This window comes from Gracilibacillus pellucidus (assembly GCF_033949965.1).
In the GTDB taxonomy this organism is placed as follows: Bacteria; Bacillota; Bacilli; order Bacillales; family Amphibacillaceae; genus Gracilibacillus; species Gracilibacillus pellucidus.
In genome coordinates this window covers 57,672-115,342 of sequence record NZ_JAWZSR010000005.1, presented here as the reverse complement: position 1 = coordinate 115,342, position 57,671 = coordinate 57,672, and the positions used below count along the sequence as shown (strand labels likewise).

The 57,671-nt window shown below is 36.5% G+C and carries 58 protein-coding genes (2 of these 58 cut by a window edge); 34 read left to right on the top strand and 24 right to left on the bottom strand.

All coding sequences use genetic code 11. The features are described 5' to 3' along the window. Both SH601_RS10520 and SH601_RS10515 read left to right on the top strand, forming a co-directional pair. Window positions 1-432, top strand: partial view of a superoxide dismutase gene (locus SH601_RS10520; protein WP_319958259.1) — the 3' portion only. Its footprint begins 189 nt before the window's first position; 432 of the gene's 621 nt are visible here — the last part of the coding sequence; its start codon lies beyond the left edge, outside the window; the stop codon is at window positions 430-432. 187 nt (window positions 433-619) lie between these two features. Next, entirely contained in the window at window positions 620-856 is a 237-nt protein-coding gene (locus SH601_RS10515) for a ferredoxin family protein (protein ID WP_319958258.1), read from the top strand. A 234-nt stretch (window positions 857-1,090) separates the two neighbouring features. Here SH601_RS10515 and SH601_RS10510 read toward each other — a convergent pair whose 3' ends face one another. The 4 genes from SH601_RS10510 to SH601_RS10495 form a co-directional block, all read right to left on the bottom strand. Continuing rightward, a complete protein-coding gene (locus SH601_RS10510; RefSeq protein WP_319958257.1) occupies window positions 1,091-1,294 on the bottom strand; it encodes a hypothetical protein in 204 nt (67 codons plus the stop codon). Window positions 1,295-1,493: 199 nt separating this feature from the next. Then, window positions 1,494-2,297 carry a class I SAM-dependent methyltransferase gene (locus SH601_RS10505; protein WP_319958256.1) on the bottom strand — a complete coding sequence of 268 codons (804 nt, stop codon included), beginning with the start codon at window positions 2,295-2,297 and terminating at the stop codon, window positions 1,494-1,496. Between the two features lie 368 nt (window positions 2,298-2,665). After that, window positions 2,666-3,304: an NAD(P)-dependent oxidoreductase gene (locus SH601_RS10500; RefSeq protein ID WP_319958255.1), complete on the bottom strand. Its 639-nt coding sequence runs from the start codon at window positions 3,302-3,304 to the stop codon at window positions 2,666-2,668. 79 nt (window positions 3,305-3,383) lie between these two features. Further along, window positions 3,384-3,794, bottom strand: a complete 411-nt coding sequence (locus tag SH601_RS10495) for an Rrf2 family transcriptional regulator (RefSeq protein WP_319958254.1) — start codon at window positions 3,792-3,794, stop codon at window positions 3,384-3,386. Between the two features lie 128 nt (window positions 3,795-3,922). On the opposite strand from SH601_RS10495, the gene SH601_RS10490 reads away from it, so the two are divergent. Together SH601_RS10490 and SH601_RS10485 are read left to right on the top strand one after the other, a co-directional pair. Beyond that, the gene (locus SH601_RS10490) at window positions 3,923-4,495 is read left to right on the top strand and encodes an RNA polymerase sigma factor (protein ID WP_319958253.1); all 573 of its coding nucleotides are present in this window, start codon (window positions 3,923-3,925) and stop codon (window positions 4,493-4,495) included. Then, window positions 4,489-5,247, top strand: a complete 759-nt coding sequence (locus tag SH601_RS10485) for a DUF4367 domain-containing protein (RefSeq protein WP_319958252.1) — start codon at window positions 4,489-4,491, stop codon at window positions 5,245-5,247. The genes SH601_RS10490 and SH601_RS10485 overlap by 7 nt, the downstream gene beginning before the upstream one ends. Window positions 5,248-5,288: 41 nt before the next feature. On the opposite strand, the gene SH601_RS10480 is transcribed toward SH601_RS10485, so the two are convergent. Further along, entirely contained in the window at window positions 5,289-5,744 is a 456-nt protein-coding gene (locus SH601_RS10480) for a DUF6147 family protein (protein WP_319958251.1), read from the bottom strand. Window positions 5,745-5,818: 74 nt separating this feature from the next. Further along, on the bottom strand, window positions 5,819-6,001 hold the full coding sequence (locus SH601_RS17635; RefSeq protein ID WP_413775115.1) for a helix-turn-helix domain-containing protein: 183 nt from the start codon (window positions 5,999-6,001) through the stop codon (window positions 5,819-5,821). 164 nt (window positions 6,002-6,165) lie between these two features. Between SH601_RS17635 and yfkAB the strand changes: the two genes are divergently transcribed. The 6 genes from yfkAB (at window position 6,166) to SH601_RS10450 (ending at window position 16,854) form a co-directional block, all read left to right on the top strand. Beyond that, complete coding sequence (yfkAB, locus tag SH601_RS10475) at window positions 6,166-7,296, top strand: radical SAM/CxCxxxxC motif protein YfkAB (protein WP_319958250.1); 1,131 nt, start codon at window positions 6,166-6,168, stop codon at window positions 7,294-7,296. 173 nt (window positions 7,297-7,469) lie between these two features. Then, complete coding sequence (gene desA / locus SH601_RS10470) at window positions 7,470-8,522, top strand: Delta(5) desaturase DesA (RefSeq protein ID WP_319958249.1); 1,053 nt, start codon at window positions 7,470-7,472, stop codon at window positions 8,520-8,522. 180 nt (window positions 8,523-8,702) lie between these two features. Further along, window positions 8,703-9,836, top strand: a complete 1,134-nt coding sequence (locus SH601_RS10465; RefSeq protein WP_319958247.1) for a sensor histidine kinase — start codon at window positions 8,703-8,705, stop codon at window positions 9,834-9,836. Continuing rightward, window positions 9,833-10,432, top strand: a complete 600-nt coding sequence (locus tag SH601_RS10460; protein ID WP_319958246.1) for a response regulator transcription factor — start codon at window positions 9,833-9,835, stop codon at window positions 10,430-10,432. Before SH601_RS10465 ends, SH601_RS10460 begins: the two co-directional genes overlap by 4 nt. Before the next feature lie 174 nt (window positions 10,433-10,606). Beyond that, complete coding sequence (locus SH601_RS10455) at window positions 10,607-11,998, top strand: DHA2 family efflux MFS transporter permease subunit (RefSeq protein ID WP_319958244.1); 1,392 nt, start codon at window positions 10,607-10,609, stop codon at window positions 11,996-11,998. A gap of 272 nt (window positions 11,999-12,270) precedes the next feature. Beyond that, window positions 12,271-16,854, top strand: coding sequence for a bacterial Ig-like domain-containing protein (locus SH601_RS10450; protein ID WP_319958243.1), 4,584 nt, complete (start codon window positions 12,271-12,273; stop codon window positions 16,852-16,854). A 46-nt stretch (window positions 16,855-16,900) separates the two neighbouring features. On the opposite strand, the gene SH601_RS10445 is transcribed toward SH601_RS10450, so the two are convergent. Continuing rightward, window positions 16,901-17,725: an MBL fold metallo-hydrolase gene (locus SH601_RS10445; protein WP_319958242.1), complete on the bottom strand. Its 825-nt coding sequence runs from the start codon at window positions 17,723-17,725 to the stop codon at window positions 16,901-16,903. Between the two features lie 184 nt (window positions 17,726-17,909). Here SH601_RS10445 and SH601_RS10440 point away from each other — a divergent pair, with 184 nt between their 5' ends. The 9 genes from SH601_RS10440 (at window position 17,910) to SH601_RS10400 (ending at window position 25,188) form a co-directional block, all read left to right on the top strand. After that, a complete protein-coding gene (locus SH601_RS10440) occupies window positions 17,910-18,512 on the top strand; it encodes a YpjP family protein (protein WP_319958241.1) in 603 nt (200 codons plus the stop codon). Window positions 18,513-18,698: 186 nt separating this feature from the next. Continuing rightward, complete coding sequence (gene metA / locus SH601_RS10435) at window positions 18,699-19,604, top strand: homoserine O-acetyltransferase MetA (protein WP_319958240.1); 906 nt, start codon at window positions 18,699-18,701, stop codon at window positions 19,602-19,604. 209 nt (window positions 19,605-19,813) lie between these two features. Further along, complete coding sequence (locus SH601_RS10430) at window positions 19,814-21,076, top strand: ammonium transporter (RefSeq protein WP_319958239.1); 1,263 nt, start codon at window positions 19,814-19,816, stop codon at window positions 21,074-21,076. 38 nt (window positions 21,077-21,114) lie between these two features. Further along, the gene (locus SH601_RS10425; RefSeq protein ID WP_319958238.1) at window positions 21,115-22,080 is read left to right on the top strand and encodes a DUF294 nucleotidyltransferase-like domain-containing protein; all 966 of its coding nucleotides are present in this window, start codon (window positions 21,115-21,117) and stop codon (window positions 22,078-22,080) included. Further along, window positions 22,071-22,799, top strand: coding sequence for an exonuclease domain-containing protein (locus SH601_RS10420; RefSeq protein ID WP_319958237.1), 729 nt, complete (start codon window positions 22,071-22,073; stop codon window positions 22,797-22,799). The genes SH601_RS10425 and SH601_RS10420 overlap by 10 nt, the downstream gene beginning before the upstream one ends. 22 nt (window positions 22,800-22,821) lie before the next feature. Further along, complete coding sequence (locus tag SH601_RS10415; RefSeq protein ID WP_319958236.1) at window positions 22,822-23,061, top strand: MerR family transcriptional regulator; 240 nt, start codon at window positions 22,822-22,824, stop codon at window positions 23,059-23,061. Window positions 23,062-23,424: 363 nt separating this feature from the next. Continuing rightward, on the top strand, window positions 23,425-23,979 hold the full coding sequence (locus tag SH601_RS10410) for a DUF1700 domain-containing protein (RefSeq protein ID WP_319958235.1): 555 nt from the start codon (window positions 23,425-23,427) through the stop codon (window positions 23,977-23,979). Continuing rightward, window positions 23,976-24,770, top strand: coding sequence for a DUF4097 family beta strand repeat-containing protein (locus SH601_RS10405; protein WP_319958234.1), 795 nt, complete (start codon window positions 23,976-23,978; stop codon window positions 24,768-24,770). Before SH601_RS10410 ends, SH601_RS10405 begins: the two co-directional genes overlap by 4 nt. A gap of 250 nt (window positions 24,771-25,020) precedes the next feature. Further along, window positions 25,021-25,188, top strand: a complete 168-nt coding sequence (locus SH601_RS10400) for a hypothetical protein (protein WP_319958233.1) — start codon at window positions 25,021-25,023, stop codon at window positions 25,186-25,188. 101 nt (window positions 25,189-25,289) lie between these two features. Here the strand turns inward: SH601_RS10400 and SH601_RS10395 are convergent, their stop codons facing one another. Continuing rightward, window positions 25,290-26,078 (bottom strand): RDD family protein, encoded by a 789-nt coding sequence (locus SH601_RS10395; RefSeq protein ID WP_319958232.1) that lies wholly within the window; start codon window positions 26,076-26,078, stop codon window positions 25,290-25,292. A 188-nt stretch (window positions 26,079-26,266) separates the two neighbouring features. Here SH601_RS10395 and SH601_RS10390 point away from each other — a divergent pair, with 188 nt between their 5' ends. Then, window positions 26,267-27,226, top strand: a complete 960-nt coding sequence (locus SH601_RS10390; RefSeq protein WP_319958231.1) for a stage II sporulation protein M — start codon at window positions 26,267-26,269, stop codon at window positions 27,224-27,226. Here the strand turns inward: SH601_RS10390 and SH601_RS10385 are convergent. The 7 genes from SH601_RS10385 to SH601_RS10355 form a co-directional block, all read right to left on the bottom strand. Then, a complete protein-coding gene (locus SH601_RS10385) occupies window positions 27,218-28,573 on the bottom strand; it encodes a DUF58 domain-containing protein (protein WP_319958230.1) in 1,356 nt (451 codons plus the stop codon). The two genes, SH601_RS10390 and SH601_RS10385, sit on opposite strands and share 9 nt — an antisense overlap. Further along, complete coding sequence (locus SH601_RS10380) at window positions 28,527-29,456, bottom strand: AAA family ATPase (RefSeq protein WP_319958229.1); 930 nt, start codon at window positions 29,454-29,456, stop codon at window positions 28,527-28,529. The genes SH601_RS10385 and SH601_RS10380 overlap by 47 nt, the downstream gene beginning before the upstream one ends. Next, complete coding sequence (locus tag SH601_RS10375) at window positions 29,453-30,577, bottom strand: DUF4350 domain-containing protein (protein ID WP_319958228.1); 1,125 nt, start codon at window positions 30,575-30,577, stop codon at window positions 29,453-29,455. The genes SH601_RS10380 and SH601_RS10375 overlap by 4 nt, the downstream gene beginning before the upstream one ends. Continuing rightward, window positions 30,577-31,236 carry a DUF4129 domain-containing protein gene (locus SH601_RS10370; RefSeq protein ID WP_319958227.1) on the bottom strand — a complete coding sequence of 220 codons (660 nt, stop codon included), beginning with the start codon at window positions 31,234-31,236 and terminating at the stop codon, window positions 30,577-30,579. Before SH601_RS10370 ends, SH601_RS10375 begins: the two co-directional genes overlap by 1 nt. Before the next feature lie 12 nt (window positions 31,237-31,248). After that, window positions 31,249-32,157: a hypothetical protein gene (locus SH601_RS10365; RefSeq protein WP_319958226.1), complete on the bottom strand. Its 909-nt coding sequence runs from the start codon at window positions 32,155-32,157 to the stop codon at window positions 31,249-31,251. 154 nt (window positions 32,158-32,311) lie between these two features. After that, complete coding sequence (locus tag SH601_RS10360) at window positions 32,312-33,775, bottom strand: MDR family MFS transporter (RefSeq protein ID WP_319958225.1); 1,464 nt, start codon at window positions 33,773-33,775, stop codon at window positions 32,312-32,314. Beyond that, entirely contained in the window at window positions 33,776-34,591 is an 816-nt protein-coding gene (locus SH601_RS10355; protein WP_319958224.1) for a TetR/AcrR family transcriptional regulator, read from the bottom strand. A 435-nt stretch (window positions 34,592-35,026) separates the two neighbouring features. Here SH601_RS10355 and SH601_RS10350 point away from each other — a divergent pair, with 435 nt between their 5' ends. Next, window positions 35,027-35,452, top strand: coding sequence for a hypothetical protein (locus tag SH601_RS10350; RefSeq protein ID WP_319958223.1), 426 nt, complete (start codon window positions 35,027-35,029; stop codon window positions 35,450-35,452). Between the two features lie 250 nt (window positions 35,453-35,702). On the opposite strand, the gene pepT is transcribed toward SH601_RS10350, so the two are convergent. Beyond that, a complete protein-coding gene (gene pepT, locus SH601_RS10345) occupies window positions 35,703-36,944 on the bottom strand; it encodes a peptidase T (RefSeq protein WP_319958222.1) in 1,242 nt (413 codons plus the stop codon). A gap of 136 nt (window positions 36,945-37,080) precedes the next feature. Here pepT and fni point away from each other — a divergent pair, with 136 nt between their 5' ends. From fni to SH601_RS10320, 5 genes are all read left to right on the top strand, one after another. Next, window positions 37,081-38,124, top strand: coding sequence for a type 2 isopentenyl-diphosphate Delta-isomerase (fni, locus tag SH601_RS10340; RefSeq protein ID WP_319958221.1), 1,044 nt, complete (start codon window positions 37,081-37,083; stop codon window positions 38,122-38,124). A gap of 157 nt (window positions 38,125-38,281) precedes the next feature. Continuing rightward, window positions 38,282-39,337, top strand: coding sequence for an ABC transporter substrate-binding protein (locus tag SH601_RS10335; protein WP_319958220.1), 1,056 nt, complete (start codon window positions 38,282-38,284; stop codon window positions 39,335-39,337). Between the two features lie 84 nt (window positions 39,338-39,421). Continuing rightward, entirely contained in the window at window positions 39,422-40,411 is a 990-nt protein-coding gene (locus SH601_RS10330; protein WP_319958219.1) for an ABC transporter permease, read from the top strand. Next, complete coding sequence (locus tag SH601_RS10325; RefSeq protein ID WP_319958218.1) at window positions 40,404-41,198, top strand: ABC transporter ATP-binding protein; 795 nt, start codon at window positions 40,404-40,406, stop codon at window positions 41,196-41,198. The genes SH601_RS10330 and SH601_RS10325 overlap by 8 nt, the downstream gene beginning before the upstream one ends. Before the next feature lie 51 nt (window positions 41,199-41,249). Next, window positions 41,250-42,437, top strand: a complete 1,188-nt coding sequence (locus SH601_RS10320; RefSeq protein WP_319958217.1) for an aminotransferase-like domain-containing protein — start codon at window positions 41,250-41,252, stop codon at window positions 42,435-42,437. Between the two features lie 289 nt (window positions 42,438-42,726). Here the strand turns inward: SH601_RS10320 and SH601_RS10315 are convergent, their stop codons facing one another. The 5 genes from SH601_RS10315 to SH601_RS10295 form a co-directional block, all read right to left on the bottom strand. Further along, complete coding sequence (locus SH601_RS10315; protein ID WP_319958216.1) at window positions 42,727-43,155, bottom strand: YueI family protein; 429 nt, start codon at window positions 43,153-43,155, stop codon at window positions 42,727-42,729. 117 nt (window positions 43,156-43,272) lie between these two features. After that, window positions 43,273-43,659 (bottom strand): ectoine synthase, encoded by a 387-nt coding sequence (locus tag SH601_RS10310; RefSeq protein WP_319958215.1) that lies wholly within the window; start codon window positions 43,657-43,659, stop codon window positions 43,273-43,275. Window positions 43,660-43,771: 112 nt separating this feature from the next. After that, entirely contained in the window at window positions 43,772-45,040 is a 1,269-nt protein-coding gene (ectB, locus tag SH601_RS10305; protein WP_319958214.1) for a diaminobutyrate--2-oxoglutarate transaminase, read from the bottom strand. Between the two features lie 61 nt (window positions 45,041-45,101). Further along, window positions 45,102-45,614, bottom strand: coding sequence for a diaminobutyrate acetyltransferase (gene ectA / locus SH601_RS10300; RefSeq protein WP_413775114.1), 513 nt, complete (start codon window positions 45,612-45,614; stop codon window positions 45,102-45,104). 285 nt (window positions 45,615-45,899) lie between these two features. Next, on the bottom strand, window positions 45,900-47,369 hold the full coding sequence (locus SH601_RS10295; RefSeq protein WP_319958211.1) for a catalase: 1,470 nt from the start codon (window positions 47,367-47,369) through the stop codon (window positions 45,900-45,902). Window positions 47,370-47,981: 612 nt separating this feature from the next. On the opposite strand from SH601_RS10295, the gene SH601_RS10290 reads away from it, so the two are divergent. The 5 genes from SH601_RS10290 (at window position 47,982) to SH601_RS10270 (ending at window position 51,672) form a co-directional block, all read left to right on the top strand. Continuing rightward, a complete protein-coding gene (locus tag SH601_RS10290; RefSeq protein ID WP_319958373.1) occupies window positions 47,982-48,758 on the top strand; it encodes an ABC transporter ATP-binding protein in 777 nt (258 codons plus the stop codon). Window positions 48,759-48,777: 19 nt separating this feature from the next. After that, window positions 48,778-49,713, top strand: coding sequence for a bile acid:sodium symporter family protein (locus SH601_RS10285; RefSeq protein WP_319958210.1), 936 nt, complete (start codon window positions 48,778-48,780; stop codon window positions 49,711-49,713). A gap of 71 nt (window positions 49,714-49,784) precedes the next feature. Beyond that, window positions 49,785-50,132 carry a DUF1360 domain-containing protein gene (locus SH601_RS10280; protein ID WP_319958209.1) on the top strand — a complete coding sequence of 116 codons (348 nt, stop codon included), beginning with the start codon at window positions 49,785-49,787 and terminating at the stop codon, window positions 50,130-50,132. Window positions 50,133-50,590: 458 nt separating this feature from the next. After that, a complete protein-coding gene (gene ytzI, locus SH601_RS10275) occupies window positions 50,591-50,752 on the top strand; it encodes a YtzI protein (RefSeq protein WP_319958208.1) in 162 nt (53 codons plus the stop codon). Between the two features lie 161 nt (window positions 50,753-50,913). Continuing rightward, window positions 50,914-51,672, top strand: coding sequence for a PAS domain-containing protein (locus tag SH601_RS10270; RefSeq protein ID WP_319958207.1), 759 nt, complete (start codon window positions 50,914-50,916; stop codon window positions 51,670-51,672). A gap of 86 nt (window positions 51,673-51,758) precedes the next feature. Here SH601_RS10270 and SH601_RS10265 read toward each other — a convergent pair whose 3' ends face one another. Beyond that, entirely contained in the window at window positions 51,759-52,925 is a 1,167-nt protein-coding gene (locus tag SH601_RS10265) for an iron-containing alcohol dehydrogenase (RefSeq protein WP_319958206.1), read from the bottom strand. Between the two features lie 223 nt (window positions 52,926-53,148). On the opposite strand from SH601_RS10265, the gene pflB reads away from it, so the two are divergent. From pflB to SH601_RS10250, 3 genes are all read left to right on the top strand, one after another. After that, window positions 53,149-55,410 carry a formate C-acetyltransferase gene (gene pflB / locus SH601_RS10260; protein ID WP_319958205.1) on the top strand — a complete coding sequence of 754 codons (2,262 nt, stop codon included), beginning with the start codon at window positions 53,149-53,151 and terminating at the stop codon, window positions 55,408-55,410. A 74-nt stretch (window positions 55,411-55,484) separates the two neighbouring features. Further along, a complete protein-coding gene (gene pflA / locus SH601_RS10255) occupies window positions 55,485-56,243 on the top strand; it encodes a pyruvate formate-lyase-activating protein (protein WP_319958204.1) in 759 nt (252 codons plus the stop codon). A 103-nt stretch (window positions 56,244-56,346) separates the two neighbouring features. Next, a complete protein-coding gene (locus tag SH601_RS10250; protein WP_319958203.1) occupies window positions 56,347-56,760 on the top strand; it encodes an organic hydroperoxide resistance protein in 414 nt (137 codons plus the stop codon). A 194-nt stretch (window positions 56,761-56,954) separates the two neighbouring features. On the opposite strand, the gene SH601_RS10245 is transcribed toward SH601_RS10250, so the two are convergent. Both SH601_RS10245 and SH601_RS10240 read right to left on the bottom strand, forming a co-directional pair. Beyond that, on the bottom strand, window positions 56,955-57,281 hold the full coding sequence (locus SH601_RS10245; RefSeq protein WP_319958202.1) for a hypothetical protein: 327 nt from the start codon (window positions 57,279-57,281) through the stop codon (window positions 56,955-56,957). Window positions 57,282-57,534: 253 nt separating this feature from the next. After that, on the bottom strand, window positions 57,535-57,671 hold the final stretch of the coding sequence (locus SH601_RS10240) for a CynX/NimT family MFS transporter (protein ID WP_319958201.1). The gene runs 1,054 nt beyond the window's last position; 137 of the gene's 1,191 nt are visible here — the last part of the coding sequence; its start codon lies beyond the right edge, outside the window — the gene reads right to left on this strand; the stop codon is at window positions 57,535-57,537.

Genomic DNA, 57,671 nt, shown 5'->3' with positions numbered 1-57,671 from the left:
AGTGTACCTGAAAGTATTCGCGGTGCTGTACGTAACAATGGTGGTGGGCACTTTAACCACACATTATTCTGGGAAGTAATTGCTCCAGGATCAAAATCTGATAAACCAGAAGGCGAATTAGCAGCAGCAATTGATGAAGCATTCGGTAGCTTCGATCAATTCAAAGATCAATTCGCAAACGCTGCAGCTACAAGATTTGGCTCTGGCTGGGCTTGGTTAGTTGTAAACAGCGAAGGTAAATTAGAAGTAACAAGCACACCAAATCAAGATAACCCAATTTCTGATGGTAAAACAGCTATCCTTGGTGTAGACGTTTGGGAGCATGCTTACTACTTAAACTATCAAAACCGTCGTCCTGACTATGTTGCAGCATTCTTCAATGTAGTAAACTGGGATGTAGTAGCAGAGAAATTCCAAGCAGCTACAAAATAATGTACGTTCTATGATCAATAAGTAAACATAAAAGAGTGGAGAGGTGCTTGGTATCTTTCCACTTCTTTTTAGTACACAGATATAGTTTGTAAAATATAAAAAATGGCTCATAATAAAATGAGGGTATTACTGACGTTTACATCTTGATAAACACAAATAAGTGTAAGTTTAGGGGAGGTACTTAAAAATGGCATTTGTCATAACGGCACCTTGTGAAGTAGAGAAGGCTGGGGAATGTGCAACTGTATGCCCAGTCGACTGTATTGAAGAAGGTAAAGACCAATTCTATATAGACCCTGATATTTGTATTGACTGTGGCGCATGTGTTGCAGTATGTCCAGTTGATGCGATTGTTGAAGAATATGAATTAACTGAAGAACAAGAACCATATTTAGAAAAAGCAGAAGCGTTCTTCGGTAATTAATGAAAAAAGTGTAATTAGTTCCGTTTTGAAGTATGCTTAATAAATTGTAAGATAAAATGAGCGTTGAATTGTACATCAATTTGATGCTCATTTTTCTTTAATATTTCGATGTTCATCTGTATTTAGCATTTCCCTTTGCAAAGCTACGTACAAAAACTAATGTAATTTGCAAAAAAAAGAGCAAATTCCTCATTGAGAAATGCTCTGTCTTGTTAAACTAAAGCACCCGTTAGTTCAAGGTAACTCTTCAGGGTTGTTTGGATTGTTCTTTTTTTCTGCTAAATAATTCCAAACATAATAAACAATCCAAAAAATGATTATTACTAAAGGTGAAAAGAACTTGTAATTATTAGGGAGAAAGATAAATAGTAAAAGTGCAATAATTGAAAATGGTGGCATAAGTATCCAATAACGCTTGTTTTTAAAATCTTTAAACACAATATCACCCCCAATTGTTGAAGAGTAGTCTACTAAATTCTAATTTAAACTTAACTACTGCTAATGCCAGAAGATAGAGAGCAAATCCTTATTGAACATAAGCCCCCGTTAGTTTAAGTGAACTATTTCACAAGAGAAGCCCACTCCTATGTCGGAATGTGCTTTGAATAGACCTTCTCTTTTATAGAACTATCGTGTTTTATAGTTTTCGTGCCTTGATTACAAAAGTTACAGGGAGAATCTTTGCTTTTTTTGCAAAATCGCTTTTATTGGATTGAATAATTTCATCATCAGAATCTTCAATCATTTGCTCAATGACAAATCCCTCTTTCGCCAACGCATTCACATAAGTTGACAGTTTACGGTCGGATAATGTTAGCGTACTTTCGCCAAGAGTTACTGAATACCAAGATTCATCGAAATAACATTTCTTAAATACAAGCTTATCATTCTCTGGAGCAACACATTTATGTATCGGGTGAGACCAACTGAAAATAAAAACCCCGTCCTTTTTTAGATAAGATGCAATCTGGCGAAAGGTCCCCTCAAGGTCGGTTGTCCAGCCTACCGCATAAATAGAATAAACAAAGTCAAAATAATTCTTTGGTAAGCCACATTCTCTTTCCATAGGAGAACAGACTAACTTCGCTGAAAGACCACACGACGTCAACAGCTGTTTTGTTTTTTCGATTTGATTTTCCGATAAATCCATCCCCCATAGTTCAGATGCTTCGCGTTCCCCCATATATTTCAAGGATTGACCGCTCCCACAGCCTATTTCTAGCATCTTTTTTCCCGAGACATCCCCAAAAAGCTGACACTTTTCTTCCGAGACAAATGCTCCATAGAAAGGAAGTGCGGTTGCTCCTAAAACATCATTTCCTTTTGTATCCCAAAATAGGCTATTTGTTTCATGAATACTAAACGTATCCATTTCAGCTGAGATAGCGCCTACCTCACCACCGCCAATCATGTTTGTTCTATGAACAGAACTCTTGTCCATGCCGTCATCCTCCCAAAATCTGACTCACTAAATATTTCTATCTATTATATCAAAAGTACGTTCCTATTTGAAGTAATTTTTACCAAATATTAGATTAAGTAAATCTACTCATTAGCAATTCCTGTCATCCCATAATTTCGCAGTATTAGTATCACTTCAATTCTTCCACTAAACTGCCCCGTTGAATAACGTTCTTTAATTTTTTTACCATATATAAGTTAATTATCCCAAAATTATCTAAATTATTTATGCAGTTCGAAGTACAAAAAGCCTTACATTTTCGCCTGCAATTTTATATGAAAAAAGTAGTTCAATTAGGGGGTGCAAATTATAATTTTGTACTCCAAAACTGAACTACTTTCATTTTGTTATTCTTTCTCCCCAACAACTGTAAAGCGTTCGTTAACATGCTGTGGATTCTCGATTTCGTCTACAAGTGAAATAGCATAGTCTGCGTAACTAATATAACTTTCTCCAGCATTATTGTTTATTACGGTTTCGTTTCCTGTTTTGTAGGAACCAGTTCGTTTTCCTTCTGGATCAAACATTGCCGCAGGGCTCAAGTGTGTCCAGTTTACATTATCTGTTTGTTTTAATTCTTCCAATGCTTTACCCATGTTCGAAGCTAATGGATAAACGAAATCTGGAAAGTCTGGTGTGTCATATAAATGGGTTGTTTTTTCTTCATCTACATATAAACTACCTGCACCACCAACAACGATTAGTCGAGTGTCTACCCCTTTGAATGCATCAATTAACACGCGATGTGAGTCAACATGCAAATGCTCTTGTCCTTCAGGAGAGTTGAACGCATTGACTACTACATCAAACGCTTTAATATCTTCCGTTTTTATATCAAATATGTCTTTTTTCACTACTTTCACATCTTTATTAACGATTTTTTCAGGATTTCTTACGATGGCTGTAACTTCGTGACCTCTGCTTAGTGCTTCTTCTGTTATTAATTTACCTGATTTTCCGCTTGCTCCAATAATACCGATTTTCATAGTAAATTCCTCCTTTAACTCATTTGTAACCATTATAGTTACAAATGAAATGTGAGTCAAATAAAAAAACATCTCACTTCTAATCAGTGAGATGTTCGATAATATCTTGTAATGTTTGCTTCGCTAATTCCTGCTCCATAGCAAGTTGAGCGCGGGTTAGCGAAATGTCGAGTGCTGTTTGAATGCTTTTCCCGACATCACAATTCGGATTAGGCTTTTCGTGAATAGCGAATAATTCTTTTTCATCTGTAACAGCTTTATATATATCGAGTAAGGTAATTTCTTCAGGTTGTTTGACAAGGGAGTAACCAGCAACACCAGGTCCGCCTTGAATTAGTTGTGCTTTTTTTAGTAAAGAACCGATGCGTCGAATGACAACGGGATTCGTATTAACACTTCCTGCGATTATATCTGATGTGGCTACTCTGTTAGCTTCGGAAGCTATCAGAGATAAGATGTGAATCGCTACGGAAAAACGTGTGTTTATCATTTTGTTCACCACCAATGTATATATTTTAGTAGCTCCTTCGTTTGATTGTCAATAAACACTAAAAAACAGTGTATCGTAAAAAGAGGAGATGTTATAATTTGTATGTCGATGGAAGAGGGTGGGAATAAATGTGGAAAAAAATATTTAAAAAACCGGAACCAGTTCATGATGAGTTCCGTCTAATATATGACATGTTTTATTCAAGAGTATATCGTGATGCTTTTTTTATTACGAGAGATGCGCATTTAGCACAAGATGCCCTGCAAGAAACGTTTGTAAAGGCGTATAAGCATATGGATCGATTAGAAGATAAGGAACGGATAGGAGCTTGGCTATCGACTATTGCAACGAGAACAGCCATCGACTTGCTTAGAAAAAGAAAAGGAACACATGAAGTGTTGAGTGATGAAGTCTTCTTACAAAATCAAGATCTAGAAGAGGTAAGCTTGGATCCCCTAGACATAGTCGAAGGAAATATAGCTAAAGAGACATTGAGACAAATAATGGGTGAACTAAAAGCAGAATATCGTGAAGTATTACTGTTACATTATATACATGAGCTATCCATAAAAGAGATTGTCCTTTTATTAGATTTGAACGAATCTACTGTGAAAACAAGATTATATCGTGGTCGAAAATTAATCAAAGAAGAGCTAACGAGTAATCCGAAAAGACAATGGATCGGTGGTGAATCATGTTGAGTGAGGATCACAAATGGAAAGAAATGCTTAAAGAGGACTATCTCCACGTGCAAGTTCCAGCGGAAAAAAAAGAGGATAGTTGGGATAGTATTGTGCAAGAATTGTCAAACGAACCACGAAAAAACAGAAGAGCATCAAATAAATGGATGTTAGTAGCGGCAATGCTTGTTTTTATGGTAATAGGCACTATTCTTGTACAATCTAATCAGACACAAGCATTTAATTGGATTATAAGCATGTTTGAAACATCGAATGGTAATGTTACGCAAATAAATCAATCAAATACACAAGAATCCTCTACAGCAGATGATGATGTTCCGGATTTTACTAGGATCGAAACAGAATCTGTACAAGAATATCGTGAGGAAATGTCCTTTGAAGAAGCACAGGAAGTCACGGAATTTCATTTGTCACAGCCAACATACTTACCAAAGAATTATGTATTAGATGACATAATTGTATTATATGAAGAGGATACTGCAAAACAGGTGGAGTTTCATTATATAGACGAGTCAAATAACTATATTTCCTTACAGCAAATATATCAAGCGAACGATTTTGCTGATGCGAAAGTAATCGATAATCAAGATACAGAGGTAGAAACGATTACCTTACATGGTGGAGAAGCAAGAATGTTAATTTATGAAGATGATCAGATTGAAATGATCTGGAGTACTACACATATGAATTGGGTGTTAGAGGGTACGGAAGATAAGCAAGAAATGATAAACATAGCAGAAGCTATTGAGTAGAAAAGGAGGCTTACGATTATATCAAGCCTCCTTTTTTCTATTTAGAATTTAATAGCATTGGTTACGGCATATAATTGTTCACTTTTTGTATCTTTTAAAATGGTGTGAACAGTATGTATACGATATTCATAGTTTTTTTCGATCTTAAAGTTTACACTTCCACTAACAAATGAGGAATTTCTTTCTGTGAATCGTTTGCTGTTTCCTGTGTTCACCCATGCGCCTGTTGCTTTATTTTTTACTTGCAAGTGGATGCTACAACTAATTTGCTGTACGGAAGAATAACTAGATGTATTACATCTTGCGCCAGCGGTTTTTGCATCTACTTTACTAAATGAAGCATTACCATTTTTGATGTATTTACTGGACTGGGTATCCATAATCTCGGTCGTTACTTGTGGTGAATCCTCTATGGATGCATCCACATCTACTGAAAATAATAAAAAACCTATGATGAGAATACATGATGAAACCAAACTACTCCTTACCCATTTCATTCAATCATCTCCTTATAAGATTTTTGCTACTATAAGAAAGACGGAAATAAATGGATAAAGGTTACATTAATTGTTTAAGAACTTTGTTTTTTTAATGCATTCATTTGTAAAAATCTTAAAGCCATTTTGATTCTTAGTAAATCATCATTATTCTTTATATCAATACGGAGAATTGAGCTTATTTTATTCAGACGATATAGAACTGTGTTGCGATGGATAAAGAGTATGGTGGCGACTTCTTTTAAAATTACCGTCACATTCAATAAAGGTCTCAAGTATTGCTAACATATAATAATTTAGATTAGCTGCGTAGAAAACGATTAAACTTGTAATACGTAGTACTCCGTCATGATCGTATAGGCATTCTTTTCGTAATTTGATACAATAGAGTATGGAAGGTTACTAGAAAGGAAGTTTAAATATGACGTTTGTCAATGAAATGCGTCCTATTACGCCTGATTATGATCCGTGGGAAGCATACATGGATGTAGAAGAATACGGGGAAATGACGTTAACGAATATAGAGTTTACAACAACTCATTTATGTAATATGCGCTGTGCGCACTGTGCTGTTGGGTACACATTGCGAGATAAGGATCCAGATGCCTTGCCGTTTGACTTATTGAAGCAACGTTTGGATGAAATTCCGCATTTGCGTACATTAAGTATTACTGGCGGAGAACCGATGATGTCCAAAAAATCTGTTCGTGAATATGTGGTGCCGTTACTACGATATGCCCATGAGCGAGGTGTTCGGACACAAATTAATTCTAATTTAACATTGCCATACTCTCGTTATGAGGAAATTATTCCATATTTAGATGTATTACATATCTCACATAACTGGGGAACGCCAGAGGAATTTGCGGAGACTGGTTTTGCTAATATGGAGCGTAAGCCTAGCGAGGAAAATCGTAAAAAATATTTTGACCGTATGGTAGAAAACTCACAACGATTAGCAGCAGCTGGAGTAATGGTCTCAGCCGAAACGATGTTAAATAAGCGTACATTTCCATATTTAGAACAAATTCATGACCATATTGTGGAGATGGGCTGTGCCCGTCATGAGGTTCATCCAATGTATCCGGTCGATTTTGCTAGTAATATGGAGACACTTTCTTTAGCAGAAATGCAAGAAGGTATTGAGCGCTTACTTAATCATCGTAATGAATCAATGTGGATGCTGTTTGGTACATTACCATTTTATCCATGTAATAAAAGTGAAAGTGAGCTTGCATTGCTTAAACGATTATACCAAGAGAAAAACGTTACAGTAAGAAATGATCCAGATGGAAGATCACGCCTTAACGTCAATATTTTCTCTGGAGAAGTGATCGTAACAGACTTTGGTGATGATGAAGAGCCGTCACTTGGTAATATTCGAACAACTCCACTGCAAACTTCCTATGATCGTTGGATGGAATCGAAAACGGCTAAGTCATTGAATTGTCATTGTCCGGCTGTAAAATGTTTAGGTCCCAATATTTTAGTAAAGAATACGTATTATCAAGATACGGATTTTACGAAAAGAGAAGCAAAGATTGCAAGATAATGGAGATAAAGCCCTGTTCTTAAAAATGAGAGAACAGGGCTTTTGTTGTGTGTAAGGGTAGTTACCGAAGCGATGTGACAAATGTCATATTTAATTCCTGACAACTGCGTCTTATAAATACGATGTAATTGGCGTAAACTTCACCTATAGAAGTTTTGAAAGTAGGGATGTTGATGAGCAAACAAAAACAAGCACAGTTAAGAAAAGATGTTATGCCTTATGCTACATCAAAAACAAAAACAAGCATGATCCAACTACTTAATACGATTCCACCATTTTTTATACTATGGTATTTAGCCTATCAAAGCTTATCGATCTCGATTTTGTTGAGTCTAGCTTTTTCCATTATTGCAGCGGGGTTCATGGTACGCACATTTATTATTTTCCACGATTGTGCTCACCAGTCCTTTTTAAAGAATAAGAAATGGAACCGTGTGATTGGAACATTGACTGGTGTTATTACTCATTTCGCTTTTGAGAAATGGAAGAGAGAGCATGCGATTCATCATGCTACGAGCGGAAATCTCGATCAACGCGGAACAGGTGATATTTGGATTATGACGGTGAAGGAATATCAACGTGCAAGTAAATGGAAAAGATTGCAGTATCGTCTTTACCGTAATCCTTTTGTTATGTTCGGGCTAGGACCATTTTTATTATTTTTATATGAAAATCGATTTAATCGTAAAGATGCTCGTAAAAAAGAGCGCTGGAATACGTATTTGATTAACTTTTTGTTAATTGCGACTTATACAGTGCTAGTACTAACGTTAGGCTGGCAGGCGATTCTGCTAGTACAGATTCCGATTGCATATGTAGCAGGAATGTTAGGAATTTGGTTGTTTTATGTTCAACATCAATTTGAAGATTCTTACTTTGAAAATGAATCGGAATGGGATTACGTTAAGGCTGCGGTAGATGGAAGCTCCTATTATCAATTACCGAAATGGTTAGAATGGATGACAGGAAATATTGGTTATCACCATGTACATCATTTAGCGCCAAGAGTGCCTAACTATCATCTAGAAAAGGCACATAGTCAAACACCTCCATTACAAAAAGCTACAACGATTACATTAAAGACGAGTTTGGAATCTATTCGCTTTCGACTTTATGATGAAGAACGAAAAACGTTTATAAGCTTTAAAGAAATGAAAGTACGAAATAAACAGCAAGCGAATATACCTATACCTACCAGAAAAGATTCACAGTCTATACGTTCCTAAATGAGGAATGGCCTTGTCCACTCGTTCCAATTCTTTTGGTACAATGATGACAAGGTCTTTTTTGTTGCCAAAGCTACCACCTTTATAAAAGAACACATCTTACGTTGGCAGAAAAATATTCTTTAAGGTAGTGGAAAGATATGATAGGTTAGAAAGATAATGTGAAGGGGAGACGGTGTAATGCGTCATTGGTATGATATTTTTCCTCGAAATACCGGGTTGAGTTTGTATATATGGATTATTTTTTGTGTGCTTCCTTTTTATTTTATTTTTCGATCTACTTCTTTGTGGGAAGTTGCTTTTGGGATAGCGGCAACGATGATCTTTTTTGGTGTGTATTGGGTGACATTTAATTCGCGTGGACCATTAGTATATATCGGTTTAAGTATCGAATTTTTGATCCATAGTATGATGACGATTCTGTTTCAATATGTCTATTTTGCCTTGTTTACGGCATTTTTCATCGGAAATATTCGGAGTAAGGCAGGGTTTATCACGATGTATGTGATTCATCTTGTTATATCTGTTGGGGCGATGACGACAGGTTTTTTATTGGATTATACTTCCTTCTTAAGTCAGATACCTTTCTTAATTATGACTATTCTAGGTATCATTTTAATTCCGATAAATCGTTATAATAGATTAAAGCAAGAAGCGTTGGAAGGACAATTGGAAGATGCCAATAAGAAAATTGCACAGTTGGCCATTATAGAAGAGCGACACCGCATTGCGCGAGATTTACATGATACGTTAGGGCAAAAACTATCATTGATTGGTTTAAAGAGTGAACTTTCTGCTAAGTTAATGGAAAAAAATACAGTAGCAGCGAGAAAGGAACTGCAAGATATTCAAGATACCGCGCGACATGCTTTAAAAGAAGTACGTGAAATGGTTTCGAACATGAGGAATGCCAAGCTATTAGAAGAATTTGATCGTGCTAAAGAGCTATTAAATGCTGCAGGAATAGAGCAAAAGATGATGGTGGAAGCTGATTGTGAACACCTTCCATTGTTTCTTGAGAATGTCTTGAGTATGTGCTTGAAGGAAGCAGTAACTAACGTTGCAAAGCATAGTCATGCCTCCAGCTGTTCGGTTTACCTTACAGAAACGAAACAAGCAATTCAATTAGTAGTAGTTGATAATGGTATAGGTCATGTAACGAGTAAAGATATGGGGAATGGGTTAAAGGGAATGAAGGAACGATTGGAGTTTGTTAACGGAACATTGGATATGCGACGGAACGACAATCAATTTGAAGTACATCTATCAGTTCCAAAAGTATTGAAACAGATTGAAGAGGGGGAAGAGTTGTGATTCGACTTGTGCTCGCGGAAGATCAACAATTGCTATTAGGTGCGCTCGGTGCATTGCTAGATTTGGAAGAAGATATGGAAGTAGTCGGCAAGGCTGTAAATGGAGAGGAAGTGTTAGCTTTAGTAAAGAAAGAACAACCGGATATTTGTTTAATGGATATTGAAATGCCTGTTATGACAGGATTAGACGCAGCAGAACAGTTGCGTGATTATTCTTGCAAAGTAGTCATTTTAACTACATTCGCGAGACCAGGGTATTTTGAAAGAGCAAGAAATGCTGGTGTGGGTGGTTATTTGTTGAAAGATAGTCCAAGTGAAGAATTGGCACAATCCATTCGACAAATTATGAAAGGAAAAAGAGTGTACTCTCCAGAATTGATTGATGTTGCTTTCTCTGAAGGGAATCCATTAACAGATCGAGAAATTGATGTGATGCAATTACTCGTTCAAGGAAAGCCGACGAAAACGATTGCGAATGAACTGTTTTTGTCAGATGGGACTGTCCGAAATTACATATCGATTATTTTGGATAAATTAGAGGTGAAAAATCGCATTGAAGCTGTGGCAAAAGTGAATGAGAAAGGATGGTTAAAATAGAAGTCGTTTTTCGGTTTCTATTTTTTGCTTTTTTATATAAAGGGAACGTATAATGTTCTAGCAGAGTAAATAATAAAACATTGTACGTTACAAAGATTCGAACTTATTCACTATTATTTGCTTTTGTTAAAGGGCATACATAGTTTCATACTTATACAACAGGGGAGTGAGAAAATGACGAAAACGATACAAAAACGAGGGACAATTGTTGCACTTTTGTTAGCGGGTTCATTTATTGCAATACTTAACCAAACATTAATGATTACAGCGATACCACCAATCATGGTTGAGATGGATATAACGGCTAATTCAGCACAATGGTTAACGACGATCTTTATGATGATTAACGGTATTATGATTCCGATTACAGCATTTCTAATTGATCGATTTACGACACGACAATTGTTTATTACAGCAATGAGTGTTTTTGCGTTTGGTACATTAGTAGCAGGCTTTGCACCAAACTTCCCAGTGCTATTGACTGGCCGTGTTATTCAATCGGCAGGTGCAGGGGTTATGTTACCATTAATGCAAACCGTGTTTTTAATGATCTATCCAGTTAACAAGAGGGGAACCATCATGGGGATGGTTGGATTAGTAATTTCCTTCGCTCCAGCAATTGGTCCATCATTATCAGGGTGGATTACAGAACAATTTTCTTGGCGAGTACTATTCTATATTATTTTACCTATTGCTATTATTGATATTGTGATTGCCTACTTTGTTATGAAAAATGTAACAGAAGTTTCGAAGCCTAAGTTAGATGTGTTATCTATTATCCTATCATCCTTTGGGTTTGGTGGGTTATTATATGGATTTACCAGTGCGGGTAATAATGGCTGGACTTCCCCGATCACCATCATCGTACTAGCTATTGGTGCCATTGCTCTTGTTTTATTTATTTTACGCCAATTGAAGCTGAAACACCCGATGTTAGAATTTCGTGTGTTCACTTATTCCATCTTCCCGTTAACGGTAAGTCTTGGAATGATTGGATTTATGGGATTAATTGCGGTCGAAACAATAGTACCGTTATATATGCAAGATGCGAGAGATTTCTCACCACTTGAATCAGGTTTAGTTATTTTACCTGGAGCATTAATTACAGGGATAATGTCGCCGATTGTTGGTAAAATTTTTGATAAAGTAGGAGCAAGATGGCTTGTTATTAGTGGATTTGCCATTATGGTTATAGGATCGTTCTTGTTTACCATTCTTGATGAACATACCTCGATTACGTACTTAACGATTGTCTTTGCACTGCGTATGTTCGGTCTTTCATTAGTAATGATGCCAGTTGCGACGGCTGGTTTAAATCAACTACCAAAACGATTAATTGCCCATGGTGCAGCAATGGATAATACTTTACGTAACGTATCTGCTTCTGTTGGTACGGCGATTATGGTAACGATCATGACACAAGCCGAAACCATTGCTGAAAATGCAGGGAACCTATACCCAGGCATTCAAGCAGCAAATACAGCATTTTTAGTACTTGCTGTTATTACCACAGTTGGATTAGTATTATCATTCTTTGTGAAAAATTATAAACCAAATGAAGAGTAGGAGATTAGCATTTTGCTAGTCTCTTTTTTTGTGCGAAAAACTAAGATGGAAATGTATAAAGTAGTAAATAAGATTCATTTTCTTTTCGTATATTGTCGATCAACATAAAAGTGGTTGACGTTATATTTGTATGCGTTTACAATGTTGATTTGTAAGACGCATATCTTGCTAAATTACTAGAACCAAAAATAACAACGTTGTTATTTTTGGAGGAGAAAGGAGATTCTTATACTTTTGTTCATCTACTAAAAAAACAGGAGGTTAAAGGTAGGATGAAAAAACATCGAAGTAAATTTGCGATTTTTGTCATAGCTATTCTTATATTGTCTCAGGTTCAAGTGGTACATCTTGGAGCAGAAATTACAAGTGGTGAAAATGATAGGGAATTCGTTGTTTTTGGTTCTAATACTTCAGATGATAGTAATCCAGATCCGGTTTTCCATTCTGATCTGGCCGTAACAATTGAAGCAAATGGTGGCAAAATTTCTAGTAGTGTTGATGGCATTTCCTTTTTATATGAAAAAATGCCTGATGTAGCGAATTTTGAAATAGCAGCAACGGCAACAGTGGAGCATTTTGATGCAAATAATCAAGTTTCCTTCGGTTTAATGCTCAGAGATGATATTGGCGAGAATCGCAATTCTGCTGGTCATGAATCTAATTATGTTGCTGTTGGTGGATTGGATCAGGAAATGAAAGGTTTTTACAAAAAGGACTCACTAATCAAATTAGATATGTTTTCGGATAATAAAGTTCCAGGAATGAATGAAGAATACCAGTTATCTATTAAGAAAACAGGTGATACGTATATACTTACCTCTAATGGAGAGACAGAGACATTTACAGCTGATGAAATCTTTTCTGATGATATACATGTTGGTGTGTATGCCGCTAGAGGAGCAAAAGTTCGATTTGATGATATTACATTAATAGAATCACAGAATGTAAGTGATGTAATTGTGGATGAAGAAAGCTTAGAGAAACGAGAGTATTTAGTTGGAGAATCATTAGATTTAACTGGTTTAGAAGTAACAGCAGTATATGATGAGGATACAACAGAGGTTCTTTCACCAGAAGATTATGTCGTGACAGGATTTGATAGTAGTGAAGCGGGCACTAATACATTAACGATTCATTATAATGGCTTAACAAAAACAATAGATGTGGAGATTTTACCTTATACGATAACAGACTTAGCAGTGAAATATTATCCGGCTAAAGAACATTATTATGTAGGCGATGCTTTTTATTCAGAAGGCTTAGTTGTGGAAGCAACTTATAATGATGGTTTTGCGAAAGAGGACTTATCCGATGAGTTATATACACTAAGCGTTGATGATAAGGTAATAGAGGAAGGGGCCATATTAGAGGAACCAGGTACCCATCAGGTTGTAGTTGCTTCAACAGAACAACCAGAAGTAAGTACAACATTTACGATTGAAGTGTCAGAAGAAAAGGTACAAGAATTAGAAGTTCGTCAATTGCCTAGCAAAGAAGTATATTTCATAGGCGACGAATTAGATTTATCTGGTATGGCGATTTATGCATTATACTCAGATGGCCATGCGGTTAGATTATCGTTATCCGATATAGAAGTAGCGGGTTTTGATACAGAAACGGTAGGGAGTAAAGAGTTACTTCTATCTTATAAGCAAGCCGAGGCTACTGTACCAATTACAGTGAAGGAAAAAGAATTAGAGCAAATAGAGATTCAACAATATCCTTCTACTACTTTTGCAGTGGGTGATTCTTTTACAAGGGATGGTTTAACTGTTGCGAAGGTGTATGATAATGGTGAGAGTAAGCTATTAGAAGAGCAAGATTTCGAGGTAGATGTATCTGCATTTAATAGTGATGAGCCTGGTGTTTATCCAATTGAAATCATACCGACTATGGAAGAAGTATCTCCGATTACGTATTCTGTCACAGTTCGTGAAGGACAAGAAGTTGAATGGAAATCGACCCATTTTGGTCAGTCTACATCTGCTCAAAATAATAAAGTAGAAATACTTGATGATGGTGTCGTTAAATTAATAGCAGATAACGGTGGTAAAATCACAGGTGACCATGATGGGCTTTCCTTTTATTATACAGAGTTAGATGCTAATGAAGACAATTTTGTTTTATCAGCAGATATTAATGTATTAAATTATGCCAAAGATCCTCATGATGGCCAAGAATCATTCGGTATTATGGCACGTGATGCAATTGGAGAAGAAGGGAACTCAGCGGTCTTTGCTTCCAATATAGCCGCAGTTGGTGGATTTAGTGGTGGTACAAGAGAGCCGAATGGTACACAGCTTTTAGTAAGAACAGGGGTACTTGCATCTGATGGAGAAGGTAGTCAAGGGTTACAACGTAGTATGATTAATGATACGAAGCCAACATTAGAAACAACTGAGACAGACTACCGTTTAACATTAGCAAAGACAAATAGTGGTTTTGTTGGTCAGTTAAATGATGGGGAAGAACATATTTTGTTTGAACCAGAAATATTAAATGTGCAAAACGATAAAATGTATGTTGGCTTTTATGCAGCACGAGTAGCTACAATTGAAGTAAGTAATATAGACTTATCGGTAAGTGCCGCAGCGACAGATGCACCGAAAGTAGAGCCACCAGAAGAACCAGTGAAACCAAATGTAGAGATCACCTCTTTAACCAAAACAGGTGATGCTGATTATTCTTTCAAATTCCAATCAAATGTCGACGGGCGAGCAACAGTCAGACAAGAACATGATATCCTTGTGGAAGATATGGATGTGACAGGGAATGAGTTAGTAGAATTAGATACGACACTTGAGGGAGAGGATATCACTAATTTTACGGTTGTCTTTGTACCTGATGATACTCAAAATTTAACAGATTACGGTTCGATTGTCGATAATTTTACAGTAACGGTGAAAACCTTTGCAGACGAGGGTGGAAATATTTATGTTAGCCCAGAGGGTGAAAACGATGCTGATGGCTCGAAAGAACAACCGTTAGACTTGGATACAGCGATTGATTATGTACAAAAAGGCCAAACGATTATCGTACAAGAAGGTCACTATGTACGTAGTGAGCGATTAGAAATTGCTAAATATAACGATGGTACAGAAGAAGATAGAAAAGTGCTAATGGCAGATCCGGATGCTGAGAATAGACCGGTGATTGATTTTGACAAACTTGGAAGGGGTGTTGTTCATAGTGGTGATTATTGGCATGTGAAAGGGATTGACTTTGCAAGATCAGCTCCTAACTATAAAGGATATCATGTAGGTGGTAGCCATAATATCATTGAAAATGTAGCTGTTTATGAAAATGGAGACACAGGCTTACAGATTAGCCGCGCAGATCGTGCAGAAACAATTGATGAGTGGCCATCTAATAACTTAATCCTAAATAGTATGACATTTGATAATCGTGATCCATCTGAAAACAATGCGGACGGATTTGCAGCAAAATTAACAGTTGGAGAAGGTAATGTTTTCCGGGGATCGATTTCCCATAATAATATTGATGATGGATGGGATTTATATACGAAGGTAGGAACTGGTGCAATCGGCGCTGTTACGATCGAGAATAGTATTGCGTTTAACAACGGGTATGTAAGAGGAAGCGATCCAGGACAAGGCAGTAAAAATGGATTCAAGCTGGGTGGAGAAGGCGTCCATGTGCCACATGTGATTCGTAATAGTATTGCATTTGGGAATGGTGCGGTTGGCTTTGATAGTAATAGTAATCCAGGTATCATTGCGGAGAATAACTATGCCTTTGATAATGAAGGTCGTAATATCGGATTTACTACTTATTCCAATATTGAAGAGGATTTCACGATTGATGGATTTATCTCTTTTCATACGGAAGATGTAAGTGCTGAGGAACGAGCAGATGAATTTCCGTCAAGGCTTGTATCTGAGCGAAACTTTATGTTTGATGGTACAGAAACAGCAAATGATTCAGGGGATGCTGTTCCACAAGATGTTTTAGATGTGTTAGCTACCATTTCAGAATTTGAGAAAGATGAAGATGGTCAAATTATTTGGGGTGATATTTGGGATACATTTAATGAATTTATGGAGCAGTACGAACAAGTAGTGGTGGATGATGATAAAGAAACGGACGATGAGCAAGAGGATCCATCACAACCAGGTAATGAACCGGATGATGGACTGATAGATCCTGATGAGGAAGAAATGCCTGTCATAACAGATGGTGAACTAGAATTAGAAGGAGATACGCTTGTTGTCGAGCTTTCGATAAAAGATGGGTCTACGCCAGTGTATTTAACAAAAGAGCAAGTGAAGCAGTTAAAAGAACAGAACGCCTTCATTCACATTCAAAATGGTGAGGTAGAGCTCATTGTTCCATCCGCTATTTTAACGGAAGAGGAAGTCTTTATTACCTTAGACAAATTAGCAGATGTAAGTGATGCTGTCAGCTCTGTTTATGATTTCACGATTGAACAAGCAGGGAAGGAAATAAACGATTTCGGTAATGAGGTTGTGACGATGTCCTTTAATGTAGATAGTCAAGCTGAAGTAGCTATCTATTATTTAAATGAAGAAGAGGAGAAGTGGGAGCTTATTGGTGGAAGCTATCAGGATGGTAAAATAACAGCAGATGTCCATCATTTTAGTACATTTACTGTGTTTGAACAAGAAAGTGAACAAGTAGATACTAGTAAAGAAGCGAAAGATACAGACAAACCAGAAGCTATTAACATTGAGGAAAGTAGCGATGATACTGAAGGTGACGGCGGATTCAGCTTGCCAGATACAGCTACGAATATCTTTAATTGGGCACTGGCTGGGGTTGTCTTACTCGTGATTGGAACAGTCATAGTTATTTTCGCTAGAAAACGAAAAGCATAATGCAAAAGGGAAGAGTGGTATTGTTCAGGTACCACTCTTCCTTTTTTTAATGTCGTCTATGCTTAGGGATTGCTTGTTCAGTAAAATTATCAGCAAGCTTTTGTAATTCTCCTTTCATTGTTTCGCCTTCCATCGGTATCCCGTGACCTGCAATAATGATATTAGGATCTAATTTTGCCAGCTTTTTGACTGATTGTTCCGCATCATACCAGTCTTCGGTAAAATAAGCCGGCGGTCCATAAACATGCTGTAATGGAAAAAATACAGCAAGCGTTGATTCAGGTTTTTCGGTAGAAAGTGCATCACCCGCAATAAGTACACGATCTTTTTTGCGAAACAAGCTAATATGTCCTGGTGTGTGGCCAAACGTCTCAATATACTGCCAATCTGATAAAAAGGGAAGCGAACCATCAGATGGTAAAGGCTGCACAAAACCTTTTAAATGATCTATTTTTGTTGGAAAAATTCCCGATAGTAAAGAAATTAGCCCTCCACCAACTGTCGGATCGCCTGGAGGATATTCTTTTGCACCAGTAACATAATCTAACTCATATGGATGCAAATAAATTGGAATATCCCAGTGTTCTGCTAGTTTTTTTGCTGAACCAGCATGATCGAAATGTCCATGTGTTAGGATGATTGCTTGCGGTGGTTTTTTTCCATAACGTTGTTCGCAAGCATGTAAAATTCTTTTATGATATTTATGTGTGCCTGTATCAACTAATACCCAATCATCATCAGGCTTCCCGATCATGATAACATTTACGATAAGTGTTCGATAATAAGCGATATCTGACAGCACTTCTTCTGATACGGCATGATCGAAGTCATGTTCGTCATTGATCGATTTATCTATATACTCTTGTTCCATTATTTTCCCACCTTTTTAAAACATACACTAATGTTATTTTGCTATGAAAGGAGTCGTTTTATACTCATAGATTCCGAAATTGAGTAAATTTTATGTAAATTAGGAAAAAAGACTTTAGGCTTATGGACAAAATGGTAAAACATGATAGAATTTTAATAAGGAGACGAAGAAGGGATCGGTCGAGATGATGAAGTGGATGAAAAAATTAACCGTTTTACTCATTACGATATTAACGCTTGGCTTATATGTCCCACCAATTTATATTGATGCGGATGCGGACGTTGGTAAAGATATAGGCTCAAGTACAGATAGAGCGAAACCAGTTGAAAAAGATCCGATTATAGGTTCGCTAACAGAGGAAAATGTTGTCCTCGAAAATTCAAATCAGCTCTATTTGCGAGAGCTTAATAATCTCGCGAAGAATCAGTTACAAGCAAAATTAGGAACAAAAATATCAGCAAAAATCGATACTGAAGTTACTCATATGGTAGTACCGAACCTAGAAACAGTATTGGAAGAATTATACGAAGAATTTGGTGAAGCAGAAAGCCAATACTTGATGATTGCTGATGAGCCTTCTGATGGTTATGGGGAGCGTATTTTTAATCTTTATCATTCGAAGGAAAAAGAAAATGTTGCGAAATTCCATGTAAACCGGTTAAAAAAACCTCAAGATGGTTATTATTTTCAATTCCACTATCACTTGCAAGACGATCAATTTGAAGCACATCTCCCAATAGCAGAAGTGTATTGGGGTAAAAATACACCGCCCAAATGGATGGCGTAATAATAAAGAGATGCCTTATTATGACAAGGCATCTTTTTTGTAAGCGAACAATTAAATTTCTAGAAAGCGCGGTGAATGAGTGAAGAAGAGAAAATCAGACAAAATGTTCGTTTTGTTATTTCTCTGCACATGGTATACTATTATTTATCTGAATTTTTAAAAATGTTATTATAAGGAGCTATGACAATGCCTATTAAAATACCTGATTTATTACCTGCGAAAAGTAAACTACAAGAAGAGAATATTTTTGTGATGGATGAGAGTAGGGCATTTAAACAAGATATCCGACCACTCCGAATATTAATATTAAATTTGATGCCATTAAAGCAACAAACAGAAACTCATTTACTTCGATTATTAGGGAATAGTCCATTGCAAATAGATGTTGGCTTATTACATACGAATACACATACATCGAAAAATACATCACAAGATCATTTAAAACAGTTTTACAAATCAATTGCTGATGTAAAAGCAAATAAATATGATGGATTAATTATCACAGGTGCACCAATCGAGCAGCTTGATTACGAATCAGTTGATTATTGGAAAGAGCTATCAGAAATAATGGAGTGGAGCAAGACGAATGTAACCTCGACATTACACATTTGTTGGGGTGCTATGGCTGGTTTATATTATCATTATGGATTAAATAAATATATGCTACCAGATAAAATATCTGGTATCTTTCCACATACAATAAATGACCCATTTGAAAAATTAGTAAGTGGGTTTGATGAGGAATTTTTAGTTCCACACTCACGACATGCTGATGTACGAAAAGAAGAAATAGAAAAAGTACCCGATCTTAAAATTTTGAGTGAATCAGAACGTACGGGAGTATATATTGTAGCCTCAACAGATGGAAAACAAATCTTTGTTACAGGACATCCAGAATATGATGCCTTAACATTGAAGAAAGAATACGATCGTGACGAAGCGGCTGGATTAGATCCGGAAATACCAGAAAATTATTATCCAAATGATGATCCAACGCAAATGCCTAAATTACGTTGGCGAACACACTCAAATATATTAATTTCAAACTGGCTAAATTACTATGTATATCAAGAAACACCATATGAGTTATAAAAGTGGACTTCGGTCGGCGGGCGTTCTAGACTCCTGCTGATTGAGGTCTTATTTTATGAGATTGAACACGGTTGTTCTTATAAGACTTATTATACTCTTCTAAAAACCATGTAAGATTACCTAACATTTAAATTGTCTGAAAATTCATTCGCGCGTAGACTATACGTAACAGTTGATGTTAATAATTTTTACAAGGAGAGGAAAACACGATGGAAATTGTACTTATGGATAATTTATGGGTCATTATTGGTACTTTTTTAGTTTTATTAATGATTGGTGGATTTATTTTACTTGAAGCAGGTTCCACTAGAATGAAAAATGCCGGTCACATCGCGGGTAAAACCATTTTTACTATCGGTATCGGTTCACTTGTCTTCTGGGCAGTAGGCTGGGGTTTCATCTACGGTGAAGGTAACTGGTTTATTGGTTTATCTGATTTCTTCTATGGAGATACGACATTCAGTGAGGAAGGTTTATCGCCAGCAGTTGATTTTATGTTTCAAATGATGTTTTCACTTATCGCTTTAACAATTGCTTTCGGTGGATTTGCTGAACGTGCTAAATTATCAGCATATGTCATTTTTGCGGTATTGTTCTCAGCGCTTGTCTATCCGGTTGTAGCTCACTGGATTTGGGGAGGCGGTTGGTTAGCAGATCATGGTAAACAAGATTTTGCGGGGTCAACAGTTGTACACTTAACAGGTGCAATGGCAGCATTAGCAGCTACAATGATCTTGAAACCGCGTATTGGTAAATATAACAAAGATGGTTCATCTAATGAGCTAGCTGGTCACAACCAAGTGTATACAGCTTTAGCCGTATTACTTCTATGGGTTGGTTGGTTCGGATTCAACGGTGCAAGTACATTTGAAGTAGATGGTGCATTCTTCGGTTATGTTATCTTAAATACACAACTAGCAGCAGCGGCGGGTGCTATTGCGGCGATGTTATTAGTTTGGGCAGTAACAGGAAAAGCAGATGTTCCGACAACATTAAACGGTGCATTGGCAGGTCTAGTAGCAATAACAGCATCATGTGGTTTTGTTGAGCCTTGGGCGGCAGTAGTAATTGGTGCTATCGGTGGTTTAATGGTATACGGAAGTATGAGATTATTTGATAGAGCACGTATTGATGATCCAATCTTCGCGTTATCTGTTCACGGTACAGTTGGTGTTTGGGGTACGATTTCAACAGGTTTCTTCGCTACAAACGAATTATCAGTTGGGATGGAATGGGGTCTACCAGGTTTATTATATGGTGGTGGATTCGAACAGTTAGGTGTACAAATTTTAGGTGTTGTAGCATCAGGTGCTTACGCATTTATCGTATCATTCATTATTCTGAAAGTAATGGATAAAGTAATGGGTCTAAGAGTTTCTGAAGAGGAAGAAATCATTGGCCTTGATATGAGTGAGCATGGTAGCTATGGTTACCCAGAAAACATTCCAACTTCTACAGAACAAGCGAAATAATGATTCGTTCTTCTATTGAAAAGGAGAGGACCTTCGTCATGAATTATACAAAAATTAGAGAATGGCGAGAGCAATATATTCATCAACAAGAAAATCATGAAAAGCTGAATCAATTCCATGATGAACTGATGATGAAGACTATTACTACTGCAATGGAGAAGGTGAAACAAGAGCAGGGGGATATCCCTGCTCCCTTCGCCTTTTTCTTGATGGGTAGTGCTGCTAGAAAAGAGCAGTCGATATGGAGTGATCAAGATCATGGTATTGTCTTTGATGGGACAAATAAGCATCAAGCATATTTTCAAGCATTAGGAAGCGAGATTGTAAAAGGATTAGAAATGGTCGGATATGAACGATGTGATGGCTTTGTGATGGCTTCTAAGTCACTATGGACAAAACCTGTGGAGGAATGGAAGGAACAAGTCATCTCGTGGTTAAAAGAAGAAAGCTGGCAGTCATTAAGGCATTTTTCTACTTTTTTTGATTCTCGTGTTTTCTTAGGTGAGGAAACATTATTACAAGAAGTAAAAGAAGTTACTTTTTCTTATATTCAGGAACAGCCGATGATTATGAATAGATTAATAGATAATTTTGCGTTTATTCACAAAAGCATCGGTTTATTTGGTCAACTTTTACCTCAGCAAAACGGAAAAAGGGCTGGTCAAATTAATATCAAAACAACTACACTATTCCCTTATGTTAATTCACTTAGACTATTAGTTTTATGGAACCAAATATCTGAAGCCTCTACTGCTAGTAGGTTCACAGCGTTGAAAGAGACATATCCTTTTTTAACAGAATACGAGGTTTTGTTCGAAAAATTGCAAGCGTTCAAATTTGTCTTTACAAAAGATGCAATTGAATACGATGGAGTCCATTATATTCCTTTGAAAAATTTATCAAAAGAAGACAAACAGGAGTTGAAGGAATACATGAAAAAAGGTGCAGAGTTGTTTGAACGAACAAAAAAACTGATAGAAAAAGAGTGTGCAAAATGGTCATGAATCAAATGCTACAATTTATTAAACAGATGTCAGGGAAGATCAATGATATGAATCCTGTTACTAGTCAAGCAGACGCGAAAAAGATAGCTTATATGCGTAATTTGCAAAGAGAACTGAAGCAAAAGGATGTATTGAATACCCCGTTTAAAGATTTGTCTGTTGTAGTATTTGATATCGAGACGACTGGATTTTATCCATATAATGGTGACACGATTCTTTCTATTGGTGCAATAAAGATGAAGGGTGCTGCTGTTTTAGAAGATCAATTGTTTTATAAAACAATATATAATGAATTACCACCTTCCGAGGAAATTGCTGCGCTTACAGGTATTACAGGGACAGAGTTAGAAAAAGCATCTGCATTGCCTGAGGTGTTACGGCAGTTTTTTCAGTTTGTTCATAGTGACACATTGATCGCGCATCACTCGAGTCATGAGAAACAATTTATGAAACATGCAACATGGACTTCGTTAAGAACAAGCTTTCAGCACCGAGTTATTGATACATCTTTTTTAATAAAAGTAGTATCACCTGATGCATCATTTATTACGCTCGATGAGTGGTGCGATTATTACGGAGTAGATATCGGCAGGCGGCACCATGCATTGTATGATGCTGCAGCTACTGCCAAGTTATGGTCTGAAAATGTCAAGCGAGTAGAAGAGATGGGCTTTACTAACTTAAAAGATATTTATACACATATTGCTAGTCTTTCTTAAATTTGAAAGGAGAGGAATCGAAGTGAATTATGACATACCAGACCACATGGCTACCTTTCCGATAAGTGTTGTAAAAGAATTGACCAAATTAAGTGGAAGACAAATTCGTTACTATGAGGAACAAGGATTAATTGCACCAGTCAGAAATGAAGGAAACAGAAGAATGTTTTCTTTGCAAGATATCGAGCGATTGAAGAGAATTAAAGAATTAATTGATCAAGGAATCAATATTGCTGGTATTAAAGTAATGTTAAAGGATTAAAGCTCCCCTAGCTGATGATAAAGTTAGGGGGCTTTTTTGTGGTTCTCTTATATGATTATCACGCTAACTTTCTTGTTTATTTTCCATTACCTCTTGTGATGGTTGTGATATACTGAAAATGGAAAATAACTCATCTTGTAAAATTCATACATCCAGAAGTACACGCCATTATCACGGAGTAAACGTCCGTAAAACCCCCACTTCAAGATTCGAGTGAAAACAAAGAAGTTAAGTGGGGGATAAACGGACGCTAACGCCTTGATAAGTTTCGCTAGCAATCAGTGGGAGTCAAAAACGCCCATTGATTGAAGTCTCACTTTATGTTGAGATTCATTGCTAATGCTCGTGAAAGGGGAAATTTTTTTGGATAAACATTCGTTTTTAAGCTGGCTTCGCGATAAGGTACAAAGAATTCCAGAAGAAGCACAACAAGCTATTTTGCAAGATTTTGAAGCGCGTTTTGACCTTGGCTTGAAAGAAGGGAAGACGGAGAAAGAAGTGGTAGACTCATTTGGGCCATTACAACAGTTAGAAGAGGACGTTTTAGCTGACTATTATGCTAGTCAACCTACTTTAACTGCCGCAGAAGATGACTCTTCAGACAGGATTTGGGCAATCATTGGTTTAACTTGCTTTAATGTCATCATTGTACTTGGTCCGTTGATGGGACTTGTCGGTTTATTTGTAGCAGGTTGGACAGTAGGTGGAGCGTTTATATTATCTCCGGTATTATGTATAGTAGAGGTCATGATGGATAGTAGATCGTATGCATCCTTTGATTTGTTTGTTTCGATCGCCTTATCTGGACTTGGATTATTCATTTTGGTAGGTATGCTAAAGGCTACTCGTTTTTTTACCAAAGTTATTATTGCATATATAAATTATAATATAAGGGTAATCAGAGGAGGGAAGAAATGACGAAAACATTATTGAGCATAGCTACCTTTTTATTATTTATAGGTGTAGTTGGTGGAATTGTTACCTATCAATCTGCTGATCCTGTTCCGATTGCTGTAACGAAGGAAATAGAGCCGACAGATTTTCAAACGATTAATGTGCAAACGAGTATGGAGAAGGTGGAAATTCTCTCTACAAACGATCATGTCCCTAGAGTTGAGTTAACTGGTAAGGAGTCAAATAATGATCGAACAGAGCTGTCAGTAGAAGTGGATAATGATACATTAACTGTACGTACAGATCAAGGTGCTAGAAAATGGCTTCGTTTTGACCTTTTTTCTTATTCCCGCACATTATCGATTTATTTACCTGATCAAACATATGGTCAATTAGTTGTGGATGTGAGTAATGGTCGTATAACAGCGAAAGGTCTAAAGATGAAGGGTATCGAACTAACGGCGAAGAACGGGCGGATCGAAGTAGATAATACCGTAGCAGATCATTATCAATTAAGAACATATAACGGTAGGATGAATATTCTTAATGTTGAGGGGGATATAACCGCCAAAAGTGATAATGGGCGAATTTCAATAACGACAAAAGACCTCGAGCGAAATATGAATGTAAAAGCGAATAATGGAAGGATTACTATTGAAACAGAACAGTTACCAACAAATGTTGAGATAGATGCAAAAACAAATAACGGAAGTGTAGATTTGTTCGGTCAAAGTAGTGACAAAAGGATTTACGGAAACGGAGACAACTTAGTTGAATTATATACAGAGAACGGAAGTATAACCGTAAGTGAATAAGCGTTAATACTGACTGTTACTTTATAGATAAGCAAATCTTATCTATAAAGTAACAGCTTTTTTATGGGGAAAAGTGGGCAGTCAATATTACAGGAATATTACAAATGTAGAGCAATGCAGAAAAATAGAGAGAAAAGAAAAGAATTTTAAAGAATTGCATTATTTATATTTACAAAATAATTAAATATGGTACGATATACTTGAATTCATTAATAAATGAATATTTTTTTAGGAAAGGGGATAGTTGACTATGGTGACTTCATTATACATGGTTTCTCTAACTATTCTGCTCACTTTTCTTGTTTTATCTGCCGTTGAGAAGATTTCTTCTCGCAGAAAAAAACTAAAAGTAGAAATGAATTTAGAAACACCGCAAGCACAAGCACAGACAGTTGTTGCTGGTAAAGAAATGAGATAAGTAACTAGTTGCGTATGATAGGACTAGATAAATATAAAACCTCCTTCCATGAAGGAGGTTTCTTTTATTACGCTTTGAAAACTACCGATTGAATGCTTACTTTAAGAAAATTCCCATTCGTCCTTGAGATGTAAGTAAAGTAACAATAAGTTAGCTTCATTTCCTCTAGTGTTACTTTCAATTAATGTGCTAATCTTCGGTAACAGAATATTACTAACCTGCTCTGTTAATGTAGCTTTTTCATTAGGCGATATATCAACAATACGTTCTGCATATGTTTTTAGAAGTTGCCAATCCTTTTGGTTAAACTGTTTTAAATGGAAGGCTTCTAATGGTAATTCTTCTTTTTGTAGACCGAGATTCGCGATATGTTTCTCAAGCGCAGATGGTTTAAACGATTTTTTTCGTCTTTCATGCACAACAATCGTGCCAGCAGCTAAATCGCCTAACCGTTTATGTTTTGGATGTGCAAAGACGAGCAGAATTCCAAGGGCATAGGCACCTGGTAACATGTCGATCAATCTTAGCAAGTTTCGGATAATACTAGATAAAAACGTAATATTATGACCATTCTCCTGCACTACTCTAATACCTAGTATTTTTTTGCCGAGTGTTTTTCCGCCCCAAAAGTATTCAAAAAAGATATAGTACCCAAACTGAAGTACGAAGATAGAAATTAATACAATCGCAAAAGCTATACTGTCAAAATGACTGAATAAGAAATCAGTTGTGCTAAATGGGAGTATTAAAGATAAGATAATGAGAAATTGAACAACTGATAAAATGATGTTATCGATAAGCAGAGCGGCTGCTCGTGATCCTAGACCAGCTAATCGGAATTGTAGTGAGACGTATTCTGGTGTTTTAATCTGTAATTGTTCTTGTTCCATAGTAAACTCCTTTCAAAATAATTCCGCTTTTATAGTGTTTTTATTCCACATGCTCACCTTCAGCTAATTTTGTGAAGAAAAATGTTTCATAAAGTGGAAAAGACAATGTTAAAAATAGCTATCTGCACTGTTCATTACCCTTTATATCTATTATAATAAAGTAAAATCCTAGTAAAAAAGGTGATTATGTGCAACTGAATCAATTTATTAAACAACACCGTCAAGATTGGGATCAGCTTGAACAGCTGATAGGTCAATTACCAAAAAAGAAAAACAGTGAAGTGATCGAGCAATTCCAGCATACATATCAAAGAGCAGTTAGACAATTATCTTATAGCCAAACCTATTTTCCGAATGAGGACGTTACGAATTACTTGAATGAATTAGTTGCCAAGGCACATAATGTGCTTTATCAACCAAAGCATTCCTCATGGCGCCAAGCCTACCATTTTTTTACTGGTAAGTTTGTAGGTCTATTACTTGAGCAATGGAAAGCAGTAGTTATTGCGTTGCTACTATTCTGTTTCGGTGCTGTAGCAAGTTTCTTTGCTGTAGCTGATAATCCAAATAGTGCTTATGGTATCCTCTCAGAAGAATTAGCACAAAGTGTTGATCTAGATTCTTTAGGAGAGGAGACGGCTGGTGTGGATGCACCAGTAATGTCGACGGAGATTATGCTCAATAATATTCGTGTTGCGATGCTAGCCTTTGCAGGCGGTATTACCCTCGGAATATTGACTGTATATGTACTTATTTATAACGGTATTATAATCGGTGCTATGGCTGGTCTGTTTTGGCACTATGGTGATACATATGTATTTTGGGCATATATTGTTCCACATGGTGTCGTTGAATTAATAGCTATTTTTATTGCAGGTGGTGCAGGATTGTTAATGGGTTACAAGCTACTTGTTCCTGGTAATTATTCGAGAGGATACCAACTGAAGAAACAAACAATTAGATCGGTTCAATTGTTATTAGGAACGATTCCTTTGTTTGTAATAGCTGGTATCATCGAAGGATTTATTACTCCTGCAAATATTTCATTAGAAATGAAATATGTTGTAGCGATTATGACTGCTTTTGGTCTTATTGCATACATGATAATTGGCCATTTTCTTTTGAAACGACGAAATAGATTAGATTAATCCTCGATTTAATGTATCGATATAATGGGAAACAGAGGTGACTGCCAATCGTTCTGCCGGAGCCTCCAGCATGGGTAGTCCATGCTTTTCCCATTTGTTCATTACTTGTTTTTGGTTCAAGTATTGCTTCTGTGCTAGCCCTTTTTCCATTGTTGTTAATACATTTTTAGGCTTTATTTTTATTTGCTCCTGAAGTAAGAGATCTTGGATGCCGAGTGTAACAAACAAATGTTTTTTTCTAAGTTTTTTTAAATAAGCGAGTTGATAATCTTCATTAGCAAATGTCTGTACATCACTAAATAATAGGATCATACTTCGTTTACGTTGAATCGATTGGGCATGCTGCAATGCTAATGCATAATTTGATTCCTGTGCATCAATTTGAAGGTCATAAACACCTTGTAAAATGGTATTTAAGTGGTCTAACCCTTTTCCGTTAGGAATAACTCGTTTAATCTCTTTGGAAAAGGCGATGACAGATACATTATCCCCATTTTGTAATGCAGCAGCAGCTAAGGTTATGGCTGCCTCTATCGACTTCTCTAATCGATTACCTTCTTCTAATTCTACACCCATCATGCGTCCGCAATCTAAGAGTATGGTGATATTTTTTCCGTGTTCTGGTTCATATTCATTCGTCATCATTTCTTGTAATTTAGCAGATTGTCTCCAATTTATTTTTCTAGGATCATCCCCAACTACATACCCTCGTACTTTAGAGAATTCGCCGACTCCACTTTTCATTTTGCGAATTTTGATTCCTTCTGTTAACAAATAGTTTTGCGCACTTGCTAAATATCGCTTTGTTTCAGAAAGGTTAGGAATAACTTTTACTTCATTAGGGATGGAATAAGTAATTTGTTTCTCCCAAAGTCCCCATTTTGTTTGGAATCGAAGGAATAGTCGATCGATCGTATAATTCCCTCTTAATTCTGGAAGCATTTCATAAGGTATTTCTACTTTTCCATTACTAGGAACGTCAATATTAGAAGGAAAAGTAGTGCTGAAGGATGCTGGTAGTTCATCCTTCAGTCGAACAATAAAAGGAGCACTCATATGATTTTGAATGTGAATGACCACTTTCTGTTTTTCATATCGTTCGATTTCCTTTTCCATGGCTCGTTTTACTTCAATATTTGCTTTATTAGGAAGTAGAAAAGCATCTATCACTAATACACTAACGATAAGCAATGTGGCAATGAGTAGAAAAAGCCATGAAAATTGCCAAAGTGATAGGATGAAAATAGCTAGTAAAAATAAAGCGTAAAAGGATAATAGTTTCTTTGTTGGGACTATTCCTTTATCTCGGAACAGCAATCGATCCCACAAGCTCTTGAATCGTTTCATCAATATCAGATCCTTCCAATTCCGCGTATGGAGATAGTTGAACTCTATGACGTAAACTAGGAATGGCTACTGTTTTTACGTCATCTGGCGTTACGTAGTCACGATTATCTAAAAAAGCCCAGCTTTGAGCTGTTTTTGCAATAGCGATAGCGGCACGAGTACTTGCGCCATACTGAATATGTTCAAGCTCACGTGTTTTACGGACAATTTTCATGATATAGTCTGCAATATCCTTGTTAATGGTTACTTCTTGAACTTTTTGTTGTATCTCAAGTAATGCTTCATTGGAGAAGATAGCGTCGAGTTCTTTCGCGCTTGCTTGTTCTGCTAATACCATTTGCAGTACATCTGTTTCTTCTTCAAGTGTTGGAAAATCTACTAACAATTTAAAGAAGAATCTATCTTGTTGTGCCTCAGGTAATGGATACGTACCTTCAAATTCAATCGGATTTTGTGTAGCAGCAACAAAGAAGAAATCAGGTAACTTATAGGTTTCCCCTTGAATGGTTACTTGCTTTTCTTCCATAGCTTCTAACAGTGCTGCTTGTGTTTTAGCAGGTGTACGATTAATCTCATCTGCTAATAGGACATTCGTGAAAATAGGTCCTTTTAATGTTTGGAAATCTTGTTCTTTCATATTATAGATAGCACTACCAGTAATATCACTTGGTAATAAATCCGGAGTGAATTGGACACGTTTATATTCACTGTCTAATAATTGAGCTAATGTTTTTACCATTTTCGTTTTACCTGTTCCCGGAACTCCTTCAATTAATACATGTCCTCCTGCTAAAGCAGCAGTTAGTAATAAACGTAAATTTTTCTGTTGGCCAAGGATGCGTTGTTCATATTGTTCTAATAATGACGTAATCGTTTGTGTCATCGCTGTTCCACCTCTTCTCTAATTTTATCGATTGTAGTTGATAAGGAAAGATACTCACTCTTGTTCAACGTTTTTCGTTGTCCAATGGTTTCAATTGATTGTGCAATCTTTCTTAATTCGTTTGCGGAAAACTGTGTATTATGTTCTGCTAATGTTACTAATCGTTTCTGCCAGCTTTGGTGATAAGGTATACCGTAACGAGAACGGATAGCTTCTTTTAAATATTCAAGTTGATATTCCACTGACGTATAATAATTTTTCCCTTTTGTTTGCCAAATGGCGATTGCTTTTAAGCGTTGATTGCTTAATCTAACTGTTTCCTCACGTACTGGGTAAATCGGTCCAAATCGTTTTCCTTGGTACCATAGTATAAAAATCGTGATCATTAGTCCTTGTACAAGTAATGTATAGGCCCAGCCAGGGTATAGTTCAAATTGTGATAAGGTTCCACGAGAAGTATCGGCACTATATTCATCGAAAACAATTTTGTTCGCCTTTTCAAATGGGATGAGATTAAAGACAGCTTCCGTATGATCGTATTCGGTAATGTATTGGTTCATTAACCAATCTGGTTCTACTAGTACGATTAATGACCCATTACCAATCTCTCTTTCGATGGCAAGTGCGCCATATTCATCTTCTAATAGTATATGATCATCTGTTTCTAGACTCAGACGAACGGAATTTCTATTCATTAAATGGAGTGTACGCTCTTGTGATTCTGCTTCTGTATTTACCTCTTCCTCTGGAACTGTTTCTGGCATCACATAATCTGTTTTTAAGGAGAAGAGTCCATCTGGATTATTCTTCGCCAGTACAAGTGTATTCCCTTGGCGAATATAATCAAGGTAGTGTTCTTCTGTTCGATTATCTGTGAAAACAGGTGGACTTACTAATATTCGTAATGCCTGATCAGAAAGAGCTGGTAATCTGTCTTCTTCTGTTACGTCATATCCATTTTCACCCAAATATGTATAAAGCGCTTTTAACCCAGTAGGTGCAGGTGATTCAACCAAATATGGAGGATAGGACTTCGGTGTTTGACTAGTTGAAAAAATACTGGCTCCGATAAGTAGAAGGAAAAATACCATACCAATGATCCATATTTTTTTGCCATTCATTATCGTTCACCTGTCTCTTTCGTAGCAGTTTGCTCTACAATTGATTCAATCCAGCGATTGATCTCAGATTGATAAGATTGATATTCATCAACCGTAATAGGGTGTTTACCATAGGTTATTTTTTCAAAGAAAAGTGCTAATTGATAAAAGTCTTCTGCAAATGCTTTATTGGTTTGTTTTAATTCATCATAATAATCCCAGTTTGTTTTCCATTGTCTAGCTTCTAACCACTCGTGTTCGTCAACTACTAAAAGTAAGCTTAAGAACTGATGTCTTGTCGCCAAACGATAATTAGCTTTTGTCTCATAGTCATGTGCTGCTTGTAAATGGTCACGGTAGCTCCAACTAAGTTCTTCACTCTGGTTAAATAGTTGGCGTTTGGATAAGCGTTTTTTCCGAATAGTGATCATCACTATTGCGATAATAGTAGCTAATACTATAGCAATAATGATCCCAGCAGTAAGCATTGTAATAATATTACCCGTTGTAGAAGCGGGATTGAAGGATTCAAAAATATAATTCAATATTTTCTGAATCCATTCGACAAAACGGTCCCATAGGCGTTCTAATAGACTTCTATTATCTTGGTAATAGATTTGATATTCTTGGCCATTTAAAATATCATTCAGTTGCTCTTGTTCTTTTTGATAAGATGCCATAGCCTAGCTCCTTTAAGATCCTTGTGTATCGTAGTCTTTAATCATTTCTTTTAAGTCTGATCCTTCTTGTCTTACAGTTGCATCAAAATACATCACTGCATAACCAACAGTGAAAACAATGGAAGAGATTAATGTGATGATATTGGATAATAGTTGGTAAAGCACACTATTACCTAAGAAAACTAAAGGAATTTCCAAAATAGTGCTAATGATTCCAGAAATAATACTAAGGACTATTATCAGTCCAAAAAACTTCCATGTTTGTTTTTTTGTTAGGTGCCAGCTTTTTCCTAAGCCAGGTGCGACTTTTTCGAATAATACAGCAGGTAAGTATAAGCTCCATCTTGTTACTAATAATCCGATACAAATAAAAATAGCTACGATAGAAAACATTCCTAGGAAGAATCCAATAACCGGATTTATATCCATGCCGAAGATAACGATGAAAGCGATAAATAGGACAATGAAAATGGGAATGAAAAGAAAGAATGTGATTATTCCTATTAGTATAGAACTACCAAGTAATGGCCAAAAACGTTTGAATGTTTTTTTTATCATGTCTGTTGCTTCAATTTTTTTATCTTCTCTAGCATATTTTACCGCCCAAGTAATAGCACCGGCTAGAACAGGGATAACAATCCAAACTAACATATTTAATAGCAGATCTGTCATATCCTGAAAGGTTGTTGTAGCAGTAATAGACTCAGTATTGGATAGAATTTGCTCAAAGAAATCATTACGTTCTTCGCCACCTATAACTAAATTTCGTCCAGTTAAACTTAATATTAATGCTTGTAGCGCAAAGATTGGAATCATAATAAAGAATGTGATAGCGAATAGTGGCTTGAAATTTGATTTTATAATACGAAAAGTTTGATCAAGAATTTCGCCAAATCCTAACGGTTTCATTTTTTCGTTCATATAAAGGTTCCTCCTTATTAATGATTGCATATTGCCTATTTTAACATGATTTTCTATATAATAGGAAGGAAGTAGAAGGTTTTTGAAAAAATAGTAGCACAAACCTACTATTTGGTCTGTGCTACTATTTAGAAGAGATTAGCAAAATACGTTGTTATTTTGCTGTGTTATTTGTTTGTGCTTTTGTCTTTAAGAAGAATGTCATAATCAGACCGATAGCAGATAAGGCAGTAGCTACCCAGAATGCGGTATTATACCCACTAATCGATGCTTGATTAAGTATGTCTACTTCTGAAAGACCAGCAATCGCCTCTTGATCTGGTTGGTAATGTGCCGCTGTTGTTGTCATAACGGAAATAAGGATAGCTGTTCCGATTGATGCAGATACTTGTTGCATCGTATTTGCCATTGCTGTACCGTGTGGATGCCATTCAATTGGCAACTGATTTAAACCTGCTGTCATTACCGGCATCATGACTAAAGAAAGTCCGAACATACGAATAGCAAAAATAACAGATAAATAAACAAAAGATGTATCTAGATCTAAGTTTGTGAAGAGGAAAGTAGTCACTGTTACAATAGTCATACCAGTTACCGCTAACCACTTCGCACCAAGTCTATCGAAAAGCATACCTGTTATAGGTGACATAATTCCCATCACGATAGCTCCTGGTAACAACATTAAACCAGATTCTAAAGGACTAAATCCTCTTGTGTTTTGCATATACAATGGAAGCATTGTTTCTGCACCAATTAATGCCATAAGGACAATCATCGTAAGTACTAACGATAATGAATAAATCGGATATTTAAACACACGAAATTCTAACATGGCGTTTTTTAATTTTAATTGACGAATAATAAATGCAGCTAAAATAATTGCTGCGATAACAATGATCGCGATAGATGCTCCGTTGATATTAGTGGAAGCTTCGCCACCATGTCCTCCGCTAATACTCGAGAATCCGTATAAAAGGCCACCAAAACCAAAGGATGATAATAGGATAGAGAGTATATCGATTTTAGGATATGTTTGTTCCGTAACATTTTTCACAAAAATGCAAGCTGTAATAATCGCAATAATGACGATTGGTAATACAACATAAAATAATCCTCGCCAAGAAGTGAACTCAAGTAACCATCCGGAAAGGGTTGGTCCAATTGCTGGAGCGAAAGAGATAACAATCCCTGACATCCCCATTGCAGCCCCGCGTTTTTCGACAGGGAATATTCGTAACATAACGGTCATCATTAATGGGAGCATAACTCCAGAACCAGCAGCTTGGACAACCCTAGCTACTAACAGTAATTCAAAAGCATGAGAAATGGATGCAATGAAAGTACCGAGACCGAAGATACTCAATGCTGTGATGAATAATTGTCTTGTTGTAAAACGTTGAATTAAAAAGGCCGAAATAGGTATCATGATACCATTTGTAAGTAGAAAGGCAGTTGTTAACCATTGTACTTTATTTTCAGCAATGCCGAAATCAGCCATAATACTCGGTAAAGCTGTTGCTAGAAGTGTTTCATTTAGTAAACCGACAAAGGCACCAACAAGCATAACCGCAACTATCGGTATCCTTCTTATCTCGGTTGAATCTATTGTTTGATTCATTTATTTTCCCCCCTGTTGAATGAGACGTTCTAATTTAAAGACGTCTGTTTGTATTGTTTTTTCTTTTTTTAAATAATGTAAATACACCTCAGCATGGATTGAATTGGACGCTTTTTGTGCTATCTCTTGATCAAGTAGCTCAAATACTTGTAAAAGCTGATCTTTTCCTTTCACAATATCTTGTTCAATAGCAGTTTTTATGTTTTGCAACACAGCTTCTATTGTATCGCTCGTCTCGTCTTGTAGAAAAGGATCCATTTTGTCTAAATTGTCCACGATGCTATCAAGATGATGACATATCCACAAGCTAAGCTTTTCTATATCAAATGCTGCTTGATGAACGAATTTATAGAGTAAATATTCTTTAAGCATACCTTCTAGTATAATCACTATGTCGGTAAGATAAGGTTGTATTTTTTCTCCATAATATAGATAGAGAATTTCCCGATGTTGCTTGACTAAAGTAATGTGAAGCTCATCCATTTTCTTTGTAATTTGTGGGTCTTTATTAGGATGAAACTCATTAAACACCACATGGATAAAGGTTTCGTGCTCTAACCATTCTTCGAGCTCGTACTGTATATAAGTAGCTAGGTGATGATTTGATTTTTCCATGCACTGTGAATGATGGGTCATTTTAGCATGGTGCTGGTCAATCATTTCTAACATTAACTCACGTTTAGAAGAAAAGTGATTGTAAAAGCCACCTTTAGAAATGCCTGCTAATTGTGCGATTTGTTGAACGGAAGTCTCGTTATATCCATTGTCGGAAAATAGCTGTAAAGCCGTATTCATAATCTGTGCTTTCGTATCCATTAACTCACCTTCTGACTATGTGGTCATGATAATGACTTTTTGGTCACGAGAGCAATTTTATTAAATACTAGAGGCGGTGTCAATGTATCTGTTTGAACATTTACGTAAGCTTTACAGAAATAAAAGAGTTCGGGGCTAGTGCAATTTGTCAACGCCTTTCCGTTCCTTATGCTGCTACTACTACAAGTCGTTGACAAATACGCAAATACTGCGTTTAAACGATAAACGGACTAACACCCAAAATGGATTGAATCTTCTTTTGCTTCATTGCTGCCACTTAAGCAAAAGGGAATTAGCTTCTGCTCCGTTCAAAAAGGCACAAGGGACAAAAACTATCTATCCCTTGTGCCTTTTTATTTTGTCCAATAAATGATATCTTGAAAATAAATCTAATTAAAGAAAATATTTCAATCAAACAAATAAAGGTGGATTTATATGAAAAAAAGAATAATTTTCTTAACGTTTTGTACAATAATGCTGTTAAGTGGATGTCAATCCACAGATCAGAAATCAGTTTTATCCCAACAAAGCAGTGATATTCAAGAATTAAAATTAGCCGAATTTATTGGGTTAGCTTCTTACAATGGACACTACGAAAAAGAATACACAAAGAAAGAAGACGTTAATATTTTCAAGAAAGGATTTCAGCAAGCCGAAACTAAAAATTATGATTTAAACAAGTATGATTATAATCTTAGAATCACTTTATCCGATGAAACTAATAGAGAATTGCACTTAACTAAAACTGATAATAATGAAATTGTATTAAAATATATTGGCGACAACCCCGATACACTTGTTATTGACTCTAAACACGCTAAAAATATAATTGAGTTAATATATAAAGAGGCTGGGACATAATTAAATAGGAAAAATGAAAATCCGAACAATTCTATGCTAAGCGTAGGCAAAATACGTAGACTCCCGCGGCAAAGAAAACACTACGAGAGCACTCTTTGCTCGAGTAGATGTTGCACTTGTGCCCAGCGGGTGAAAGCGAAGTGTTTTGCCGAAGCGATATATTATCATACTTAGATGTTCGGATTTTTCCTATCTAATTACTATTTTGTCCCAGCCTCTTTACTATTGTTGTATAAACCTTTTTGAACAGTTATTTCTTAGAATCTACTTCTGTAAAACGTTCTGCTATTTTTGTAATTGTTTCCGTAGCCTTCACCATATTATCAACAGAGATGTATTCGAACTTGCCATGGAAGTTTTCTCCACCTGTGAAAACATTAGGTGTTGGTAGTCCCATGTAAGAAAGTTGTGAACCATCTGTTCCACCACGAATTGGTTGAATAATAGGATCCACTTCCATATCCTTCATTGCTTCGGCGGCAATATCTACAATATATTTTACCGGTTCAATTTTCTCCGCCATATTGTAATATTGATCTTTCATATCTAGACGAACATTTTCTTTTCCGTATTGTGCTTGCGCTTTTTCTACGATTTGTGTAAGTAATTGTTTTTTCTCCTCAAATTGATTACGGTTATGATCGCGAATAATATAATATAGTTTCGCTTCTTCCACATCTCCATTAAACGAAAGTAAATGGAAGAACCCGTCATATTCTTCTGTATGTTCAGGTGCTTGCTCTTTCGGTAATGCTTGATGAATATCCATGGCAATTTTCGTTGCATGAATCATTTTACCTTTTGCCGTACCTGGGTGAACATTATTTCCTTGTACGGTAATTTTCGCTGCTGCAGCATTAAAGCTTTCGTATTGTAGTTCTCCTAATGGCCCACCATCAATTGTATAGGCGAACTGTGCACCAAAACGATCTACATCAAATTTATGTGGTCCACGTCCGATTTCTTCATCAGGTGTAAAGGCAACGCGGATAGTACCATGTGGAATATCAGGGTTGTTAATTAAATATTCTAATGCCGTCATGATTTCTGCAATGCCAGCTTTATTATCTGCACCTAGTAATGTAGTACCGTCTGTTGTCATTAATGTGTGACCGATATAATTATGTAAGGATGGGTATTCATTTGGTGATAGAACAATGTTTTTCTCTTCATTTAACACAATATCTTTCCCATCATATTGTTCTACAACTTGTGGTTTCACATTTGCACCTGTAAAGTCTGTTGCGGTATCCATATGGGCAAGAAAACCGATAACAGGTACGTCTTTATCGACGTTGCTAGGTAATGTAGCCATCACATATGCATGGTCATCAACAGCGACATCTTGCATACCGATTTCTTTTAGTTCATCAATGAGTAAGTGGGCAAGATCCCATTGACCTTCTGTTGATGGACAGCTTTGACTATCCTCGCTGGATTGCGTATCTACTTTTGCATATTTACTTAAACGATCAATAAGCTTTTGTTTCATTAAAATCCCTCCATAGTACATTAGTTATGTATAGTATCTATCTTAATCATATCATAATAAGTGTACAAGCATAGTAAGAGGAGATTTAACAAGAATTTATGTATACTGAGACTAAAGAGGAAAAGGGGGCTAGCAGATGACAGATAATATTCATAAACGAAAAAGTGAACATATTGAATTAAGTTTAACAGAAGAAGCTTTAGGTCAAGGTGTTACCAATGGTTTTGATTTGTTTCAATTTCGTCATAATGCTTTACCGGAGATCGACTTTGATGAAATAGATAGTAGTTCATCGTTCTTTGGGCGAGCGGTAAAGTCGCCATTCGTGATTAGTTCGATGACAGGTGGTGCAGAAATGGCAGAAATGATTAATCGCAATTTAGCTATAGCAGCAGAAGAACAAGGTTGGATTTTTGCATTAGGATCGACGAGAGTAATGCTAGAAAGCAATGAGTTCCGTAGTTCATTCCAAGTGAGAAAATATGCACCGAATACGCCGATTGTAGCAAATATTGGAGCAGTACAACTAAATTATGGTGTAACAATTAAGCAAATCAAACAAATTATTGAATGGACAGATGCTGATGCATTAGTATTTCACCTTAATACGATTCAAGAAGTGATTCAAAGTGGGGGAGATACTAATTTCCGTAACTTATTAACGAAAATGGAAAAGGTGATCGATGCTTTATCGATTCCAGTAGGAGTGAAAGAAGTCGGGTTTGGGATCGATGGTCAAACTGCTAGAAGATTAACAGACATTGGCGCTTCGTTTATTGATGTCGCAGGGGCAGGAGGTACATCATGGAGTCAAGTGGAGAAGCTTCGTTCAAAAGAACCGTTAAAAAAACAAGCAGCAGAAGCTTTTTCCAGTTGGGGTAATCCTACCGCAAAATGTTTACAAGAGATGAAGGATATGATCCCTCAACAAACGATTGTAGCAAGTGGAGGAATTCGGACAGGTCTTGATGCAGCGAAGGCAATTGCTCTATCTGCTGATTATGTTGGGTTTGCAAGGTCTATTTTGAAAGAAGCTATACAATCTGAAGAGAAAGCAATTGAATGGATGCAAGTAAAGGAACTGGAATTAAAAATGGTTATGTTCGGCATAGGTGTAAGTAGTATAGAAGAATTACAATTAACGAATCGGTTATATCAAGCGAAAGATACCTACCTGTAAGCAGAACTTTGTGCAGGTGGGTATCTTTGTTGATAAGAATCTATGTAAACGAAAGATAATTAAAAATAAGTTATACCGAATAAGGATGACTTATGCTATAATTATTTTTAAAATATTAGAAAATTAAAAATAATTAGAAAACAAAAGGGGGAGAATCATGAAAAAGCATTCGCTTTTATTTCTTTTGATTGCAATGTTTATGGCTATTGTATTAATGGCATGTGGAACAAGTGATGATTCAGCCGGAGAGGCGGATAATGAAGATGCAGAAGAAACTGCTGATTCTAATGAAGGAGAAGCACCTGATGATACTGTATATCAAATCGGTGCAACCCAAATTGTCGAACATCCTTCACTAGATGCAGCATATGATGGTTTTCAAGCTGCGGTAGAAGAAGCAGGCCTGAAAGTAGATTTTGATTTTCAATCCGCACAAAATGATCAAAATAATGCAGCAACAATCGCAAATAATTTTGTGGCAGAGGGTGTAGATTTGATTTTTGCTAATTCAACGCCGAGTGCGCAAAGTGCGTTGCAAGCAACGAGCGATATTCCGATTCTTTTTACATCTGTAACGGATGCAGTGGAATCAGGGCTTGTAAATGCTTTAGATGAACCAGGTGACAATATTACAGGTGTATTAGATTTGCACCCTGATTCTATTGCGAGAACAGTAGAATTTATTGACCAATATTTCGAAGGAGCAACTGTCGGTTTGATTTATAATGCAGGAGAGGCAAATTCAGTTGCACAAATTGAAGTAGTCAATGAAGCGGTAGAGGGAACAAGCTTATCAACCACTGAGGCAACAGTTGGTAATTCTTCTGAAGTACAACAAGCGGCAACTTCATTGGTTGGAGATGCAGATGTGTTCTTTATTGTGACAGACAATACTGTCGTATCAGCGTTAGAAGCGGTAGCTAGTGTAGCGGAGGAGCAAGGTATTCCACTACTTGTAGGAGAGCCTGATTCAGTTGAAAGAGGCGGCTTTGCGACATTCGGTATTGACTATTACACAATTGGTTATCGAACAGGTGAAATGGCAGTGGAAATATTAACAGCTGAAAAAACACCGGCAGACATCCCTGTAGAAGTTCCGCCAAGTATGCAGTTATTTATCAATAAAGAGGCAGCAGAAGCACAAGGTGTAGAATGGAACGATGATTGGGATAATGATGCAGAATTTCTAGAACCAGCAGAAGACGAAGAGTAATAGATGAAAACCTCGACATGAAGGAAGCATCATAGGTGTCGAGGTTTTCTATCATAAGATTGATAGGAAGAAAGGGCGAGTAATATGTTTATCTCCATATTTAGTGCAGTAGAAGCTGGTATGATCTATGCACTAATGGCATTAGGTGTGTATCTTTCATTTCGTATTTTAGATTTCCCCGATTTAACGGTTGATGGAAGCTTTGTCACAGGTGGTGCTGTAGCAGCGATTTCTATAGTGAATGGTGTTCCTCCGGTACTAGCAACATTTTACGCGATAATTGCAGGGTTTATCGCAGGGGTTGTAACAGGAATTTTGAATACGAAAGGAAAGATTAATCCATTATTATCCGGTATTTTAATGATGATTGCCTTGTATTCTATTAATCTACGCATTATGGGCAAGCCAAATGTTGCCTTATTAAACGAAACAACGATGTTTACTCAGATAGAAGGATTTTGGAGCACACTAGGTATCGATCAATTCTTAAATAGTATTGTGATGAAAATAGGTATCAATCAACTTCCTGGTACTTGGGCTGTTTTAATTGTGATGATTATTATTACGTTTATTATTAAACTTATTATGGATTATTTCTTAAAAACAGAAGTAGGCCTAGCATTACGAGCGACAGGCGATAATGAAAAAATGATTCGCAGTTTCTCAGCTAATACTGACATTTTGACAATTGTTGGTTTAGGTATTTCTAATGCATTAGTTGCTTTATCCGGTGCATTAATTGCTCAGTCTGGTGGTTTTACTGATGTAAGTATGGGAATTGGGATGATTGTGATTGGACTTGCATCCGTTATTATCGGTGAAGCATTATTTGGTACGAAAACCATTGCTCGTACAACGTTAGCAGTGATAGGTGGTGCCATTGTCTATCGAATTGTTTTAACGTTAGCACTTAAGGCGAAGTTTCTGGAAACCGGTGATACGAAGCTAATTACCGCTGTCATTGTCATTCTGGCTTTAGTCACACCAAAAATCATTACTAATCAAAAAGAAGCACGAAGAAAAAGAAAGAAGCGAGCAATGCTCTCTAATAGAGAGGAGGCTAATAATGCTTAGTATGCAAGGTATATCCGTAACTTTTAATGAAGGGACCTTAGATGAGAAGAAGGCATTACAAAATGTTCAGCTAGAAATGAAAAAAGGTGATTTCGTTACAGTGATTGGTAGTAATGGTGCGGGTAAATCAACCTTGATGAATATGATTTCTGGTTCATTAAAACCTGATATTGGAACGGTAGAAATTAATGACAAAAATGTCACTATGTTACCTGAATATAAACGATCTCAATATATTGGAAGAGTTTTTCAGGACCCGATGGCAGGAACAGCCCCGACGATGACAATTGAAGAAAACTTAGCAATGGCTTATGCAAGAAATAAAAAACGCACCTTGAAAATCGGAGTAGGAAAAAAACGAAGAAACCTATTTAAAGAACATTTAGCCACGCTTCATTTAGGTTTGGAGCATCGTTTAAATGCAAAAGTTGGTTTGTTATCAGGTGGGGAAAGGCAAGCACTATCGTTATTGATGGCAACTTTTACAGAACCGAATATTTTATTGTTAGATGAACATACTGCAGCCTTAGACCCATCCAGAGCGGAATTGATTACGAACCTGACTGGTGAAGTAGTGGATAAGTTCGGCTTAACAACATTAATGGTTACACATAATATGCAACAAGCATTAGATTTAGGTAATCGTCTGATTATGATGGATAAGGGGCAAATTATATTAGAAGTGTCTGGGGAGGAAAAAGAAAAACTGACAATTGAGAAGTTATTACACGAGTTCCAACGAATTCGTGGTACACAAATGGAAAATGATCGAGCGATATTAGGATAATAACATAGTGTGAGAATAGCTATCTTTTTTTACAAGCGAGGGGGAGCAATAATGAAATACGGTTTTTCAGAAAGAGTAAAATATTTAAAATCATCGGCAGTGCGAGACATTTTGAAGATAATTAATGAAGGGAATATTATTTCTTTTGCTGGCGGGCTACCAGAAGAGAAATTATTTCCTGTGGAAGCAGTAGACAAGGCATTTCATAAAGCAATTACTACAAACAAGAAAGCATTACAGTATGGTGAAACAGAAGGTGTTCCAGAATTAAAGCAATTACTGGCAGAGCGTATGAAACAAAAAGGTTTGCATCGGTCACCAGATGATATTTTAATTACCTCAGGTAGTCAGCAGGCAATCGATTTATTTTCAAGGGTTATGTTTAATAAGGGGGATGTTATTTTAACGGAAAACCCTACTTATTTAGCGGCATTACAAGTATTTGAATCATATGAAACAAATGTTATTGCAGTTGATTCCGATGAAGATGGTATGGTAATAGCAGACTTAGAAGCAAAAATTGAAAAATATAAACCAAAATGCATTTACGTAGTACCAACTTATTCTAATCCAACTGGTAAGGTGTGGTCCTTAGAAAGACGAAAAAGATTATTAGAGCTAGCAAAAAAATATCATGTCGTTATTTTTGAAGATGATCCATATGGTGAATTACAATTTGATGATAACGAACAACCACCGGCGATTGCATCTTTAGATACGAATGGTTTGGTATTGTACACGAGTACCTTTTCCAAAACGGTAGTACCAGCTGTTCGAATTGGCTGGATTGTCGGTCCCCACCAAATTATTCGGATTATGGCTCAAGCAAAACAAGCAACGGATTTGCACACTAATTCGATCGGACAGTATGCATTGGTGCACTTGTTGAGAGATTTTGATATTGAGGGGCACATTCAAACGATTAGACGCACATATTATGAGCGAATGCTTGTAATGAAGCGATTATTAGAAAGCGCAGATATTGATGGATTGGAATATATTGTACCTAAAGGTGGCATGTTCTTCTGGGTGAAGCTACCAGAACACGTAAATACAACGGAATTATTAAAGGAAGCAGTAGATGAAGGAGTGGCCTTCGTTCCAGGAGCGCCATTTTACGTATCTAACCCAGAACAAAATACATTGAGATTAAACTTTACCAATGCAGAACCGAGCTTGATTGAAGAGGGAATGAAACGATTTTTGAAAGTACTAGAAGCAACCACGGTTCAAGCGTAGATATGAACAAAAACGGGAGAGAAAAGGATAGAAAATGTAGATAAACCGATATATGAACAAAAACGAGAGAGAAAAGGATAAAAAATGTAGATAAATCGATATATGAACAAAAACGAGAGGGAAAGGATAGAAAGTGTAGATAACCAGATATATGAACAAAAACCTGAGAAAAAAAGATAAAAAGTGTAGATAAACTGGTGTATAAGGAGTATATCTCTGAATGAGAACAGGAGAATAAAAGCATGGTACTCGCTAAGGAAAAATCGAGTACCATGTTTTGTCATTTCATCTACAATCCAAACAATTTCTTCCACCAAGATTTCGCTTCTGGCTTTTCAGCAACTTTCTCTTCTTCCACCAATAAAATGTCTTGTTTATCAACAGCTGTCTTTGCTACGAAGATTAAACCATATTCGCTATCTGTCTCACGATTAGATACATATGTGTGTGTGATATGATGCTTGTCAGCAATCTCTCGATATGGCTTGAAAAAGCGCAAGCTCATGTTGCCATTCATTAGTAGGGAAGCATCTGAATATTGACGCATCAGACTTTCGAGTTCAGTCAGTCCTTTTTCACCACGGACTTGTGCTTTTGATAAAGCTAATAAAACTCTCTCACGATAAGTCCCTAGATATTTTCTTTTTTCATCTGGTTTTAATTCCTTTGCTCCATAAATGCCTTCTTGTAAATAATCTTCTACATCTTTTTTTACCATGTTCAACACCTCATCCTTAGTATATACAAAAAAGCAAAAGCTCCCCAATAAAAAGGGAGCTTTTTAGATAAGAATTGGTTAGGGATGTTGAAAAAAGAATAGATGTTTCAAAGCATATTAGTCTTCATCTACAGGATATACGCCATTTTCGTCATGTACTTCCTTACCAGAAAGGGGGGGATTAAAAACACAAACCATACGCATATCTGTTTTCGCACGAAGTAAATGTTCATCATTTTTATCTAATGCATATAATTCATCTTTCTTAATTGGCCATACTTTATTATCACTTAATGTAACGACTTCACCTTCACCTTCAATACAGTAAACAGATTCAAGATGATTTTGATACCAAATATGTGTTTCAGTACCTGCTTTAATAATTGTATCGTTGACAGAGTACCCCATGCCGTCTTGTTTCATAATTAAGCGACGGCTAACCCAGTTACCTCCATCTACATCATATTCTGTTCCTAGTACATCTTCTAGTTTAACTACTTTCATGAATAAATTGCCTCCTGTATAGTTATCTGATGATTTTGCCGACATGTAACTTTTGGAGCGGTTTCGCTAATAATTAGCGAAAGTCTCACTTTATAAAGAAACTGCCATTTTCTTAATTTGTAACAGGTTCCTTCACTAAGTCCTTCACGCTTTGTTCAATAATCGTTAATCCCTTTTGTAAGTCTTCAATAGGTATGTTTAATGCAGGGAACAGCTTGAAAACTTCATCATTTGGTCCAGCTGTTTCCATAATTAATCCTGATTCAAAGCAACGAGCGGCTACTTTTTCGGCAAATCCTTCTACTTCTGAAGCAATTCCGACCATAAAGCCACGGCCACGAACTTCTCCTTTGATTTCTGGATAGTCTGCGACGATTTGTTCAAGGAATTGATAGATGATTTGCGATTTTTTATGAATTTCTTTTTCAAATGAACCATCTTTCCAATAATCAAGTGCTGCCGTTGCTGTAACAAAAGCATGATTATTACCACGGAACGTACCATTATGCTCACCAGGTTTCCAGATATCTAGTTCTGGTTTAATCAATGTCACGGCAAGTGGTAATCCGTAGCCACTTAATGATTTAGATAAACATACGATGTCTGGTTTGATACCAGCAGCTTCAAAGCTGAAGAATGTTCCAGTACGCCCAATCCCTGCTTGCACATCATCGATAATAAGTAAGATACCCCAACGACGACAAAGCTCTTCGACTTTTTTCAACCATTCAAAGCGGGCAGCATTAATTCCTCCTTCACCTTGTACCGTTTCAACAATCATGGCTGCTGGGATTGCTACACCACTACCATTGTCTTCAAGGAATCGCTCAAGATAAACAAGTGTATCGTGATCTACATAGTTGTCATATGCCATCGTAACAGTGTTTTGTAATGGAATACCGGCACCTTTACGTTTCATCGAGTTACCAGTGACGGATAGGGAACCGATAGTCATTCCGTGGAAACCACCTGTAAAACTAATAATATCTGTACGGCCTGTTACTTTACGAGCTAGTTTCAGTGCGCTTTCAACTGTATTTGTTCCAGTTGGTCCAGGGAACATAACTTTATAATCAAGATCACGAGGTTTTAAAATGATATCTTGAAATTTTTCTAGAAATGTAGCTTTTGCTGTGGAAGCCATATCTAAAGAGTGGGTAATACCATCACTTGTGACATACTCTACTAGTTTTTCTTGCATATGATCATCATTGTGGCCATAGTTGAGTGCACCTGCACCAGAAAAGAAATCAATATATTCTTTTCCATTTTCGTCCCACATTTTATGTTTCTTCGCTTTTGTGAATACTTTTGGAAAGCTACGAACATAACTACGTACAGCAGATTCGTGTTGGTTAATAATATCAAGATTTTTACTCATGTTTTAGGTTCCTCCTAAGATCGTATTTAGTTAATTCAGAAAATACGAAATATTTTTATTTTTACTTATTAATTGGACCTATGACAAACTTAAATTCTTCTTCATGTTCATCACCTGGAAAAATGTCCTTGGTAAAAAACTCGCTAGAATGAATATCAGTATGAAAGTCACGAGCTATTTTTTGGAATAACGATTGTGATGCTTTGTTATCAGGTGTAATCGTTGCTTCGACAAATCGGACAGCTTTACATGCATCACTCGCTAATAGGGAATGTAGCATTTTCGATGCTATGCCTTTTCCTCTTTGGGATGCATCCACACCAATTTGCCAAACAAATACAGCATCTGGTCTTTTTGGGGGGATAAATGCGGTAATAAAACCAACCACTTGGTTATGTTGTTTTGCAACGACACAAGTCTCACTAAAATACTCACTCATTAAGAGGTATTTATAAGGAGAATTGGTGTCTAATGTTGACTTGGTAACTAATTCCCACATGGCTGCTCCGTCTTCTTTAGACGGTTTAGAAAAGATGACCTGATCTGACGCAGCTACTTTGCTTTCGTTTAAAATCACGGTTTGCTCCTTTCTTTGTAACAAAATACTTGTTCAAGTAGTACATAATTTATCTTAAAGAAAACGTTATCTATTCGCAAATTGCTTATAACGTGATTAAACTGTATTAATCTTAATCTCTTATGATGAGTGTTACTCAATTACAGTAGCTTTATAAATCCTTTGATATTGTCATGTATTCTTACAAATGAGCAAGATTTGCCAATTAATCAAAAAGTAATTTTAAAATATAAAACTACTAAAAAAGAGGCCTTAAGCCTCTTTTTTAGTAGTTATTATTGATTATTCTTTTACGCTTGCTGGTACTTCTACGCCTAATTTAGCAGCAACACCTTCTGCTAATGCAGGATCTACTTTATAGAATAGTCCTAATTGACGTTCAACAATACCTTCACGAGTTACGCCACTTAAATGATCAGCGAAGTTTTGCATTAAATGATCGCGTTCTGCATCATCCATTACATCACGGAATAAGGCACGTGGTTGAGAATAGTGATCATCACTATCGTAAGCAACACTATCAGCGAAACCATTTACTTCGAATGGGTTAATTTTGTTTTCTGGTGTTTCTTTAGGTGTTTCATCAAAACTATTTGGTTCATAATTTGGAGCACTTCCACCATTTCCATCGAAGCGCATTTGTCCATCGCGTTGATAGTTATTAACCGGTGCTTTTGAACGGTTAATTGGTAATGCTTCATGATTTGCCCCAATACGGTAGCGATGAGCATCAGAATAGGCAAATAAACGACCTTGAAGCATTTTATCAGGAGATGCTTCGATACCAGGTACAAAGTGACCAGGTGAGAATGCAGCTTGTTCTACTTCAGCAAAATAGTTCTCAGGATTACGGTCTAATACCATTTTACCAACTTCCACTAATGGATAATCAGCGTGTGGCCATACTTTTGTTACATCGAATGGATCATAACGATAATCTTTTGCTTCAGCAGCAGGCATAATTTGTACTTTTAGCGTCCAAGCAGGATAGTCGCCTTCTTCGATCGCATTAAATAAGTCTTCTGTATGATAATCTGGATTAGTTCCTGCTATTTCATCTGCTACTTTAGGGTCTAGTCCTTTCACACCTTGCTCACTAATAAAGTGATATTTAACAAAGAAAGCTTCTCCATCTTTATTTACCCATTTGAATGTGTGGCTTCCATACCCATTTTGGTGACGAAGAGTTGCTGGAATACCACGGCTAGAATGTAGGTACGTAATTTGGTGTAGAGATTCAGGTGATAATGACCAGAAATCCCAAACAGCATTCGGATCTTTTAAGTTAGTTTGTGGATTACGTTTTTGAGTATGGATAAAGTCTGGGAATTTAATCGCATCACGAATAAAGAATATAGGTGTATTGTTCCCAACTAAATCATAGTTACCTTCATTTGTGTAGAATTTAACTGCAAAACCACGAGGGTCACGTACAGTGTCAGCAGATCCTAATTCACCAGCAACTGTAGAGAAACGGATGAACATAGGCGTTTTCTTACCAACTTCTGATAAAAAGTCTGCTTTTGTATATTTAGAAACGTCATTTGTTACTTCGAAATACCCATGAGCACCGGCACCTTTTGCGTGTACAACTCGTTCTGGAACTCTTTCACGGTTAAAGTGAGCTAATTTTTCTAATAAATGAACGTCTTGGATTAATGTTGGTCCTCTATGGCCTGCAGTAATGGAGTTTTGATTATCCCCAACTGGAGCACCAGAGGCAGTAGTTAAGTAATTTTTTTCTTGGCTCATATAAAATAACACCTCTCCTTTAATCTATATTACATGTTTTATTATAATAGAATTCTTATAAAAATCAATATTTATTTATAATAATTTTAAATAAACTTTTTCTGAATATTTCATTTATCACGGTGCATAAGTCCGTAAAACCTCCATTTCAAGGTTCGAGTGAAAACGAGGAAGCGAAGATGGGGGATAAACGGACGCTAACTCCCTGATAAGTTTCGCTAACAATCAGTGGGAGTCAAAAATTCCCACTGATTGAAGTCTCACTTTATAATTCTTTACCCGGAAGGGAGCGAATTTAAACAAAAAAATTGAGCAGCTTTTTAAAGCTACTCATCATAGAATGGGAAACATCCTTAACTTTTGTTGATTGGGGGTAACAAAAGGTATGTGTAAAGGGAATGTTTCATCACTAATTGTGATTAAGTTCAGTATAACGATAATGATAATCATTTGCAACTAAAAAGTGATAAGTTATGCAATTTTTCTGAACATCCATATTTTTGGTAATAACAGTAATTCGGAATAAAAGTCTAACATTCATTGCGTGCGAATAAAAAGAAAATTCTAATAATTAGGTGTATACTATTGATAGTAAAGGAAGTGATATAGATGATGGTATTAGAATTAGAACAGGTTGGACTTAAAAAAGAGGGAAACTGGATATTAAAAGAAATTAATTGGAAAATTAAAAAAGGGGAGAATTGGACGTTATTAGGATTAAATGGTGCAGGGAAAACAGCATTATTACATATGTTATGTGCGTATTACTTTCCAACAGAAGGTCATGTTAATGTGATAGGTAAGCAATTTGGCAAAGATATACTTGGTGAGAACTTACGACAGCAAATTGGGATTGTCTCCTCTACATTAAAACAACGTATCTATGGTACTGATACAGCTTACCAAGTTGTATTAAGTGGTGCATTTGCATCAATCGGCTTATATGAGGAACCAACAGATGCAATGCGTGCGAAAGCACAACAATTATTAAAGGATTTAGATTGCTTCTCTTATGCGAACCGGGCTTATCGAACGCTTTCGCAAGGGGAGCAACAACGTGTGTTAGTTGGACGAGCACTGATGAATGATCCGAAGTTGCTCATTTTGGATGAACCAACCAATGGCTTAGATTTTATCGCAAGAGAGAAGTTATTAGTATCCATTGAACATATTAGTAAGGGAGATAAAGCACCATCGATTATTTATGTAACACATCATGTGGATGAAATATTACCAACTTTTTCTCATGCACTTTTATTACGCGATGGACGAGTATTTAATCAAGGTTTGACAAAAGATATGATTAACTCAGATAATTTAACTAACTTTTTTGATATGCCTGTCGAGGTAGATTGGTCTGAAAGGAGACCAAGATTGAAGAAGAAATAACATCATAGGGGTACATCATATGCTTCAGCGTTTAAATCAACTATTACAACGAATCATGCCATTAATTGCACCATCAAGTGTAGTGATTGGTGTATTGTTTGCTAACTTTTTTATTCAATTTGAAAATTGGGTAATCTGGATCTTTGCGTTTATGACTTTTGCTGGAAGTTTGAGTTTGAACTTCGTTGCGCTATATCGCGTGATTAGTCACCCTTTATCCATTATTATTGCGCTTTTAACTCTACATATTATTATGCCGTTATGGGCGTTTTTAATTGGTTCGGTTACATTTAGTGGAGATCATTTTACGATTACAGGATTAGTATTGGCGATGATTATTCCAACAGGCATAACCAGTTTTATCTGGGTTTCCATAAACAATGGGAATGTTGCATTAACCTTATCACTCATTTTAATTGATACAATTCTTTCGCCATTTATTGTGCCGTTATCCTTATCTCTATTTGTCGGCACTTCTGTCGACTTAGAAGTATGGTCGATGGTGAAGGGATTGTTCATCATGATTGTGATCCCGTCGATTATTGGAATGATCTTGCATGAAGCCACACATGGTAAAGTACATGAAGAATGGAGTCCGCGATTAGCTCCTTTTTCCAAAATTGCTTTAGCACTGGTCATTATGATTAATAGTTCAGAGGTAGCGGATTATTTCATTCATGTTGATTGGCACCTAGTGAAGGTTGCGATTACGATGTTCTTGGTAGCTGCAAGTGGATATTTTATTGCATGGCTATTGTCCACATGGTTAAAAAGAGATACACAAGATATTATCTCCTTAACCTTTAGTAGTGGAATGAGAAATATTAGTGCAGGAGCAGTTATTGCGGTTCAATATTTTCCATCGCCAGTAGCTGTGCCAGTTGTAATTGGGATGCTGTTTCAGCAAGTGTTGGCATCATTATATAGTAAGTTTTTAAATCGAAGGAAAGAATGATTTTTTCTTCATTAATTAAGCACCTTCTTAATAATATGAGAGTATAGAAGAAAAGAGAGAAGGTGCCCTTTTTGATTACATGGTTGTCTTTTGTTTTATTGTCATTAGCAACTTTTCGTTTAACAAGGTTAATTGTTTATGATAAGATTACAGGTTTTATTCGAGCACCCTTTTTTGAGGTGGAAGAGAAATGGCTGACTGATGGTACGGTAGAAGAGACAGTTACATTTAAGGGACATGGATGGAAAAGGTGGATAGGTGAATTATTACGTTGTCATTGGTGTACAGGTATTTGGTCATCGATTATTTTATTTATTGGATTCCATTATTATTCTATTGTATTTATCCCTATTATTATTGTTCTGGCTGTAGCAGCGGTCGCATCGATTATAGAAGTAGTGATATCTTATTTTATTTAATTATTCGTGCCCTTTCTCTTGTTTCCACTACAATTGCATGATTTTCTTTTTTTGCCTTTTTTACGCTTGCTGATCGACTTTTGAGTAATATTTGACATAATCAAATCTCCTTCATTGTACAAGATTAAAATCTCTTTCTATTTATATTTTATGTGTTAACTATCAAATCGTTCTCAGATAAGGTAAAAAAGGTAATGCTGTCCATTATCGATGCTCCAAACCAACAAAAATGGTTTGGAGCAAGTTTGTTTTGGCGTGTGTTATAATGACTGTATCATTTTTTATCATGGTGCATGAGTCCGTAATACCCCCATTTCAAGATTCGAGTGAAAACAAAGAAGCGAAGATGGGAGATAATCGGACTCTAACGCCCTGATAAGTTTCGCTAACAATCAGAGGGAGTCAAAAACTTCCACTGATTGAAGTCTCACTTTATAGAGAGAAGGGAACGGTTTTTCATGTGGATTGTTATTATTGTTTGTATTATTGCGGTGATTTCTGTGTTAGCGTTATCAATCATGACTTTGAATAAGGGCTATGGGTATAAGCATACAGTTGATCCTCTACCAGATGACATAAATCAGTCAAATGAACAACAATCAGAAAAAAAGGAAGAATAATAGAATGCCCCCCTTGCTCAAAAAATGTAACATGTCACTAAATTAATAGTTATTAAAGACAGAATAGTGAGATAATTTATGGTAAGATGAGCGTATGATAAATGCATAAATATAATCAATAAGTATAATGAAATGAAGAATGTTAAGGGGGAAATATGAAGATGACATCAGTAGGAAGCCTATCCTCTATCAAGAATGCAAGCAATATTTTAGAAGCAATTGGGGAGAATATACTAGTTGCAGATGCTAATTATAACCTTATTTGGATGAATCCAAAGGCAGCGAAACTATTATCTACTGTTACTTCCTACTTTTATGTGAATAATGTGGAAGAAATGATTGGTAAAAACATGAACTTTTTTCACCAAGAAAAGGCAGATCGATCGAGAAGGATAATGAACAAGTTAACAGATACTCATTCAACAAGGATCAATATTAAGGATAAGTATATAGCGGATATTATTATTAATCCAGTTCGTGATGAAGGCACTATCGTTGGATATGTAATTATGTTAATGGATGTTACCACAGTAGTAGAAGAAGAGGAAAGAAAAGAGCAAATGATTCAGGAATTGTCAGCGCCAGCATTACATATATGGGATAATACACTTGCTGTTCCGATCATCGGCTATTTAGATTCAAAGCTATTTAATATTATTTTGGCAAAGCTCTTAAAACAATGTGAAAAAGAGGATACAGAATATGTCATTATTGACTTTAGTGGTATGAAGCAATGGGATAATGGTTTACCTAAGAAAATTAGTGAGATGATTACTTGCTTATCTGTTATGGGAGTAGAGTGTTTGTTTGCTGGAGTTAAACCAGATCTTGCTCAGTGTCTAGCAGCAAATAATGGAGTGCTTAATGTTCCTAAATTTGCAACGACCAAAGTAGCGATTAAACATATTATTTCACAGTAATACGTATGTATAAAAAACGAAAGCTAGTTATTTATGACTAGCTTTCGTTTTGATGTTAGTTCATAATCCTATTACTGATTGAAGTCTTATAATGAAGCTTTGTAAATGGCAATAGAATCGTCGCGATTTAATTTTTTGAAGTTACCAAATTCAGGTCTTGCGATAACTGTTTTGTCCGCCATTTCTTCAATGCTATCTTCAGTAATATCGTAATCAGACAAGCGAGATGGTGCCCCAATGCTATTCCAAAATTCACGAAGTTTTTTAATACCTTCAAGTCCAACTTCTTTATCTGATTTACCATTTGGATCAACGTCAAAGACGCGGACAGCGAATTGTTTGAAGCGATCTACATTTTCATCAATTACATATTCCATCCAGTTCGGGAAAAGAATAGCAAGTCCGCCACCGTGTGGAATATCGTGGACAGCAGATACAGCATGCTCAAGATTGTGTGTTGCCCAGTCACCTTGATATCCCATATTAACCATTCCATTTAACGCCATTGTTCCGTTATACAAAACTGTTGCACGAAGTTCTTCGTTTTCTAAGTCTGCTACCATTTTAGGTGCTGTTTCGACCATTGTTTGTAGAATCCCTTCTACCATGCGATCTTGTAGTAAAGTATTTTCTTCGTGATGGAAATAATGCTCTAAGGCGTGAGACATGATATCTACCATACCATAAATTGTTTGGTTTTCTGGTACTGATTTAGTGAAAGCAGGATCTAAAATAGAGAAAGTTGGGAAGGTATATGGACTACCCCATCCGTGTTTCTCATTAGTCTCCCAATTAGTAATAACAGATCCACTGTTCATTTCTGAACCAGTTGCTGCTAGTGTTAGGATCGTACCGAATGGAAGTGCAGATGTAGCTGTTGCTTTTTTCGTGACAATATCCCAAATATCATCATCTGATTTAGCACCTGCTGCAATTGCTTTTGTACAGTCAATTGTACTACCGCCACCTACTGCAAGAATAAAGTCAATATTTTCTGTTTTACAAATTTCAATACCTTTTCGTGCTGTTGTTACACGAGGATTTGGCTCGACACCACTTACTTCAAAAATGTTTTTGTTTTCAGCTTTTAATATGTCGATTACCTGGTCATACAAGCCGTTACGCTTAATGCTTCCGCCTCCGTATACAAGCAGAATATTATCACCGTATTGTTGTAATTCTGTTTTTAGGTTTTCCAATTGTCCTTGACCAAAGTACAATCTAGTTGGGTTTTGAAAAATAAAATTTTGCATAGCTGTTACCTCCTCATATAATCAACATTCCTTTTTAATATGGCAATAAAATCAGTATATGTAAAGAATTCTGCTTCATCCGTAATTGTGAACAAATTCTGAATATTAATAAAAGTAGGTGAAAATGTTCAACGATTCACATGACAAAACAAAAAAGGAAGTATATACTAAAAACATAGAAATTATGCTCAATACTGAACAAAGTATAAGGGAGGAAAGTGAAATGAAAACAGTAGAGGAATTGGATAAACAAAACGTAGCATGGCAAGATTTCAGGCCAGGGCGCTGGCAGCAAGAGATTGATGTGCGAGATTTCATTTTGAAGAACTTTACCTTGTATGATGGTGATGAAGTATTTTTATCAGAAGCAACAGAGAATACATTAGCGTTATGGGAAAAAGTGATGGAATTAACGAGGCAAGAGCAAGATAATGGTGGGGTATATGATTTAGATACAGAAATTGTGTCTACGATTACTTCACATGAGGCAGGATATTTAGATAAGTCAAAGGAACAAATTGTCGGAGTACAAACAGATCAACCTTTTAAACGCTCATTGCAGCCGTTCGGTGGTATTCGTATGGCGGTAGCTGCTGCAGATGCATATGGTTATCAAGTTGATGAAAATGTTGTGAAGAATTTCACAGATTATCGTAAAACACATAATCAAGGTGTATTTGATGCGTATACGAAGGAAATGTTATTAGCTAGAAAAGCAGGAATTGTAACTGGTCTTCCTGATGCATATGGTCGAGGGCGAATTATTGGAGATTATCGTCGAGTAGCGTTATATGGTGTAGATAGATTGGTTACTGATAAGCAGGATCAGCTAAAAATTGTTGGTGGGAACGGACAAATGGCAGAGGAGGTCATTAGAGAACGCGAGGAAATAACGGAACAAATTAGGTCCTTACAAGAATTAAAACAATTAGGGGAGATTTACGATTTTGATCTATCAAGACCTGCAAAAAATGCAAAAGAAGCGGTGCAATGGTTGTATCTAGCTTACTTAGCTGCAATCAAAGAGCAAAATGGTGCAGCGATGAGTCTTGGTAGGGTGTCTACTTTTTTAGATATTTATATCGAAAGAGACTTAGCAAAAGGTGATTTAACAGAGAAAGAAGCACAGGAATTGGTCGACCACTTTGTGATGAAACTCCGCCTTGTGAAATTCGCTAGGACGCCTGAGTATAATGAATTATTTAGTGGCGATCCGACATGGGTAACAGAATCAATTGGTGGTATCTCATTAGATGGTAGACCACTTGTAAGTAAAAATTCGTTCCGCTTTTTACACACGTTAACGAATTTAGGCCCTGCACCAGAGCCAAACTTAACGGTGCTATGGTCAACAAGATTACCAGAAGCATTCAAGAAATATTGTGCTAAGATGTCGATTGCTACAAGCTCGATTCAATATGAGAATGATGATCTAATGCGGGAAGAATATGGCGATGATTATGGTATTGCTTGTTGTGTGTCAGCGATGCGTATCGGTAAGCAAATGCAATTTTTCGGTGCACGCGCGAATTTAGCTAAAGCATTACTTTATGCGATAAATGGTGGGGTAGATGAAAAATTGAAAAAACAAGTAGGCCCAGGATATGCTCCGATTGCTTCTGAGTATTTGGCATATGATGAAGTGGTGGAGAAATATGATGATATGTTAGAGTGGCTAGCAGGTCTGTATGTTAATGCGTTGAATGTTATTCATTACATGCATGATAAGTATAGCTATGAGCGGTTGGAAATGGCACTTCATGATAAAGATGTGTTTCGAACGATGGCATGTGGTATCGCAGGTTTGTCTGTTGTAGCAGATTCATTGAGTGCGATTAAGTATGCAAAGGTCAGAACGATTCGAGATAAAAAAGGTTTAGTTGTTGATTATGAAATAGAGGGCGATTTTCCGAAATACGGAAATAACGATGATCGTGTAGACCAAATAGCAGCAGGTCTAGTGAAGGGATTTATGAAGAAGATAGAAAAACACCAAACATATCGAAACGCTACACCAACACAATCTGTTTTGACGATTACTTCTAATGTTGTTTACGGTAAAAAGACAGGTAATACACCAGACGGGCGTAAAGCAGGGGAGCCTTTTGCGCCTGGAGCGAATCCATTGCATGGGCGAGATACGAGAGGATCACTTGCGTCACTTAGTTCTGTAGCGAAATTGCCATATGAATTTTCCTTAGATGGTATATCTAACACATTCTCGATTGTGCCGAGAGCATTAGGTAAAGAAGAGGATGTCCGGGTAAATAATTTAGCGGGTATGCTTGATGGTTATGTTTTAAAACGTGGTCATCATTTAAATGTGAACGTATTTGAAAGAGAAACATTAATGGATGCAATGGAGCATCCAGAGCAATATCCGCAATTAACGATTCGTGTATCAGGCTATGCTGTTAACTTTACTAAATTAACACGTGAACAACAAATAGATGTTATTAATCGGACGTTCCATGAAACAATGTAAAACGATAAAAGTGATTCTTCAATCAGTGAGAGTATTACGGAATCATGTACTGTGATGAAAAAGAGGTGGGTATGATGATTGGAAGAATTCATTCTGTGGAAACTTGTGGTACGGTCGATGGACCTGGTTTGCGGTACGTCATATTTATGCAAGGGTGCTTATTAAGGTGTCAGTATTGCCATAATCCAGATACTTGGAAAAGAATGGATGGTAAGAATATAACTGTAGAAGAATTAGTTACCGATATTCAGTCATACTTACCTTTTTTTCAAGCTTCAGGGGGAGGAGTGACTGTAAGTGGTGGTGAGCCATTATTACAAGTAGATTTTCTGATTGAGCTTTTTACCGAATTGAAGCAATTAGGAGTTCATACAACGATTGATAGCTGTGGTGGTTGCTTCTCTGCTTCACCCTATTATCTAGAAAAGTTAGATACACTAATGCAAGTAACCGATCTTGTCTTATTAGACTTAAAGCATATTGATTTAGCAGACCACATCGCTTTAACCGGTATGTCTAATCAGCATATTTTACATTTTGCACAATACCTTGACGATCGAGGTGTACCGGTCTGGATTAGACATGTGTTGGTGCCAACCATTAGTGATGATAATGAAGCATTGCAAAGGTTAGCTGAATTTATTCGAACCCTTCATAATGTTGTTAAGATTGATGTGCTCCCCTATCATAAGCTTGGCGTTTATAAATGGGAAGAACTAGGGTTAGAATATCCGCTTGAAGGGATAGAACCACCGACACAAGAGCGAATAAATAATGCAGAGCGGATATTGCGTACAGGGTTAATGAGAAAGAAAATGGAGTCTTTTCAGTAAATGGAATGTGTAATAATTGATGAATGATCAGTAGTATTGTTAGAATATAAGCAATAGGACGAGTGGTTTAACGTTCTAATTTATTCTAAGAGGAGTGGATAGAGTGAGTAATGTATTATTTACATCAAAAGCAACTGCAAAAGGCGGTCGTGACGGTCATGTCAAATCAGATGATGGTTTAATCGATTTAAACCTAGTAGATCCAAGTAGTGAAGGAACAGGTTCAAATCCAGAACAATTATTTGCTGCTGGTTATTCTGCGTGCTATGATGGTGCATTGAATTTATTGGCATCTAGACAAAAGAAAGAGATTGATTCTTCTATTACTGCAGAGGTTAGCTTGTTAAAGGATGAAGCTGACGGTGGGTTCAAAATCGGTGTGGTACTTAATGTAGAGATTAAAGGTGTATCACAAGAAGAAGCAGAAGAATTAGCTAAACAAGCACATGATTTCTGTCCATACTCCAAAGCGACAAGAGGAAACGTTGACGTAGAATTAAAAGTACGTGCAGCGTAAAAAGAAAAATAAAATAAGCACGGTGCTCTAAGCACCGTGCTTTAAACATTCCTACTAATTAGGAACGATTTTTAAAGTAGTCTGTAAAGGCTAAGAAAAATTCTACGCCTTGATAAATCCAAACACTAATTGCTGCGAAAGAGAATAAACCAATCATAAAGAATCTAAACCACATAGTTGTTACCTCCTTTTATTTATTTTTGTGAAAGGGGTATAGATGTGATCAGATAATTAGATTGATAAAAAGCAGCATGTAAAAAATGTCTCGATACAAAAGCACGATAAAGTGAGTAAGTGATCAATGTTAATAATAGTACACTTAATATGATACTTACTTCATTGATAATTCCTTTGTCGGCTTTTGCGCCATGATGATCAGTATCATGATAAAATAGTCCATGTAATTCTTCGCTTAAATCAATAGTGGAAGTTACCAAAGATAGTTGTGATGGATAACTTGCTAGTGTGATAAAGTGAGAAATGGTTAGTATCATCATGACAAAAACGAAGGATTTCCTCATTAGATAACCATCTCCATTTCTTGTAACTATAACAGTATACACCTGATATAAGTTCAGGTAAAGTAGTCAATCTATCTACATATACCCTATTCTGGAAATAATAAACCGGTATTTCTCCAAACATCGTCGTTAACACATCAAGCCGATACATAAACAATATGCCAGAACGCCTTGAATTATTCATCAATCAACGATGTTAACTGTTCATACATGTATCCTTTACGAATAATGGGTATAAAAAAAGCGCTATGATTCATAGCACTTTTTTGTTTCGTCCTGCACCTAGTCCGCAAGCCATCATAATGACAGTGAAGATAATAATGGTAGTGATAGAAGGATGCCAGCTACCAGTCATATCAAAGATTAGACCAATTACAATTGGACCGACTG

What these genes read in the sequence shown, in the direction of transcription:
- SH601_RS10285 (WP_319958210.1), top strand. Translation starts at nt 48,778, where the DNA reads ATGCTTCAGCGTTTAAATCAACTATTACAACGAATCATGCCATTAATT.
- SH601_RS10370 (WP_319958227.1), bottom strand. Translation starts at nt 31,236, where the DNA reads ATGGCATCTTATCAAAAAGAACAAGAGCAACTGAATGATATTTTAAAT.
- SH601_RS10425 (WP_319958238.1), top strand. Translation starts at nt 21,115, where the DNA reads ATGAATTATACAAAAATTAGAGAATGGCGAGAGCAATATATTCATCAA.
- SH601_RS10385 (WP_319958230.1), bottom strand. Translation starts at nt 28,573, where the DNA reads ATGAAACGATTCAAGAGCTTGTGGGATCGATTGCTGTTCCGAGATAAA.
- pflB (WP_319958205.1), top strand. Translation starts at nt 53,149, where the DNA reads ATGAAAACAGTAGAGGAATTGGATAAACAAAACGTAGCATGGCAAGAT.
- SH601_RS10500 (WP_319958255.1), bottom strand. Translation starts at nt 3,304, where the DNA reads ATGAAAATCGGTATTATTGGAGCAAGCGGAAAATCAGGTAAATTAATA.
- SH601_RS10405 (WP_319958234.1), top strand. Translation starts at nt 23,976, where the DNA reads ATGACGAAAACATTATTGAGCATAGCTACCTTTTTATTATTTATAGGT.
- SH601_RS10360 (WP_319958225.1), bottom strand. Translation starts at nt 33,775, where the DNA reads ATGAATCAAACAATAGATTCAACCGAGATAAGAAGGATACCGATAGTT.
- SH601_RS10330 (WP_319958219.1), top strand. Translation starts at nt 39,422, where the DNA reads ATGTTTATCTCCATATTTAGTGCAGTAGAAGCTGGTATGATCTATGCA.
- SH601_RS10270 (WP_319958207.1), top strand. Translation starts at nt 50,914, where the DNA reads ATGACATCAGTAGGAAGCCTATCCTCTATCAAGAATGCAAGCAATATT.
- SH601_RS10395 (WP_319958232.1), bottom strand. Translation starts at nt 26,078, where the DNA reads ATGGAACAAGAACAATTACAGATTAAAACACCAGAATACGTCTCACTA.
- SH601_RS10375 (WP_319958228.1), bottom strand. Translation starts at nt 30,577, where the DNA reads ATGAATGGCAAAAAAATATGGATCATTGGTATGGTATTTTTCCTTCTA.
- SH601_RS10505 (WP_319958256.1), bottom strand. Translation starts at nt 2,297, where the DNA reads ATGGACAAGAGTTCTGTTCATAGAACAAACATGATTGGCGGTGGTGAG.
- pepT (WP_319958222.1), bottom strand. Translation starts at nt 36,944, where the DNA reads ATGAAACAAAAGCTTATTGATCGTTTAAGTAAATATGCAAAAGTAGAT.
- SH601_RS10295 (WP_319958211.1), bottom strand. Translation starts at nt 47,369, where the DNA reads ATGAGCCAAGAAAAAAATTACTTAACTACTGCCTCTGGTGCTCCAGTT.
- SH601_RS10245 (WP_319958202.1), bottom strand. Translation starts at nt 57,281, where the DNA reads ATGAGGAAATCCTTCGTTTTTGTCATGATGATACTAACCATTTCTCAC.
- yfkAB (WP_319958250.1), top strand. Translation starts at nt 6,166, where the DNA reads ATGACGTTTGTCAATGAAATGCGTCCTATTACGCCTGATTATGATCCG.
- pflA (WP_319958204.1), top strand. Translation starts at nt 55,485, where the DNA reads ATGATTGGAAGAATTCATTCTGTGGAAACTTGTGGTACGGTCGATGGA.
- SH601_RS10315 (WP_319958216.1), bottom strand. Translation starts at nt 43,155, where the DNA reads ATGGTAAAAAAAGATGTAGAAGATTATTTACAAGAAGGCATTTATGGA.
- SH601_RS10485 (WP_319958252.1), top strand. Translation starts at nt 4,489, where the DNA reads ATGTTGAGTGAGGATCACAAATGGAAAGAAATGCTTAAAGAGGACTAT.
- SH601_RS10515 (WP_319958258.1), top strand. Translation starts at nt 620, where the DNA reads ATGGCATTTGTCATAACGGCACCTTGTGAAGTAGAGAAGGCTGGGGAA.
- SH601_RS10465 (WP_319958247.1), top strand. Translation starts at nt 8,703, where the DNA reads ATGCGTCATTGGTATGATATTTTTCCTCGAAATACCGGGTTGAGTTTG.
- SH601_RS10450 (WP_319958243.1), top strand. Translation starts at nt 12,271, where the DNA reads ATGAAAAAACATCGAAGTAAATTTGCGATTTTTGTCATAGCTATTCTT.
- ytzI (WP_319958208.1), top strand. Translation starts at nt 50,591, where the DNA reads ATGTGGATTGTTATTATTGTTTGTATTATTGCGGTGATTTCTGTGTTA.
- SH601_RS10310 (WP_319958215.1), bottom strand. Translation starts at nt 43,659, where the DNA reads ATGAAAGTAGTTAAACTAGAAGATGTACTAGGAACAGAATATGATGTA.
- SH601_RS10325 (WP_319958218.1), top strand. Translation starts at nt 40,404, where the DNA reads ATGCTTAGTATGCAAGGTATATCCGTAACTTTTAATGAAGGGACCTTA.
- SH601_RS10265 (WP_319958206.1), bottom strand. Translation starts at nt 52,925, where the DNA reads ATGCAAAATTTTATTTTTCAAAACCCAACTAGATTGTACTTTGGTCAA.
- SH601_RS10445 (WP_319958242.1), bottom strand. Translation starts at nt 17,725, where the DNA reads ATGGAACAAGAGTATATAGATAAATCGATCAATGACGAACATGACTTC.
- metA (WP_319958240.1), top strand. Translation starts at nt 18,699, where the DNA reads ATGCCTATTAAAATACCTGATTTATTACCTGCGAAAAGTAAACTACAA.
- SH601_RS10290 (WP_319958373.1), top strand. Translation starts at nt 47,982, where the DNA reads ATGGTATTAGAATTAGAACAGGTTGGACTTAAAAAAGAGGGAAACTGG.
- SH601_RS10430 (WP_319958239.1), top strand. Translation starts at nt 19,814, where the DNA reads ATGGAAATTGTACTTATGGATAATTTATGGGTCATTATTGGTACTTTT.
- SH601_RS10440 (WP_319958241.1), top strand. Translation starts at nt 17,910, where the DNA reads ATGATGAAGTGGATGAAAAAATTAACCGTTTTACTCATTACGATATTA.
- SH601_RS10350 (WP_319958223.1), top strand. Translation starts at nt 35,027, where the DNA reads ATGAAAAAAAGAATAATTTTCTTAACGTTTTGTACAATAATGCTGTTA.
- SH601_RS10320 (WP_319958217.1), top strand. Translation starts at nt 41,250, where the DNA reads ATGAAATACGGTTTTTCAGAAAGAGTAAAATATTTAAAATCATCGGCA.
- SH601_RS10355 (WP_319958224.1), bottom strand. Translation starts at nt 34,591, where the DNA reads ATGGATACGAAAGCACAGATTATGAATACGGCTTTACAGCTATTTTCC.
- SH601_RS10380 (WP_319958229.1), bottom strand. Translation starts at nt 29,456, where the DNA reads ATGACACAAACGATTACGTCATTATTAGAACAATATGAACAACGCATC.
- ectB (WP_319958214.1), bottom strand. Translation starts at nt 45,040, where the DNA reads ATGAGTAAAAATCTTGATATTATTAACCAACACGAATCTGCTGTACGT.
- SH601_RS10400 (WP_319958233.1), top strand. Translation starts at nt 25,021, where the DNA reads ATGGTGACTTCATTATACATGGTTTCTCTAACTATTCTGCTCACTTTT.
- SH601_RS10490 (WP_319958253.1), top strand. Translation starts at nt 3,923, where the DNA reads ATGTGGAAAAAAATATTTAAAAAACCGGAACCAGTTCATGATGAGTTC.
- SH601_RS10335 (WP_319958220.1), top strand. Translation starts at nt 38,282, where the DNA reads ATGAAAAAGCATTCGCTTTTATTTCTTTTGATTGCAATGTTTATGGCT.
- fni (WP_319958221.1), top strand. Translation starts at nt 37,081, where the DNA reads ATGACAGATAATATTCATAAACGAAAAAGTGAACATATTGAATTAAGT.
- SH601_RS10365 (WP_319958226.1), bottom strand. Translation starts at nt 32,157, where the DNA reads ATGAACGAAAAAATGAAACCGTTAGGATTTGGCGAAATTCTTGATCAA.
- desA (WP_319958249.1), top strand. Translation starts at nt 7,470, where the DNA reads ATGAGCAAACAAAAACAAGCACAGTTAAGAAAAGATGTTATGCCTTAT.
- SH601_RS10495 (WP_319958254.1), bottom strand. Translation starts at nt 3,794, where the DNA reads ATGATAAACACACGTTTTTCCGTAGCGATTCACATCTTATCTCTGATA.
- SH601_RS10480 (WP_319958251.1), bottom strand. Translation starts at nt 5,744, where the DNA reads ATGAAATGGGTAAGGAGTAGTTTGGTTTCATCATGTATTCTCATCATA.
- SH601_RS10420 (WP_319958237.1), top strand. Translation starts at nt 22,071, where the DNA reads ATGGTCATGAATCAAATGCTACAATTTATTAAACAGATGTCAGGGAAG.
- SH601_RS10455 (WP_319958244.1), top strand. Translation starts at nt 10,607, where the DNA reads ATGACGAAAACGATACAAAAACGAGGGACAATTGTTGCACTTTTGTTA.